General features: G+C 33.7%; 37 protein-coding genes (2 of these 37 only partly in view). 22 read left to right on the top strand and 15 right to left on the bottom strand.

Annotation, left to right across the window (positions count from 1 at the left end; genetic code table 11):
• The 22 genes from Q4Q40_RS10145 to Q4Q40_RS10040 form a co-directional block, all read left to right on the top strand.
• Positions 1-598: the final stretch of a glycoside hydrolase family 3 C-terminal domain-containing protein gene (locus tag Q4Q40_RS10145; RefSeq protein WP_303301686.1), read on the top strand. It extends 1,994 nt beyond the left edge of the window; the window shows 598 of its 2,592 coding nt (coding positions 1,995-2,592); its start codon lies off the left edge, out of view; its stop codon occupies positions 596-598.
• A gap of 18 nt (positions 599-616) precedes the next feature.
• The gene (locus Q4Q40_RS10140; protein WP_303301685.1) at positions 617-2,212 is read left to right on the top strand and encodes a sulfatase family protein; all 1,596 of its coding nucleotides are present in this window, start codon (positions 617-619) and stop codon (positions 2,210-2,212) included.
• Between the two features lie 304 nt (positions 2,213-2,516).
• Positions 2,517-4,880, top strand: coding sequence for a glycoside hydrolase family 95 protein (locus Q4Q40_RS10135; protein WP_303301684.1), 2,364 nt, complete (start codon positions 2,517-2,519; stop codon positions 4,878-4,880).
• Between the two features lie 6 nt (positions 4,881-4,886).
• Positions 4,887-6,257 (top strand): sulfatase family protein, encoded by a 1,371-nt coding sequence (locus tag Q4Q40_RS10130; protein ID WP_303301683.1) that lies wholly within the window; start codon positions 4,887-4,889, stop codon positions 6,255-6,257.
• 8 nt (positions 6,258-6,265) lie between these two features.
• Positions 6,266-8,947: a glycoside hydrolase family 3 protein gene (locus Q4Q40_RS10125; protein WP_303301682.1), complete on the top strand. Its 2,682-nt coding sequence runs from the start codon at positions 6,266-6,268 to the stop codon at positions 8,945-8,947.
• A gap of 6 nt (positions 8,948-8,953) precedes the next feature.
• The gene (locus Q4Q40_RS10120) at positions 8,954-10,384 is read left to right on the top strand and encodes a glycoside hydrolase family 30 protein (protein WP_303301681.1); all 1,431 of its coding nucleotides are present in this window, start codon (positions 8,954-8,956) and stop codon (positions 10,382-10,384) included.
• Between the two features lie 41 nt (positions 10,385-10,425).
• Complete coding sequence (locus tag Q4Q40_RS10115) at positions 10,426-12,297, top strand: beta-N-acetylhexosaminidase (protein ID WP_303301680.1); 1,872 nt, start codon at positions 10,426-10,428, stop codon at positions 12,295-12,297.
• 4 nt (positions 12,298-12,301) lie between these two features.
• Entirely contained in the window at positions 12,302-13,789 is a 1,488-nt protein-coding gene (locus Q4Q40_RS10110) for a sulfatase family protein (protein WP_303301679.1), read from the top strand.
• Positions 13,790-13,814: 25 nt separating this feature from the next.
• Positions 13,815-16,145 (top strand): GH92 family glycosyl hydrolase, encoded by a 2,331-nt coding sequence (locus Q4Q40_RS10105; RefSeq protein ID WP_303301678.1) that lies wholly within the window; start codon positions 13,815-13,817, stop codon positions 16,143-16,145.
• A gap of 36 nt (positions 16,146-16,181) precedes the next feature.
• Positions 16,182-17,495 (top strand): alpha-L-fucosidase, encoded by a 1,314-nt coding sequence (locus tag Q4Q40_RS10100; protein ID WP_303301677.1) that lies wholly within the window; start codon positions 16,182-16,184, stop codon positions 17,493-17,495.
• 21 nt (positions 17,496-17,516) lie between these two features.
• On the top strand, positions 17,517-19,988 hold the full coding sequence (locus tag Q4Q40_RS10095) for a prolyl oligopeptidase family serine peptidase (protein WP_303301676.1): 2,472 nt from the start codon (positions 17,517-17,519) through the stop codon (positions 19,986-19,988).
• A gap of 117 nt (positions 19,989-20,105) precedes the next feature.
• The gene (locus tag Q4Q40_RS10090) at positions 20,106-22,115 is read left to right on the top strand and encodes a right-handed parallel beta-helix repeat-containing protein (RefSeq protein WP_303301675.1); all 2,010 of its coding nucleotides are present in this window, start codon (positions 20,106-20,108) and stop codon (positions 22,113-22,115) included.
• A gap of 2 nt (positions 22,116-22,117) precedes the next feature.
• Entirely contained in the window at positions 22,118-24,418 is a 2,301-nt protein-coding gene (locus Q4Q40_RS10085; protein ID WP_303301674.1) for a family 20 glycosylhydrolase, read from the top strand.
• Between the two features lie 105 nt (positions 24,419-24,523).
• Positions 24,524-26,167, top strand: coding sequence for a hypothetical protein (locus Q4Q40_RS10080; RefSeq protein WP_303301673.1), 1,644 nt, complete (start codon positions 24,524-24,526; stop codon positions 26,165-26,167).
• Positions 26,168-26,228: 61 nt separating this feature from the next.
• A complete protein-coding gene (locus tag Q4Q40_RS10075) occupies positions 26,229-28,457 on the top strand; it encodes a GH92 family glycosyl hydrolase (protein ID WP_303301672.1) in 2,229 nt (742 codons plus the stop codon).
• Positions 28,454-30,778, top strand: a complete 2,325-nt coding sequence (locus Q4Q40_RS10070; protein WP_303301671.1) for a beta-N-acetylhexosaminidase — start codon at positions 28,454-28,456, stop codon at positions 30,776-30,778. The genes Q4Q40_RS10075 and Q4Q40_RS10070 overlap by 4 nt, the downstream gene beginning before the upstream one ends.
• Positions 30,779-30,799: 21 nt before the next feature.
• The gene (locus Q4Q40_RS10065; protein ID WP_303301670.1) at positions 30,800-32,425 is read left to right on the top strand and encodes a beta-N-acetylhexosaminidase; all 1,626 of its coding nucleotides are present in this window, start codon (positions 30,800-30,802) and stop codon (positions 32,423-32,425) included.
• A gap of 438 nt (positions 32,426-32,863) precedes the next feature.
• A complete protein-coding gene (locus tag Q4Q40_RS10060) occupies positions 32,864-34,021 on the top strand; it encodes a caspase family protein (protein ID WP_303301669.1) in 1,158 nt (385 codons plus the stop codon).
• Positions 34,018-35,478, top strand: a complete 1,461-nt coding sequence (locus tag Q4Q40_RS10055; protein ID WP_303301668.1) for a hypothetical protein — start codon at positions 34,018-34,020, stop codon at positions 35,476-35,478. The genes Q4Q40_RS10060 and Q4Q40_RS10055 overlap by 4 nt, the downstream gene beginning before the upstream one ends.
• Positions 35,478-36,557 carry a ComEC/Rec2 family competence protein gene (locus Q4Q40_RS10050; RefSeq protein WP_303301667.1) on the top strand — a complete coding sequence of 360 codons (1,080 nt, stop codon included), beginning with the start codon at positions 35,478-35,480 and terminating at the stop codon, positions 36,555-36,557. Before Q4Q40_RS10055 ends, Q4Q40_RS10050 begins: the two co-directional genes overlap by 1 nt.
• A gap of 39 nt (positions 36,558-36,596) precedes the next feature.
• Positions 36,597-38,348: an amidohydrolase family protein gene (locus Q4Q40_RS10045; RefSeq protein WP_303301666.1), complete on the top strand. Its 1,752-nt coding sequence runs from the start codon at positions 36,597-36,599 to the stop codon at positions 38,346-38,348.
• A gap of 31 nt (positions 38,349-38,379) precedes the next feature.
• Positions 38,380-38,874 carry a hypothetical protein gene (locus tag Q4Q40_RS10040; protein ID WP_303301665.1) on the top strand — a complete coding sequence of 165 codons (495 nt, stop codon included), beginning with the start codon at positions 38,380-38,382 and terminating at the stop codon, positions 38,872-38,874.
• A gap of 35 nt (positions 38,875-38,909) precedes the next feature.
• Here Q4Q40_RS10040 and Q4Q40_RS10035 read toward each other — a convergent pair whose 3' ends face one another.
• The 15 genes from Q4Q40_RS10035 to Q4Q40_RS09965 form a co-directional block, all read right to left on the bottom strand.
• Positions 38,910-40,046 carry a type II secretion system F family protein gene (locus Q4Q40_RS10035; protein ID WP_303301664.1) on the bottom strand — a complete coding sequence of 379 codons (1,137 nt, stop codon included), beginning with the start codon at positions 40,044-40,046 and terminating at the stop codon, positions 38,910-38,912.
• Entirely contained in the window at positions 40,046-40,510 is a 465-nt protein-coding gene (locus Q4Q40_RS10030; protein ID WP_303301663.1) for a PulJ/GspJ family protein, read from the bottom strand. Before Q4Q40_RS10030 ends, Q4Q40_RS10035 begins: the two co-directional genes overlap by 1 nt.
• Positions 40,511-40,564: 54 nt before the next feature.
• The gene (locus Q4Q40_RS10025) at positions 40,565-40,906 is read right to left on the bottom strand and encodes a hypothetical protein (protein WP_303301662.1); all 342 of its coding nucleotides are present in this window, start codon (positions 40,904-40,906) and stop codon (positions 40,565-40,567) included.
• A complete protein-coding gene (locus Q4Q40_RS10020; protein WP_303301661.1) occupies positions 40,894-42,177 on the bottom strand; it encodes a bactofilin family protein in 1,284 nt (427 codons plus the stop codon). Before Q4Q40_RS10020 ends, Q4Q40_RS10025 begins: the two co-directional genes overlap by 13 nt.
• Positions 42,177-42,641, bottom strand: a complete 465-nt coding sequence (locus Q4Q40_RS10015; RefSeq protein WP_303301660.1) for a hypothetical protein — start codon at positions 42,639-42,641, stop codon at positions 42,177-42,179. The genes Q4Q40_RS10020 and Q4Q40_RS10015 overlap by 1 nt, the downstream gene beginning before the upstream one ends.
• A 9-nt stretch (positions 42,642-42,650) precedes the next feature.
• Positions 42,651-43,412: a tail fiber protein gene (locus Q4Q40_RS10010; RefSeq protein ID WP_303301659.1), complete on the bottom strand. Its 762-nt coding sequence runs from the start codon at positions 43,410-43,412 to the stop codon at positions 42,651-42,653.
• Positions 43,413-43,429: 17 nt separating this feature from the next.
• A complete protein-coding gene (locus Q4Q40_RS10005; protein ID WP_303301658.1) occupies positions 43,430-44,089 on the bottom strand; it encodes a fibronectin type III domain-containing protein in 660 nt (219 codons plus the stop codon).
• Positions 44,090-44,094: 5 nt separating this feature from the next.
• The gene (locus Q4Q40_RS10000) at positions 44,095-44,826 is read right to left on the bottom strand and encodes a hypothetical protein (protein WP_303301657.1); all 732 of its coding nucleotides are present in this window, start codon (positions 44,824-44,826) and stop codon (positions 44,095-44,097) included.
• A gap of 503 nt (positions 44,827-45,329) precedes the next feature.
• Positions 45,330-45,605 carry a hypothetical protein gene (locus Q4Q40_RS09995; protein ID WP_303301656.1) on the bottom strand — a complete coding sequence of 92 codons (276 nt, stop codon included), beginning with the start codon at positions 45,603-45,605 and terminating at the stop codon, positions 45,330-45,332.
• Positions 45,606-45,609: 4 nt separating this feature from the next.
• Positions 45,610-49,956: an RHS repeat-associated core domain-containing protein gene (locus Q4Q40_RS09990; RefSeq protein ID WP_303301655.1), complete on the bottom strand. Its 4,347-nt coding sequence runs from the start codon at positions 49,954-49,956 to the stop codon at positions 45,610-45,612.
• A gap of 2 nt (positions 49,957-49,958) precedes the next feature.
• Positions 49,959-55,109 carry a hypothetical protein gene (locus Q4Q40_RS09985; protein WP_303301654.1) on the bottom strand — a complete coding sequence of 1,717 codons (5,151 nt, stop codon included), beginning with the start codon at positions 55,107-55,109 and terminating at the stop codon, positions 49,959-49,961.
• A gap of 279 nt (positions 55,110-55,388) precedes the next feature.
• Positions 55,389-56,015 (bottom strand): hypothetical protein, encoded by a 627-nt coding sequence (locus tag Q4Q40_RS09980; protein ID WP_303301653.1) that lies wholly within the window; start codon positions 56,013-56,015, stop codon positions 55,389-55,391.
• Between the two features lie 25 nt (positions 56,016-56,040).
• Complete coding sequence (locus tag Q4Q40_RS09975) at positions 56,041-56,682, bottom strand: DUF2059 domain-containing protein (protein WP_303301652.1); 642 nt, start codon at positions 56,680-56,682, stop codon at positions 56,041-56,043.
• A 7-nt stretch (positions 56,683-56,689) separates the two neighbouring features.
• Entirely contained in the window at positions 56,690-57,559 is an 870-nt protein-coding gene (locus Q4Q40_RS09970) for a hypothetical protein (protein WP_303301651.1), read from the bottom strand.
• Between the two features lie 42 nt (positions 57,560-57,601).
• A protein-coding gene (locus tag Q4Q40_RS09965) for an OmpH/Skp family outer membrane protein (RefSeq protein WP_303301650.1) crosses the window boundary here: on the bottom strand, positions 57,602-57,671 show its 3' portion. The gene runs 464 nt beyond the window's last position; only the last 70 of its 534 coding nucleotides appear in the window; the start codon falls outside the window, past its right edge; it ends in the stop codon at positions 57,602-57,604.

Genomic DNA, 57,671 nt, shown 5'->3' with positions numbered 1-57,671 from the left:
TAACTGGGAAAATGAAAACCTGGAAGCAATTCTAGAAGCATGGTATCCAGGAGAACTTGGAGGTAATGCCATTGCAAATGTTTTGTTTGGCGATTATAATCCTTCAGGAAGATTACCAGTAACGTTCTATAAATCTGTTAAGGAGTTATCACCTTTTGTAAATTATAGTATGAAAGGTAGAACGTATAGATACTATAAAGGAGATGCATTGTACCCTTTTGGATATGGATTAAGTTATACCAATTTTGAATACAAAAAATTAAAACTATCTAAGTCAAAAATGAGCACAACAGATTCTTGTAAAGCATCTGTTGTCGTTACTAATAATGGTAATTATACAGGCGACGAAGTGGTGCAACTGTATGTGAAAGATTTAGAAAGTTCAGAAATAAGACCTTTAAAAAGTTTAAGAGGAATAAAAAGAGTGTCTTTAAAACCTAAAGAGTCACGCACCATAAAATTTGATATAACTCCAGAAGATTTATCTTTTTTCGATACAGAAGAACATAAAAAAATAGTTGAACCTGGAGTTTTTGAGATTGGGATTGGTCCTGCATCAGATAATTATAAAACACTCAAGTTGCAAATAATAAAATAAACTTAAAAAATATTTAAAATGAAAAAAGTATTATGGCTATGCGGTTTAGTTATTTTTATTTCTTTTACTACAACGGGTTGCAAAAATAAAGTTGAAGAAAAAGTAGAAAAAAACACCCTGGAAAGACCTAATATTCTTTATATAATGTCAGATGACCATACCTCACAAGCATGGGGGATTTATGGAGGTATTTTAAAAGATTATGTACATACGCCAAACATACAACGGCTAGCAGAAGAAGGTATGGTATTAGACAATTGTTTGGTGTCTAATTCCATATGTACACCCAGTCGTGCAACTGTGCTTACAGGACAATATAGTCATGTTAATGGTGTAACGACTTTAGGAGCTGGCTTACCAACAAACCACCCAACTATAGCAGGTGTTATGCAAAGAGGCGGTTATCAAACATCTGTAATAGGAAAATGGCATATGAAGCAAGAACCTACTTCAGAATTCGATTATTACTGCGTATTGCCTGGTCAAGGACGCTATTGGGATCCTGTTTTAAAAACCAAAGAAAATTGGCAAGATTATGAAGATGGCGGTAAACCTTATAAAGGATTTAGTACAGATGTTATTGCAGATATGACGATTGATTGGATTGAAAACCGTGATAAATCTAAGCCGTTTATAACCATGTGTCATTTTAAAGCAACACACGAGCCGTTTGATTATCCAGAACGTTTTAGTCATTTATATAGAGATGAAGATATTCCAATTCCTGCTTCCTTTTATGATGATGGTGCAGAAACTACAGGACGTTCTTTTAAAGGGCAATCTGTAGATAATTTAAAGGAGCGTTATTTGTTAGCGTCTAAAGACCCTGATAATGTGCCAGGTTATATGAAGTATCCAGAATTACCACTTTCTGTTGATGGCTTAACGCATAAAGAAGCGCGTTATAAAACATATCAAAAATATGTGAAGGATTTTATGCGTTGTGGTGCAGCAATAGACGATAATATAGGTAAGCTTCTGGATTATCTTGAAAAATCTGGACTAGCAGAAAATACCATTGTAATCTACACGGCAGATCAAGGTTACTTTCTAGGAGAACATGGTTGGTTCGATAAGCGCTTAATTTATGAAGAATCTATACACATGCCTTTTGTAATTCGATATCCAAAAGAAATACCTGCTGGCAAGCGTAATTCCGATTTAATAGAGAATGTCGATTTCTCAGCACTTTTTGCAGACTATGCAGGTTTAGACTATCCCGAAACAATGCAAGGACGTAGTTTTCGCGAAAACTTAAAAGGCAATACACCTAGCGATTGGCGTAAACACGGGTATTATCGCTATTGGGATCATTCTATAGACCGCCCAGGACATTTTGGAATTAGAGGAGCACGTTACAAACTAGCATTTTATTATGGTAACGGACTTAAAGAAAATGGCTATACAAAAGCAAACGCACCAAAAAAATATTGGGATTTCTTCGATTTAGAAAAAGACCCTAATGAAATACACAATGCATATAATGATGCCGAATATCAAGAGATTATAAAGGAAATGAAAGCAGAAATTTTAAAGCAACGTGACTTGCTTGGTGATACAGATCAGGATAATGAAGAAGTGCTGCAAATTATTGCAGATTATTGGGAAAGTTAAAAAATTAAATGTTTTAAAAACATTTAACTATTAATCTGTTTTTAGTACCATTGGTTTGCGCTCCTACTAGGGCAGCCTTAAAGACAGTTCGTTACACTCTAAAGAGAACATTAATAATATAATAAAACTGGAATTGATTAATAGCTATCCAGAAGAACTTAAAATTATTCTTGAGCTAAATCTTATACTACTTTATTAACTAAGTGAAGTTGTATATAGGCTCAAGAAAATTTTAGGTCATCATTATTAATCAAATAAAAGATTATAAACTAAGGGAACTATTAAAATTAATTGATACCGATAAATGAACAAATTCATAAAATTAATACAGAATACGGGAATGATTAATGAGCGGAGAAGCTTAAAACTACTTTTGGGATATATGCTGCTTTTCCTTTCATTAAGTTGTACAGAAGCCCAAAAAGAAGCCCAAGATCATTTTAAGTTATTTTACAATCAACCAGCCGAAAAATGGACAGAAGCCTTACCTATTGGTAATGGCAACCTGGGAGCCATGATTTTTGGCGGTGTACAACAAGAGCACATTCAATTTAATGAAGAAACGCTTTGGAGAGGGCAACCACACGATTATTCAAATAAAGGTGCTGGCAAATATTTATCAGAAATAAGAACACTGCTCACAGCAGGAAAACAAAGAGAAGCTCAAAATTTGGCAACAAAAGAGTTTATGAGCAACCCTTTAAGACAAGTACACTATCAACCATTTGCAGATATCTATATTGATTTTCCTGGGCATGAAAACTTTACAGATTATTCTAGAAGCCTTAATTTAGATAGCGCTATTAGCGAAGTCTCATACAAAGTAGGAGATGTAACCTATAATCGTCAGGCATTTTCGAGCCATCCAGATAAGGTTATCGTTGTCAATCTATCAGCAAGCCAATCAAAAGCGTTGCATTTTAATTTATTTTTAGATGCCCTTCATGAAGATAAAACCCTTAAAACCGATAACGATTCGCAAACCATCGTAGTAAAAGTAAAAGACGGTGTGTTATGGGGAGTAGCCACCATAAAAATAGAAACAGATGGAAAAGTAGCCATTTTAAACGGTCAATTGCAAATAAATGAGGCTTCTAAAGCAACCCTTTATTTATCGGCAGCAACAAACTATAAAAATTTCAAAGACGTATCGGGAGAACCAAATGTAATAGTTGCTGAAACACTAAAAAACATAGAAAATAAAAGCTATGATAAAGTAAAAGAAACGCATATTAAAGATTATCAATCCTTATATAGTCGTTTCAGCATAGATTTTGGAGATAACGGAAAATCAGAATTAGTAACCAACCAAAGAGTTTATGATTTCTGGAAAAACCCAGACGACCCACAATTATTGGCGTTATACATACAATACGCGCGTTATTTAACAATAGCTTCAAGTCGTCCGGGAACCAAACCCGGAACTCTTCAAGGTATTTGGAACCATAAAATAAAACCACCATGGTTTAGTAGTTATACCACCAATATCAATTTAGAAATGAATTATTGGGCGGTTGAAATGACGAATTTAAGCGAATGTCATGAACCATTATTCGATTTTATTGAAGACGTTTCAAAAACAGGAAAAATAGTAGCAAAAGAGCATTACAATGCAGACGGATGGATTATGCATCATAACGTTGATATCTGGCGAGGCGCAGCCCCAGTAAATGCATCTAACCATGGTATTTGGCTAGGAGGTGGCGGATGGTTGTGTACGCATATTTGGGAACACTACCTCTTTACACAAGACAAAGCATTTTTAAAAGAAAAATACCCATTACTTAGAGATGCAGCATTGTTTTATTCTCAGTTTTTATACAAAGATCCCAATACAGGTTACTTGATAAGTACGCCATCAAATTCACCCGAAATAGGAGGTTTGGTTGCAGGACCAACGATGGATCACCAAATTATAAGAGCATTATTCAATATTACAATAGAAGCGTCTCAGGTTTTAGGCGAAGATGCGGAATTTGCAGAAAAGTTAAAAATCATGGTGCCACAAATAGCTCCAAACCAAATTGGGCAACATGGACAATTACAAGAATGGTTAGAAGATAAAGACAATCCAGAAGTTAAACATAGACATGTATCGCATTTGTGGGCTGTTCATCCCTGGAACGAAATTAATTATGAAGATACGCCAGACTTAATGAAAGCTGCTAAACAATCTTTAGAGTATAGAGGCGATAAAGGTACAGGTTGGAGCTTAGCCTGGAAAATAAACTTTTGGTCTCGATTTAGAGATGGAGATAGAGCTTATAAATTAGTCCATATGTTATTGAGTCCAGCAGAAATACCAGAACGTAAGATTAGAGGCGGTTCATACCCAAATTTATTTGATGCACACCCGCCGTTTCAAATAGATGGGAATTTTGGTGGCGCAGCAGGTATGGTAGAAATGCTCATTCAAAGTCATTTAGATAAAATAGAACTATTGCCAGCATTACCTGGTGCACTTCCAAAAGGAAGCATTTCAGGAGTATGTGCAAGAGGCGGTTTTGAACTTAGTTTCACTTGGGAAAACGCAGCGTTAACAAGTGTTGAAGTTTTATCAAAAAGTGGCGGTACATGTACATTAGTTTATAAAGATAAACGTGTTGAATTTGATACAGCAAAAGGGGAAACATATCAATTTGATAGTGAGTTAAAGGCAAAAGAATAAAGCAGTATGAATAAATTATTAGTAATAATAATATTTGTTTTTTTTAATTGGAATGTTTCAGTTAAAGCACAAAACAGGACTTCTAAACCTAACATCATTATTGTTTTTACAGACGATCAAGGGTATCAAGATGTAGGTGTATATGGTTCGCCATTAATAAGTACGCCTAATCTAGATACCATGGCAGCAAACGGAATACGCTTTACAGATTTCTATTCAGCATCATCTGTATGTTCACCATCAAGAGCAGCTTTATTAACAGGATCATATCCACCAAGAGTAGGTGTGCCTAAGGTATTATGGCCAAATTTAGACGGAGGTTTGTCAAATCAAGAATTGACAATTGCAGACATGTTAAAAACTAAAAACTATGCAACAGCTTGCGTCGGGAAATGGCATCTTGGAGATCAGCCTCAATATTTACCAACAACACAAGGGTTCGATTACTATTATGGCATCCCTTTTAGTAACGATATGTCGGTTAATCCAAAATCTAAAGTTTCAGAAAATATTATTTTTAGAGAAGGCATGACTATAGATAGTCTTCGTCAAGAAAAATGGCGAGGAAGAAGAGTCCCTTTAATGAAACAAGATGAAGTTATAGAATATCCTGTAGATCAAACAACATTAACACAGCGCTATACTTCAGAAGCCGTTAATTTTATTACAGAAAACAAAGACGCTCCCTTCTTTTTATACTTGGCACACAACATGCCTCACATTCCACTTTATGCTTCAGGAGATTTTAAAGGAAAAAGTAAACGTGGTTTATATGGTGATGTTATTGAAGAAATAGATTGGAGCGTTGGTAAAATTTTAAAGACTTTAGAAACCTTAGGTATTGATGATAATACGCTGGTTATTTATACGTCTGATAATGGTCCATGGAATTTAAAAGATGGAAATGGAGGCAGTGCTTTACCACTGCGAGGGTTCAAATTTCAAACTTACGAAGGAGGCATGCGTGTTCCTATGATAGCCCAATGGAAAGGAGAAATAGAAGCAGGTAGTGTTTGTAAAGAAGTGGCATCAACCATCGATTTTCTACCAACCATAGCACATGTAACAGATAGTGAAATGTCTGACAAACCTATAGACGGGAAAAATATCTGGAAGTTATTATTAGGTAAAAAATCTAAATCACCATATAAAAAAGAAGGGTTTTATTATTATAAAGAATCAACTTTAGAAGCAGTAAGATATGGCGATTGGAAGCTGCGCATAGTAGAAGATAAAGTAGAACTTTACAATCTTGTAAGCGATATTTCAGAAAAAAATAATGTTGCAGAAAACAATCCGAAAATAGTAAAAAAGTTACGAAAGAAAATAAATGCTTTCGATAAAGATTTAAAGCAAAATAAACATCAATTTAATTAATAAGACGGTTGAAGTACTCAAAAAAAATAATATTAATAGCAGTATTTGGAATATCAATATGGTCATGTTCCAAGAAATCAAATGATGAAAACCCAGCATACAAGAATCCAGAACTTTCTGTTGAAGAACGTGTCAATGATTTAATGAGCCGAATGACTTTAGAAGAAAAGTTCTGGCAAATGTTCATGATTCCTGGAGATTTAAGTATTGGAAAAGATAAGCTTACGCATGGTATTTTCGGATTTCAAATTTCTTCAAAAGGAAAGAATGATAATGCCGCAGAACAAATCATGGACTACGGGTCAACAGGCAGTGCCAAACAAATGGCAGAAGAGATAAACGATATTCAACGTTATTTTTTAGAAGAATCTCGTTTAGGGATTCCCATAATTCCATTTAATGAAGCCTTACACGGTTTAGCACGAGATGGTGCAACCGTATATCCACAAGCTATAGCATTAGCAGCAACTTGGGATACTACTTTAGTTGCTAATGTTGCAAAGGCAATTACTAAAGAAACAAAAACCAGGGGGATACGTCAAATTCTATCACCAGTATTAAACATTGCGCGCGATGTACGTTGGGGGCGTGTAGAAGAAACGTATGGAGAAGACCCGTATTTAACAACGCAAATGGCATCAGCATTTATTGGTGCTTTCGAAAGAGAAGGCGTAATAACCACACCCAAACACTTTGTAGCCAATGTAGGCGCAGGAGGGCGTGATAGTTACCCGATTAGTTTTAACGAACGATTGTTAGAAGAAATATATTTTCCAGCATTTAAAACGGTGTTTCAAAAAACAGGAGCAAGGTCTGTAATGACGTCGTATAACTCTGTTAATGGCACACCATGTACATCAAACGAATGGTTACTACGTAAAAAACTGAAAGAAGAATGGGGATTTGATGGTTTTGTTATTTCAGATGCAGGAGCTACAGGAGGCGCCAATGTGTTACATTTTACAGCTAAAGATTATGCCGAAGCCACCGAAGATGCTGTAGAAGCAGGATTAGATGTTATGTTTCAAACCAATTACAATCATAAACCATTGTTTTGGGAAGCTTACGAAAAAGGAATGGTTGATGAAAAAGCGATTGATGAAGCCGTTAGACGCATCTTAAAAGCAAAATTTGAATTAGGGCTATTCGAAAACCCTTATGTAGATGTTGAAGCAGCAGCCGTTTGGAATGGTCATAAAACACACCGCGAATTAGCTAGAAAAACAGCTTCTAAAGCGATGGTTTTGCTTAAAAACGAAAAAGAAGTTTTACCCATTAATAAGGCTGTTAAAAAAGTGGCACTTATTGGTCACGATGTTAAAACAGTTCGATTAGGTGGATATAGTGGTCCTGGAAACAATCTTATTTCTATGCATCAAGGCATATCAAATAAAATAGGAGAAGAACATATTTTATATGCTCCAGGTGTTGCTCTAGTTGAAGAACATTATAAACCAATAGGAGCATCTTATTTGTCGACTTCCGAAAACGGTAAAAAAGTGGCAGGTTTAAAAGGGAACTATTTTGATAATATAAAACTAAGCGGTCAACCAAAAGTAGAACGTATAGATAAGCAAATTAAGTTTGGCTGGACCCTTTTCTCTCCACATGAAGATTTACCATACGATTGGTTTTCTGTACGATGGACAGGAAAATTAAAAGCACCAAAAACGGGCGTTTTTAATGTTGGTATTGAAGGTAATGATGGTTACCGCATGTATTTAGATGGTAAGTTGATTATTGATAACTGGCAAAAACAATCCTATAAAACCATTTTAAAAGAATTTTCTTTTGAAGCAGGAAAAGAATACGATATCAAAATCGAATTTTTTGAAGCAGCAGGAAATGCAAAATTCAAATTAGTTTGGGATGCCACAATTCAAAATGAATGGGAACAACAAATAGCAGAAGCCGTTAAAGCTGCCAAAAAAAGTGATGTTGCGGTAGTATTCGCTGGGATTCATGAAGGCGAATTTAGAGATCGCGCATTATTAGCATTGCCAGGTCACCAAGAAGCATTAATTAAAGCGGTAGCTAAAACAGGCAAACCAACAGTGGTAGTATTGGTTGGAGGTAGCGCCATTACGATGTCAAATTGGATTAACGATGTTGATGGCGTTTTAATGGCATGGTATGCTGGTGAAAACGGAGGAAATGGTTTTGCCGATATTCTTTTTGGTGATGAAAATCCTGCAGGAAGATTACCAATAACATTTCCTGTAGATGAAGCACAATGTCCTTTGTATTATAACAACAAACCAACAGGTAGAGGCGATAATTATCATAATCTAACAGGGCAACCTTTATTCCCTTTTGGTTTCGGATTAAGCTATACTTCATTTGAATATTCTAATATAGAATTCAGTAAAAACAATATAGGAGCAGACGAAACGGTACAAATTACATGTACTATTAAAAATACTGGAACAGTTACAGGTGATGAGGTTGTTCAACTTTATATCCGTGATGAGTTGGCTTCTGTTTCTCGTCCAATAAAAGAATTAAAAGGCTTTAAACGGATCTCTTTAAAAGCTGGGGAGGCACAAAACGTATCATTTGAATTAGACCCTGAAGCATTATCAATGTTAGATAAAGACATGCATAGATTAGTTGAAGCAGGCGATTTTAGAATTATGATTGGAGCTTCATCAAAAGATATTCGTTTAAGAAAAATTTTAACAGTAAAATAATACATTATGAAAGTTTTTAAGTATTCAGTATTAATGTTTTTAGTTGCTTTTACAGCATGTAAAAAACAACCCCAAGTAGCTTGGGTAAGTAGTACTGATAATAATGTTTGGGTAGAAAAAACATATCACCCAGCACAAGGAGAATCAACTCCAGATCTATCAATTTTAATAGATACCAATAAACAGGAACAAGAAATTACTGGATTTGGAGGTTGTTTTAATGAATTAGGATGGGATGCTTTGGGAATGGTAACTCCAGAAGAAAAGCAGCAAATTTTAAACGATTTATTTAGCCAGGAAATGGGTTGTAAATTCAACATTTGCAGAATGCCTATTGGTGCGAATGATTATGCCGTAGATTGGTATAGCCATAATGAAACACCAGAGGATTTCGCAATGACTAATTTTTCTATCGATCGTGATAAAAAACGTTTAATTCCATACATAAAAGAAGCACAAAAAATCAACTCAGAAATCAAAGTTTGGGCATCACCTTGGTGTCCACCTTCATGGATGAAACACAGCAAACACTATGCTTGTAAAGCGAATCCAAAGTTTAACGATTTGCCTTTAGAACTTAGTTCTACAGAAGAGTTGGTGTCTCGTTTCATCATGGAACCAGAATATTTAGAATCTTACGCATTATACTTTTCAAAATTTGTGAAAGCCTACAAAAAAGAAGGCATTGAAATTAGCGCAGTTCACGTTCAAAACGAACCTAATTCAGCACAGAATTTTCCGTCTTGTGTATGGAAACCTCAAGATTTAGGGATTTTTATAGCAGATTATTTAGGACCTAAATTTAAAGCTGAAAATCTAAATACTGATATCTGGTTGGGTACTGTTGAGCGTCCGCAAATAGAACGTGTACAAGATGTGTTAGAATATAAAAACACAAAAGATTACGTAAAAGGTGTCGGTTTTCAATGGGCTGGTAAGGGTGTTATTAAAGATGTGCATGCTACATATCCTGAGATGCAATTAATGCAAACAGAAACAGAATGTGGTGATGGTTCTAACGACTGGAAGGCGGCAGAATACACATTCAACTTAATGAAACATTATTTTGAAAATGGTGCAAATGCTTACATGTATTGGAATATGGTGTTAGATGAAACAGGAAAAAGCCAATGGGGATGGAAACAGAATTCTATGATTTCTATTGATAGTAATACCAAAGCCATTAAATACAACCCTGAGTTTTATTTAATGAAACATTTAAGTGCTTTTGTAGCTCCAGGATCGGTGAAATTAACAACTTCGGGAGATACTAATAATGCTTTGGCGTTTTATAACAAAGTAAATAATGAAGTAACGGTTCTTGCATATAACAATACCGATAAAACACAAGAATTACAATTAAACATCAATAACGAGATTGTAAAAGCTCCCTTAGAAGGAAAGTCTTTTAACACCCTTGCTATACGTTTAAATTAGAAAAAGAATAATACATGAAATGCCTTCAGAAAATAAATCAAATGAATATTTATAGCAAAAAAACAACTTTATTGTTTTTGTTGCTTCTTATATTTTCGGGTGTTATTAATGCGCAAGAAATTCAAAATACATTTATTCCGCAACCAGAATCTGTAGTGTTAGTTTCAGGAGGGTTTAAATTAGATAAAGACACACAAATTTTTATTCCTAAAAAATATAACGCAGATTTAAAACCAATTGTAGCATCAAAAATCACAAATGACACAGGATTATCGCTTACTATTAAATCGGGTCGTGCCTCAGCTAGCTCTAATTATATTGTTTTTGAGAAAGTTAAAGATGCTTCCATAGATTCCGAAGGTTATATTTTAGAAATTAATACATCAAAAATTACCATAAAAGCAACCGATTACGCAGGTATGTTTAATGGTTTTCAAACCTTAAGACAAGCAATTCCTATAGGAACAAAGGGACCTACAGCAATACCAAACATGACTATTACTGATAACCCAAGGTTTCATTGGAGAGGCGTTTTGTTAGATGTATCACGTCATTTTCAAACCAAAGCATTTATTTTAAAGCAAATAGATGTGTTATCATCTTATAAAATAAACAAATTTCATTGGCATTTGGTGGATGATCAAGGTTGGAGAATTGAAATTAAAAAATATCCCAACCTAACAAAAAAAGGCGCTTGGAGAGCAGATAGAACAGGGATAGCATGGTGGTCTCGCGAGCCAGCTACAGCAGAAGAACCAAAAACAGTAGGTGGTTTTTATACACAAGAAGAGATAAAAGAAGTTATAGCTTATGCCAAAACTAGAAATGTTGAAATTATACCAGAAATTGATGTGCCTGGACACAGTAAAGCATTAGTAGCGTCGTATCCTGAGTTATTTTGTTTTGATGGTGAAACGGATGCTAATTTTGAAGTTGCCGTAGGTGGTAAAGCTCCAGATAATGCATTATGCGCTGGCAAAGAAACAACTTATGCGTTTTTAAAAAATGTTATTAAAGAAGTTGCCGATTTATTTCCTTCAAAATACATCCATATTGGTGGTGATGAATGCAATAAAGGCAATTGGAAAAAATGTCCACACTGTCAGAAAGTAAAGGCAGAAAATAACCTTAAAGATGAAGAAGAATTGCAAAGTCATTTTATTCAGAAAGTAAACAAAATAGTTACAGCTCAAAATAAATTAATGATAGGCTGGGATGAAATTTTGAGTGGCAAAGGCGCAAAAGGCGCAACGATTATGGCTTGGCGCAGAGGAAAACATACCCCAGAATTACAAGCACCAAGAGAAGGCTATCCAACAATTATGACGTCCTATTTGTATTCTTATATTAGTAGAGTTCAGGGACCAACATTTATGGAACCAGAAGGTCCAAATTCCGTATTGCCTTTATCTAAAGTCTATAATCATGAGCCTATTCCATCAGAATTAACAGCAGAGGAGGCTAGTAGAGTTTTAGGAAATCAAACCTGTTTATGGGGAGAGTTTACACCAACCGAAGAACACTTTGAGTATATGTTATATCCAAGAACATTGGCAAGTGCCGAAGTATCTTGGAGTACTCCAAAAGTTAAAAATTGGGAACGTTTTCAGAATGCCTTAGAAACGGATCATTTTAAACGCTTAGAAAGAGATGAGGTCAATTATGCAAAAAGTATGTTTACAGTGTATCCAGCGTTTGCAATCGATCAATTAAATACGGAAGCCATTGTGTTTTTAAAAACAGAAACAGTGGGCTATACTATTTATTATACGCTCGATGGTAGCGATCCAACAACAAATGCAATTAAATACGAGGGTGATTTTAAAACAACACCTAAAACGCTTTTAAAAGCAGGGTTGTTTAATGAAAATGGCGAATTGTTGAGTAACATAACAGAAATAAGATTAAAATAAGAAGATGAGAATTTCAAAATTGGTAACACTATTTATGTTAATTGCAGGCTTTGCTTCTGCCCAAGAGAAACCAAATATTGTATATATTATTTGTGATGATTTAGGCTATGGTGACGTACAGGTATTAAATCCTGAAAAGGGAAAAATCTTGACTCCAAAAATAGATGCTTTTGCCAAAGAATCTATGACGTTTACCGATGCGCACTCCGCATCTGCAGTGTGTACACCGTCTCGATATGCTATTTTAACAGGTCGTTATGCATGGCGTTCAAGATTGCAAAAAGGCGTTTTAAGTGGTGGTGGTGAATTAGAGCCTTTAATTGCGGAAAATCAAGAAACAGTTCCTGCAATGCTAAAAAAATCAGGTTACAATACAGCAGCCATTGGTAAATGGCATTTAGGATTTAGTTTTGTAAATGATCAAGGAGTGCCTTATGAAATATATGATGGTAAAAAAATATTAGGAGCTCCTATTGGAGCTACTGTACCGAATGGACCAATAACACGTGGTTTTGATTCCTATATTGGGTTTCACCATTCTAGAGTTATGCAAACCGTAATTAAAGATGATAAAGTGGTTGATAAAATGCCACCCATTAAAATGTTGCAATTTTTAGGAGACCATACTACAGATTACATTGCTAAGGCGTCTCAACAAAAAGAACCTTTCTTTTTATACTTAGCACTTAATTCTCCACATAGCCCTGTGGTTCCTTCAGAAGAATGGAAAGGTAAAAGTGGCATGGGCGATTATGCCGATTTTGTAATGGAAACCGATGGCGTTATTGGTCGTGTTCTCGATGCTTTAAAGAAAAACGGAATAGCAGATAATACGCTTGTATTTTTTACTAGTGATAACGGATGCTCTTACCCTGTAGCAAAAGGTAAAAAACTAGAAAAAGAGTTCGGGCATTACCCAAGCGCCAATTTTCGAGGTTCTAAATCTGATATTTGGGAAGGCGGCCATAGAATACCGTTTATGGTGAGGTGGCCAGAAAAAATAGAAGCAAATACAATAAACGATAAACTAATTTGTCAAACGAGTTTAATGGCTACTTGTGCAGAAATTATAGGTATGAATGTATCTGAAAATACAGGAGTTGACTCGTATAGCATTTTATCCATGTTAAAGAATAAAAAAGCAAAAACAGACTATAATCTTGTAATCCATCATTCAATAAACGGAAAGTTTTCTATTCGAAATAAAAAATGGAAACTAGAACTTACACCAGGTTCTGGTGGTTGGACAAATCCAAAGGATAATGCAGCGAGAAAAAAAAATCTTCCAGAAATTCAACTATATAATATGAATTGCGATGAAGAAGAGACAACCAATGTTTATAAAAAACACCCAAGAGTTGTAAAGAAACTAACAAAAGAATTAAAGCAGATTGTCGAAAACGGAAGAACAACATCTGGGAAATTACTCGAGAATGATGTGCCTGTAGATATCTATAAAACAAGAACGATCCAAAAAGAATCAGCACATTAATATCATAAAAGAATAAGATGCCTATATGAGAATTAAAAAAAGAGAAATATCATTTTATTTTTGTCTAGCACTAAGTGTCTTAGTTGTGGTTTCTTGTTCTTCAAAAACTAAAAAAGAATTAGCACAAGCTGAAAAGCAACCAGTAGATTATATAGATCCTATAATTGGAGCCATTACTTATGGTAAAAAGTCTAAAGATGCGCATGGTTTTGGTAAAACATTTCCAGGTGCTGCAACACCTTTTGGACTGGTACAATTAAGTCCTGATACCTTTTCTGGTGGCGATAATGGTTCTGGCTATTCATACGCGCACCCAACACTTGAAGGTTTTAGTTTTACACACATGAGTGGCGTGGGTTGGTTTGGCGATTTAGGGAATTTTTTAGTCACCCCAACAACTGGTAAGTTACAAACAAATCGTGGTATTCCTGATAATCCTGAAAGCGGTTATCGTTCCAGATTTTCACATGATACTGAAGTTACAAAAGCGGGGTATTACGCCGTAACTTTAGATGATTATAAGGTTAAAGCAGAACTTACTTCGGCACCAAGAGCAGGGATTATTCGGTTTACATACCCTGAAAATGACCGTTCAAGAATTCAAATCGATTTATCACGTAGAGTCGGTGGTACGTCAACAGAACAATATATAAAAGTAGTGAATGAAAACACGATTTCTGGGTGGATGAAATGCCCTCCAGAAGGTGGTGGTTGGGGTGCTGGTGCTGGTAAAGCCGATTATATTGTGTATTTCTACTGTGAATTTAGCAAGCCATTAAAAGACTATGGTATTTGGAGTGCCGATATTCCAGATGTTCCCAGGAAAATGCGTTTTATAAGACAAGATGATTATCAATTAGCCGTAAAAAATGCCGAAATATTTGAAGGCAAAAATGAAATGCAGGGTAAGCATTTAGGTTTTTATACCAATTTTAGTACGAATGCAGGGGAACAAGTTTTAGTGAAAAGCGGAATTTCATTTGTAAGTGTTGCAGGTGCAAAAGAAAACTTAGAACACGATATCAATCATTGGGACTTTGAGAAAACCCAACAAGAAGCTCGTAACCTTTGGAGTGAATCCTTAAAAGGCATAAAGGTTACAGGTGCTAGCGATACTGAGAAAACTATTTTTTATACGGCACTTTACCATACTATGATTGACCCGCGCACATTTTCCGATGTTAATGGGAATTATATAGGAGCCGATAAAAAAATACATCAAACAAAAGATTTTACCTATCGTACCATTTTTAGTGGTTGGGATGTGTTTCGTTCGCAGTTCCCTTTACAAACCATCATAAATCCCACGTTGGTGAATGATGAAATTAATTCGCTATTACAAATGGCAGAGCTAAGTGGTAATGGGTATTTACCACGTTGGGAAATGCTAAACTCTTACTCTGGTTGTATGTTAGGCAATCCAGCCGTTTCTGTAATTGTTGATGCTTACGAAAAAGGCATTCGTAATTATGATATCGAAAAGGCCTTCACCTATTCTAAAAATACCGTGGACAATACAGGTAATGGCACATTAGGTTATACACAAAAGCATATTTCAAAAACACTTGAATATGCGTATTCCGATTGGGCTTTAGCGACTATGGCAAAGTCTTTAGGTAAAAATGACATCGCAGAAGACTATTTAAAGAAAAGTGAAAACTATAAGAATATTTGGAACGATGAGGTGAATTGGTTTAGAGCCAAAGACAGCACAGGAACTTGGTTGGAATGGAAAGGAAAAACGGTTCACGGACAAGGTTGTATTGAAAGTAATCCTTACCAACAAGGCTGGTTTGTACCACATGATATTGAGGGGTTAAAAACGCTAATGGGAGGTGAAGAAGCTTTTAAAAACGAATTAATTTCTTTCTTTGAAAATACACCAGATGATTTTCTGTGGAATAATTATTATAACCACCCAAATGAGCCTGTACATCATGTTCCTTTTATGCTTAACGAAGCAGGTGTGCCACATTTAACTCAAAAAATAACACGACAAATTTGTAGTGACGCTTACGGAACTGATGCCTACGGATTATGTGGTAATGAAGATGTTGGACAAATGTCTGCTTGGTATGTATTGGCTTCAATAGGCATACACCCTATTGCTCCAGGTGATAATAAATACCAGATAACAAGCCCTGTTTTTAATGAAATCGAAATTAATTTAGATCGTAATTATTACACAGGAAAGACTTTTAAAATTATTGCCAATAATAATTCAAATACGAATATTTATATACAATCTATAAAATTGAATGGCAAAGCTTTAAACCGTTTTTGGATCTCACACCAAGAAATTACCAAAGGCGGAATTTTAGAAATGCAAATGGGTCCTGAACCTGTAATAAATTAAAAAAACAATTAATAAAAAATTTAAAATAAAAAGAAGATGAAGAAATTAGGACTACTATGCTTATTGAGTTTAATATTCTTTAGCGCTAATGCTCAAGATTATGCTTATCCCATGCCAGAGTATACACCAACTGCTGGTAACCTAGAAAGCCGTCAGGAATTTCAAGACATGAAATTTGGTATGTTTATTCACTGGGGAATCTATAGTGTTTTAGGTGATGGAGAATGGGTGATGTATCAGCAAAAAATTAAGAATGATACTTATAAAAAACTGACTAAGTTTTTTAATCCTCAAGATTTTAATGCCGAAGAATGGGTACAAATAGCAAAATCTGCGGGCATGAAATACATTACCATTACCTCGCGTCATCATGATAGTTTTAGCATGTTTGACTCTAAGGCTACAGATTATGATATTATAGATGCCACACGATTTGATAGAGACCCTTTAAAAGAATTAGCCGAAGCCTGTAAAAAAGAAGGCATCAAATTAAATTTTTATTACTCTTTGTTAGATTGGGCCAGAGAAGATTATGGTTTCGGACATAAAATAGTAGACGGGAAGCCTGTTGATGCAGATTGGGATAAATATATCGCGTTTATGAAAGCGCAATTAACAGAATTGCTTACTAATTATGGTGAAATTGGCTGTATTTGGTTTGATGGCCATTGGGAACGAAAAAAAGCAGATTGGCGCTATAATGAGATCTATTCATTAATTCACGAATTAAGCCCAAGTACTTTAATAGCAAACAACCACCATTTAACACCTATTCCTGGAGAAGATATTCAAACTTTTGAAAGAGATTTACCAGGTGAGAATAAAGGCGGATATAGCAAAGGCGTTAAAGTAAGTCAACTGCCATTAGAATCTTGTGCGACCATGGCTAAATCGTGGGGTTTTAATTTGAATGATAAAAAATACAAATCCACAAAACAGCTTATTCATTTTTTAGTGAATGCTGCAGGGAAAAATGGCAATTTACTATTAAATGTTGGCCCGATGCCTAATGGCGAAATTCAACCTGAATTTGTGCAAACATTAAAAGAAGTTGGAGCATGGACAACTAAATATGGGGAAAGCGTATACGGAACAAGAGGAAATGTTATTAAAACTCAAAAATGGGGCACCATAACAAAAAAAGATAAGGTATTGTATGTACATATATTAAACCCTACCAAAGAACCTTACATTTTTATACCAGAGCTAAAAGAAAAAATTACTTCTGCAACATCTTTTGATGGTAAAACAAAAATTAAGTTTAAACAGTTAAAAGAAGGCACTTTTCTTTACACAAAAATGGATTCAAACGATACAATAGACACCGTTTTGAAGCTTAAAATCAAATAAATAATTAGAATAGAATGTCTTATGGTAAAGTACCGTTTTTTAGTTTTTATAGCCATTACGTTTTTTGGAATCGAACTTAACGCGCAGGATACTATTGTTTTAAAAGAAGGTTTAGTGGTTGGTTCTACAGAAAAAGGTAGGCGTTCTATTATTTTCACAAACCCTGTGTTTCATAAGTTCATTACAAACAGTTTTTCAAAACCCATTGAAAATGATTCTGTTGGCGTTAACAGACAAGGAGATGTACAACGGTGGGAAAAGATAAAAGCTGATGAAAAGGACGTTTTTAGAAGTAGAAAATTGCGCGGCGGCTATTTATATGTTACTTATAATGCACCAAAAGCAGGGATTAAAATCCTTGAAGTCTCTGGTCATTCAGAACTATTTGTAAATGGTATTCCTCGTGGTGGAGATGTATATAACAAACATTTGGTTTTTCATCCTATAGAATTAATACAAGGAGAAAACACCTTTTTAGTAAAAGGAGGCAGAGGGCAAGTTAACATGACATTATTGCCTGTTAAAAAACCGATTTCTTTATTAAAAAGAGATATGACAAAAGCCGATTTTATCACTACTGAAAGTGATGTTAAAATGGGGTCTATTCGAATATTAAATGCGACAGGAAAAGCGCAAAAAAACCTGAGGATAGTATCAGAATCTAATGGAACTGTACTAGAAACAAAGGTACCAACTATCATTCCGTTAGCCATGCGAAAAGTGCCTTATAAAGTACAAGATAATTACACAGAAAAAGACACCGTAAGAGTTTCTGTTAAACTATATGAAGGTTCAAAGTTATTAGATGAAAGCGCTATTTTATATCATGTAAGAACACCTCAAGAGCGTTATTCAAGGACATTTATATCAAAAATAGATGGAAGTTTACAATATTTTTCGGTTAGAGAAGGCGTTATAGCGTCTGATAAAAAACCAGCCATGTTCCTTTCATTGCATGGTGCTAATGTAGAAGCAAGAAATCAGGCTGTTCAATATAAAGCAAAAGACTGGGGACATGTTATTGCACCCACCAACAGAAGAGACTACGGTTTTAACTGGGAAGATTGGGGCCGATGGGATGCTATGGAAGTACAAGAAATAGCAGAAAAAATGTATGGAACAGATCCAAGTCGTACGTATTTAACAGGACATTCTATGGGAGGTCATGGGACCTGGCAAATAGGCGCTACATTCCCAAACAAATGGGCCGCCATTTCTCCAATAGCAGGGTGGTATTCTTTGTTTTCTTATGCTAATAAAGAAAAAGAAGAAAATCCATCGCCAATGGAAAATATGTTAGCTAGTGCGAGTCATGCAAGCTATACTTTAGAATTATCAAAAAATTATTTACATCATGGTGTTTATATTCAGCATGGCGATGCAGATGATGTCGTATCTGTAGAACAAGCAAGATTTATGCGAAAGCATTTAAGCGAATTTCATCCCGATTTTGCATACTATGAATATGAAGATAAAAAGCATTGGTTTGGAATAGATTTTAGCAACATATTCGATTATTTTAAATGGCATACTATTCCAGATAATGGTGATGTTAAAAATTTTGAGTTTCGTACAGCACGTCCGGGAGTTTCTTCAGAAAGTCGCTATGTGACAGTGTATCAACAAGAAAAGCAATTTGAGTTTTGTGGAGTAAAAGTGAGCCAAAATGTTAGAACTGATAAGCAAAAGAAAAAAAATGACGTTCTAAAAAAGAGATCAATTACTATTGAAACAGAAAATTTAAAGAAGTTTAAAGTCGATTTAAAACATTGTATAAGTTCAGATACTGTTCAAATTAAAGTTGATGAGAACGTTTTTGCTAATTTAGCATCTTATAAAGGAAAAGATGTTTGGTTCGAAAAAGAAAACGGCGTGTGGGCACTTACTGAAAAACCAGAAAATACTTTTGAAAAAAATCCATTGAGATATGGCCATTTCAAGGAAGCCTTTAAAAACAATATGCTTTTTGTGTATGCTACCAAAGGGACAAAAGAAGAAAACCAGTGGGCTTTTAATAAAGCACGGTTTGATGCCGAAACCTTTTATTATAGAGGCAATGGTTCTATAGATATTATTTCAGATAAAGAATTTTCACTTTCTAAATTTAAAGATAGGTCGGTTATTCTTTATGGTAATGCCACAACGAATGCTGCTTGGAAATCACTTCTATCAAAAGCTCCCATTCAGGTTAAACGCAATGAGGTTAAAATTGGACAGAAAAAGTTAAAAGGAACGGAATTTGGAGTCTATTTTACTTATCCAAGAAAAGATAGCAAAACAGCATTAGTAGGAGTTGTTTCTGGTTCTGGAATGTTGGGCTTTAAAGCAGTAACACCTAACAAATATTTTGGATCTGGAGCTGATATTCCAGATATGATGATTTTTACACCATCATTATACCAAAACGGAATTGAGCATGTAGAAGTAGCTGGTTATTTTGGTCATGATTGGAGTCTTGAAAACGGCGATATTGAGTGGCGCCTAAATCATTAAATGTTGTAAAGCATAAAAGTGTTGATAAAAAATATTTATATACTAAGTCTGTTATTTTGTTGTAGCTTATCTTTAAAAGCTCAACAGAGATTTTATGTTTCACCAACAGGAAGTGATATGAATTCTGGTACTAAAGAAGCACCTTTAGCAAGTTTGAATGGTGCACGTAATACCATACGAGCGCATAAAATAACTTCAAGCAAACGGCAATCCTATACGGTAATTGTCGAAAATGGTAATTATACCATGAAAGAACCTTTTGAATTAGCTCCCGAAGATAGTGGTACCGAAAAATTCCCGATTACCTATAAAGCTGCAAAAAACGCAGCACCTGTTTTTAGCGGAGGAAAAACAATCACTGGATTTTCTGTAAATGAAAAAGGTATTTGGGAAGTTAAAATTACAGAAAGTGTTTATTACAAATGGCAATTTGATCAATTATATGTGAATGGAAAAAGAGCTGTTTTAGCTCGAACCCCTAATGAGGGGTTTTTAGAAATTGATTCCGTACAGCAAAATATATGGGAGAAAGGTAATAGTAGAGTAGCGAAAAAGGCTCAGCAAAAATTGTTTTTTGAAAAAGACATGTTTGAATCTTTATCACCAATTACCGAAGACGAAGTGCGTGAGGTCAGGTTTAAAGCATATCACAAATGGGATTATACGTTACGACACATTGATGCCCTAGATAAAGACAGCTTGTTAATAACGACTTCGGGTAAAGGCATGAAGCCATGGAACCAAATAAAGAAAGGTGGTCGCATTGTTTTTGAAAACTATAAGGCTGCTTTAGATACACCTGGTGAGTGGTTTTTAAGTAAAAAAGGAATCTTATATTATGTGCCAAGACCTAACGAAACTTTAGAGAACACCACGGTAGTTGCTCCAGTATTGGAACAACTGGTACTAATAAAAGGAAACGCATTACAGGATAATTATGTAAAGAATATTCATTTTGAAGGTTTAAACTTTGAGTATTGTCATTACGAAATACCAAAAACAGGTTCAGAACCCAACCAAGCAGCTGCCATACTAAATGCGGCTATTTATGCAGAAGGTGTGAAAAATATAACATTTTCTAATTGTGAAATTTCTAAAACGGGGCAGCATGCCTTGTGGTTTGGTAAAGGATGTAGTAACTCCCTAGTAGAGAATACTTATATGCACGATCTTGGTGGTGGGGGTGTTTATCTGGGAGATTTTAAGCCTTTAAAAGGAAAAGAGCACACACATCACATCAATATCAATAATAATATCATACAGTCTGGAGGTCTGGAGTTTCCACCTGCTGTAGGTGTTTGGGTAGGGCATAGTTCAGATAATAAGGTAACGCATAACGATATTGGTAACTTCTATTATACGGGAGTCTCAGTAGGCTGGGTTTGGGGTTATAAACCTAGTCTTGCAAAACGAAATACCATAGCTTACAATCATATCCATCATATTGGATGGGATTTGTTAAGCGACATGGCAGGTATTTATACCCTTGGAGAATCTGAAGGAACGCGTATCGAAAACAATGTAATTCACGATATCCACGCTTATTCCTATGGAGGTTGGGGCATGTATGCCGATGAAGGTTCAACAGGAATTGTTTTTAAAAATAATTTAGTGTACCATACCAAAACGGGTGGGTTTCAACAAAATTATGGTAAAGAAAATATCGTAAAAAACAACATATTGGCATATGCAAAAAGATACCAACTACAATGCAATATTCCAGAGAAACACGAGTCTTTTGCTTTTACTAATAACATCGTAATATTTAATGAAGGTATGGTTTTAAAAGGGGGTTGGAATGATGTTATAGCGAGAATAGATCAAAATATTTATTGGAATTCCAATGGAAAGAAATACGATTTTAATGGGCATACTTTCAAAAATTGGCAAAAAAAAGAGTTTGATTTACACAGTTTATTAGTCAACCCAAACTTCAAAGATCCTTTGAATGCTGATTTTAGATTCATAAATAAAAAAAATTATACTAAAATAAATTTCATTCCATTTGACTATTCAAAATCTGGCGTTTATGGTGATAACGAATGGGTTGAAAAAGCCAAATTACCAATTTCGGTGACTCAGAATTTTGATAATACTGTACAGGAAAACATGAAATTAAAAAAATAATAATGAAAAAATATACTGTTTTATTACTAATTACATTCATGTTAGGGGCATGCTCTAACACCAAACCTACTTTTAAACAAGAACACATTTCATTGCTTCCTAAGCCCGTGAGTTTTCAATTAAAAGAAAGCTCATTTCAGTTTGAGTCTGATACAAAAATGGTACTTCAAGATGAAAGCCAACAAAAAGCGGCTAATTATTTAATCGGATTATTTAAAAAAGCGGCAGGGTATGATTTACAGGTTTTAAATACTAAAACAGATGATGCTGTAGTTTTTGAAACCGTAGAAGGTTTAAAAGAAGGCGCTTATAAATTAGAAGTAACTCCGAATTCAATACATATAAAAGCTTCAGAAGAACATGGTTTTTTTAATGCCGTTCAAACCATCCGTCAGTTATTACCAACAGCGATAGAAAGTAAAGAAAAAACAGCTTCAGAATGGTTTGTACCTTGCGCCGTTGTTGAAGATGAACCTCGTTTTGAGTGGCGTGGGATGCATATGGATTTTAGTCGTCATTTTTTCAATATAGATGAAGTCAAAGATTTTTTAGATTACATGGCATTGTATAAGTTAAATACCTATCACATGCACTTGACAGATGATCAAGGATGGCGTATTGAAATAAAAAAATATCCTTTATTAACAGAAAAAGGGGCTTGGAGAATTCCAAACAATCAAGATACTATTTGTATGGATAGAGCAAAAGAAAATAAGCTTTATACCATAGACGAATCAAACTTTAAAGAGATTGATGGCGAACGTAAGTATGGCGGTTTTTTTACTCAAGACCAGATTAAAGAAATTATTGCTTATGCAGATGATAGATGTATCACGGTTATTCCCGAAATTGATATGCCTGGTCATTTTAAATCGGCAATAGATAATTATCCGTTTTTATCTTGTAATGAAGAATCGGGTTGGGATACTGTTTTTACTTATCCAACCTGTTTAGGAAAAGATACGACGTATGAGTTTATGAAAAATGTACTGAGTGAAGTGGTAGAATTATTTCCTGCAGAATATATTCACATTGGAGGCGACGAAGTCAATATTAAATCTTGGGAAAAATGCCCACATTGCCAAAAAGCTATTAAAGATAATGGTTTAAAAGACGAACACGAACTGCAGTCATTTTTCAATAGAGATATAGAACAGTTTTTACAATCCAAAGGAAAGCAATTTATGGGATGGGATGAAATTGTAAGAGGCGGATTAACCAAAGATGCCAATGTAATGTGGTGGAGAAATTGGGCTCCAGATGCTCCTAAAATAGCTGCAGCAAACGGGAATAATGTTGTGGTAACGACTACAGCAGCTTATTATTTTGATTATTTAAATGAAGGAACCACGCTAGAAAGGGTGTACAACTATGAACCCATTCCTGAAGATTTTACAGAAGCAGAATCTGAGCATGTTTTAGGAATTCAAGCAAACTTATGGTCAGAACGAATCCCAAGTTTTAAACGTTTACAGTATCAAGCGTTTCCTAGAATGTTAGCAGTAGCAGAAAATGCTTGGACTTCAAAGGGGAATAAAGATTTTGAACTGTTTAACAATAGCGTTGAAAAGCAGTACGATAGATTGGATGTTTTAGGGGTGTACTATTACATTCCTGCCGTTGAAGGTTTAGAAAAAGATATTGCTTTTGTAGACAATACATCCGTGAATTTAAACTTAGCATATTTGTTAGATGGCGTAGAAATATATTATACACTAGATGGAAGTATACCAACGAAGACCTCTTTAAAATACGAAGCGCCATTTACTGTAAAAGATACTGTTGAAATCAAAGCTCGTGCATACCGTGGTGACAAGTTTAACGACTTAAAAACGACTAAAGTGATTCGCAAAGACTATAAGGAAGCTGTAAATGTTAACCCTAAAGAAACGGGGTTAAAAAGATGGATAACCAAAGGGCAGTTCAAAAAGGTTGAAGCTATTAAAACGCCTACCACTAATAATTTTACTAAAGTAGATCGTGTTGCATTGGGAGATTTAAAAAATGAAAAAAACTTTTCAATGATCTACCAAGGTTATTTTAAAGCGGAAAAAGATGCTATTTACGAATTTGAAACACGTTCGGATGGAGGAAATTTATTATTTATTGGTGATGAGATCATTGTAGACAATGGCGGGTATCATGGTCCACGTAAAAAGTATGGAAAAGTAGCCTTAAAAAAAGGATTACACCCCATAACCATACATTACAAACCTAGTACAAAACCTAAAATGATTGATGTTAGCTATGCCATACAGGGCACCCCATTAACACCAATTAGTAATGCCGTAACAAATTATTAAGCAGACATATATAATATAACTTTTAAACTAAACTTCAAACAATAAAAAAAACAAGTATTTTTTACATAGAAACAAGTAAAAATATACAATTGATAAAAATTAGGTATGAATAAATTAAATGTAATTTTAGTATTTTTTTGTGTTTTAGGAATAAAAGCGATTGGTCAGAATCAGACTAATGCCGCTCCTTTAATTTTAGATATGGTACATCATAACCCTGGTGAAGCGCCATATGAATCTAAGTATAATAATCCAGCTATTATAAAAGAAATGGGATATAATGGTAAGGTTTATTTTCTTTTTGAATCTCCAGCATTAGCTATTAATTGGGAATCTGTAGATGCAGATATTTTACCTAAAGGATCTGATGATCGTAAATGGGTAGATGAAAAAGCCAAACAAATAAAACAAATGCATGCAGCATGTAAAGAGCAAAATACGGCTATTTATGCTATGTCTGATCTTGTTTTGTTTCCTAAAAGGTTGATTGAAAAGTATGGTATTCAAGAAAGTTTTGGGAATCCTAATGATACATTAACCGAAAAACTGGTCAGAGCTCAAATTAATGAAATGTTCGATCAGTTCCCAGACCTTGATGGTTTGGTGGTTCGTATTGGAGAAACCTACTTGCACGATGCACCATATCATCTTGGAGCAATTGATGAGAAAATGAATCCAGAAAAAACCATTATTCCTTTAATTAAGATCTTAAAAGAAGAGATTTGTGAGAAAAGGGATAAACAACTTATTTTCCGTACATGGGGAGCATTTGATAGGAATCTAAAAGCTTACATGAAAGTAAGTAATGCTATAGAACCACATGAAAATTTAATTATTAGTATCAAACATTGCGAAGGGGATTTCCATAGATCAAACGAATTTAGTAAAGTTATTGGCCAAGGGCGTCATCGTCAAATCATTGAGGTTCAATCTGCACGCGAATACGAAGGAAAAGGTGCTTATCCTAATTATATTGCGAATGGTGTTATTGAAGGTTTTGAGGAACATGCCAGAATGCCAGAAGAGCGTATTAATAGTATTAAAGAATTTGTTGAAACAACACCCGAATTATATGCAGGCGTTTGGACATGGTCTCGTGGCGGTGGCTGGGATGGACCTTATGTAAAAGACGAATTGTGGTGCGATTTAAATTCTTGGGTTATGGCACAATGGGGGCAAAACACCGATAAAAGTGAAGCATTTATTTTTAACAGATATGCAACAGAGCGCTTAAATTTAAAAGGAGATGATATTGCTAAGTTTAGAAAGCTATGCTTACTTTCTGCAGAAGCAGTAGTTAGAGGTAGAAATAGTACTTATAGAGATATGAACCCTTGGTGGACTAGAGACCAGGGGATTGCATGGCCAATGGTAGTAAAAGGTGACTTGGAACAAGATAGAAATTTGGTTCAAAAAGATGAATCGATAGCAAAATGGAAAGAAATAGTTAAGTTGGCTAAATCAATTGATTGGCAAAATGATGACACTAAAAATCATGCCATAGGATCTGCAGACTATGGATTAAGATTGTATAAAATATATAGAACGCTTGTCTATATGAAACATGCTGAAGGTAAAGGAGACACTAAAAAAGTTAAAAAGTGGATTAAAGCGTATGATAAGGCATGGAAAGATTACAACAAACTTGCAAAAAAATATAGTTCAATAGCAACACTTTATACACAAGAATACAAGAGGCATATTGCAAATAACGCCCACCTTAAAGTGAATAAATTAAGAAGTAATTAAAGGATAGATAGAATTTTCATACTGTAAATACTAGTATGTTAAATCTGAAAATAAAATAAAAATGAAGGGGTACAATTATCTATTATTACTAACATTATGTTTAGGTTTTTTTTCATGCAAAACAGAAAAGAAACCCGAAACTAAAAAAATAAAGGGATTAACTAGTTATGTAAATACCTTTACAGGAACAGATGGTCCAGGTAATACATACCCAGGCGCTGTTTTACCCTTTGGAATGGTACAATTAAGTCCAGATAACGGACTCCCAGGATGGGATAGAATAGCTGGCTATTTTTGGCCAGATTCTACCATAGCAGGTTTTAGCCATACGCACCTTTCGGGTACTGGTGCGGGTGATATGTACGACTTGTTGGTGATGCCTTTAAACAGCAAATTTACGGAGAGTTTAACTCCAGAGGGATCATACAGGCCTTACTCAAAATTTTCACACGATAAAGAAAAAGCAAGTCCTGGGTATTATTCGGTTGATTTATTAAGTTCAGGAATTAAAGCAGAATTAACAACAACAGCACGCGTAGGCTTTCATCAATATACGTTTCCAGAAGATAAAAAAAGTCAAATAATTCTTGATTTAGGGTATAGCTTGAATTGGGATGCACCAGTAGCAACACAAATAACGATTGAAGATAACCAAACCATTTCGGGGTATAGAAAATCGAAAGGTTGGGCAAGAGATCAACGTATTTATTTTGTGATGAAATTCTCAAAACCTTTTGATAAAGCAGAACTATTTGAAAATTCAGAAGAAAAAGATGCTAAGACAGTAAACGGAAAGTTTACTCGTATTGTTGCGAATTATAAAACACAAGAACAAGAGAAAATACAAGTAAAAGTAGCTTTATCATCAGTAAGTATCGCTGGAGCTCGTAAAAATTTAGAGAGAGAGTTACCACATTGGAATTTTGAACAAACGATTCAAGAAGCAGAAAATGTTTGGGAAACCTATCTTTCTAAAATAAAGATTGAAGGAACAAAATCACAAAAAGAATTGTTTTACACCAATTTGTACCATGTTTTTTTAACACCGTCATTACATAGTGATGTAGATGGACTTTACAAGGGAGCAGATGGCGAAGTACATAAAGCAGAAGGCTATAATAAATACGATACTTTTTCACTTTGGGATACGTTTAGGGCTGCACATCCCCTGTATACCATTTTAGCACCTAAGGAAACCGAGGATATGGTCAAGTCTTTTTTATCGCATTACGATGAAACAGGCTTACTGCCCGTTTGGTCTTTAGCAGGTAACGAAACCAATATGATGATTGGTTACCATGCTGTTCCTGTAATTGTAGATGCTTATTTTAAAGGGATTCCTTTAGATGCTAAAAAAGCATTGGAAGCTTGTGTTGCATCTGCAACAGAAAAAGGGAGGCAAATAGATCTGTATATGGAATTAGGATACGTGCCAACGTCTGAAGAAGGAGAAAGTTGGTCGGTTTCAAAAACATTGGAATATGCTTATAACGATTGGTGTATTGCACAATTAGCGGAGGCTTTAGGTGAAGATGATATCAAGCAAACTTTTTCAAAAAGAGCTAATAATTGGAAGAATTTGTATGATTCTAAATCTACATTTTTTCGACCAAAAAGTAAAGAAGGCAAGTTTAGTGATCCTTTTTCAGCGAAAGCGTATACCAGAGAATTTTGTGAAAGTAATGCCTGGCAATATTTCTGGTTTGTACCGCAAGATATTGATGGTTTGATAGATACATTGGGTGAAGAGCAATTTACAGTAAAGTTAGACTCTATGTTTACTTATTATCCAACAGCAGAAGATAAATTACCAATATTCAGCACGGGAATGATTGGACAATACGCTCATGGTAATGAACCAAGTCATCATGTGTCTTATTTATACAATAATATAGGGCAACCATGGAAAACCCAAGAAATGGTTCGTAGAATTATAAACACACAATATAGTACTAAGCCTGATGGGTATTGTGGTAATGAAGATTGCGGACAAATGTCTGCATGGTTAGTATTTTCATCCATAGGAATGTATCCTATAAATCCAGCCAATGGTATTTACAGTTTAACATCTCCTTTTGTAAAAGAAGCTACTATTCAATTAGAAAACGGAAAACAGTTTGTAATAACTACAGAAAACCAATCAAAAGAGAACTGTTATATACAAGCAATACTATTAAATGGAACACCTTATAATCAATCCACTATAAGCCACAAACAAATTTTGGATGGTGGTGAAATTCATTTCATATTGGACAATAAACCGAACAAAAATTTATTTCAAAAAAGATGAAAATACATAAATTCCTAATATTAGTATGTCTATTAATATTTGTTTCATGCGCTAAAAAAAATCTACAATTAGGTGATGTTTCTTTAATTCCAATGCCTGTTGAGGTCGCGCCTAGCGAAGGCTATTTTGAAATCAATAAAAACACGATAGTATCTGTAGAAAATGAAACACAAGCAATGATTGCTAATCGGTTTTTTAAACAATTTGAAGTCGTATCTGGTTGGATACCTTCAGTGAAAACAGGAACAGAAAAAGGTGATATCATATTAATTAACGATAGTTCGTTTCATGAGGAAGCTTATGAGCTAAACGTTACAAAATCAACAATAGAAATTAAAGCAGCCACAGGAGCTGGTTTCTTTTACGCGTTGCAATCACTTAAACAATTGTTGCCCACTTCGTTTTATGCAAAAAAACAATTGGTTAACGTTTCTTGGGGTGTACCCGTTGTTCGTATTAAAGATGCACCAAATTTTAAGTGGCGTGGTTATATGTTAGATGTGTCTCGTCATTTTTTTGATAAAGAGCAGGTTAAAGATGCCCTTGATTTTATGGCAGAAATTAAATTAAATCGATTTCACTGGCATTTATCAGACGACCAGGGTTGGCGGATTGAAATAAAAAAGTATCCTAAGTTAACAGAAGTTGGTGCATGGCGCGTTGATTATAATATTACAGATGAAAGCTTATCTAATTGGTGGGGAAGACCCATTCAAAAAGAAGGAGAAAAAGCCACTTATGGCGGATTTTATACTCAAGATGATATTAAAGAAATTGTCGCTTATGCCAAAGAGCGTTTTATAGAAATAATTCCAGAAATTGATATGCCAGGGCATTCATTAGCGGCGATTGCTTCCTATCCCGAAATAGCATGTGCAGATGGTCCTTTTTATGTAGGTACAGGAGGCGTTATTAAAAATAATACTTACTGTCCTGGGAAAGAAGTCACTTTTGAGTTTGTTGAAGATGTGCTTGAAGAGATCATAGATTTATTTCCCTTTGAATATATTCATATTGGAGGGGACGAATGTAATAAAGAAGCTTGGAAAATAGATCCCGATTGTCAACAAAGAATAAAAGAAGAAAACTTAGCCAATGAGCATGAATTGCAGAGTTATTTTATCAAGCGTGTAGAAAAAATGGTTAATTCTCGAGGTAAAAATATGATTGGTTGGGATGAAATTATAGAAGGAGGTTTAGCACCTAATGCAACAGTTATGTCATGGCGTGGTGAAAAAGGTGGTATAACTGCAGCCAGAGCAGGACATGATGTGATTATGACGCCTTTTAAATATTGTTATTTAGATTTGAAACAAGGGGATGATGATTTGGAGCCAAATTTAGGGTACGGCTATAGTTTTCTTAAAGATTCATATCATTATAAAATTATTTCAGACAGTTTAACAGAAGAACAAGGTAAACATGTTATGGGCATACAGGGTAATTTATGGACAGAGTCTATTAGCGATTTTGGAAAGTTAACCTACATGACTTTTCCAAGGCTTTATGCCATTGCTGAGAATGGTTGGATCACTGAAAAATCAAAAGATTGGGAAGGTTTTACAAAACGATTACTAACTCAATTTGAACGTTTGGATGCAAGAGGCACCAGATATGCTACAAGTGCTTTTAATGCTAGGATAGACCATAAAGGGAATAAAAATGGCGGTATCGATATTACGCTTAAATCGGAAGTTGGGAACCTAGATATTTATTATACGTTAGATGGTAGCACACCTTCATTAAGCTCTAATAAATATGAGAATGAATTTTCAATTGATAAAACGGCGACACTAAAAGCATCAACATTTTTAAATGAAAAACAAATTGGTAATATCTCTCAAAAGTTTTTTCCTGTACATAAAGGGTTTGGAGCTTCTCTGGTTTTCAATTCACCAAAAATCAGTGACACCACAAACGCTTTAATAGATTTGAATTATGGAAAACTTAATAGATGGGATGCTCCCTGGAAAACTTTTAATGATAATTTAGATGTAGAATTAAATTTCCCAGAAATAACAGAAATAAACAAAGTAGAATTAGATTTTTTACGTTTTACCATTGCAGGTATTTATGTTCCCGAATATGTTGAGATTTCTGCTTCAGAAGATGGCAAGTCATTTAAAAAAATAGCAGAAATAAATCAGATGGAAGCCAGCCATACACAAGGGCGCAATAAAGTTAAAACAACTTTTGATTTCCCTAAAACAAAGGTAAAAGCTCTAAAAATAAAAGCGAGAAGAGTCAATCCAATACCCGAAGGACACCATAAGGTTGGAACTGCATCAAAAATTTTATTAGATGAATTGGTGATTTTTTAATTTAAAATAAATATATAACAGATGAAAACCCTATTTTTCTTAGTAACTCTTGTAATTGTTTCTTGTTCTAACAAGTACGAAAACACCGTAAATTCAGAAGAAGATTATCAAATAATTCCAAAACCAACGGCACTAGAAATGTCTAACGGACGGTTTTTAATAGATGAAAGCACTAAAATAAGTGGGGATTCTAAGTTAGAGAATGAGGGGCATTACCTCTCAGATTTATTGAGCAAAGCGACAGGAGTTTCGGTTCCTTTTGGAAAAGGAGAAAGTACAGAGGGTACTATTATCTTAAAGTTAGATGCTGCTATAGAAAATAATGAAGGTTATACATTATCGGTTTCATATAATCAGATTATAATTTCAGGAAAAACAACCCAAGGGGTCTTTTATGGCATACAGACCTTGCAGCAATTAATGTCGTCTTCTACCAATAAGACAGATGAATTAACCATTCCTGCTGTTACAATAAATGATAGTCCCAGATATGTTTATCGTGGGATGCATTTAGATGTGGCGCGTCATTTTTTTCCTGTTGAATTTGTAAAAAAGTATATCGATTTAATTGCCATGCATAAAATGAATACATTTCATTGGCACTTAACAGAAGATCAAGGTTGGAGAATTGAAATAAAGAAATACCCAAAGTTAACCAGTGTGGGGAGTATTAGAAAAGAAACCATTGTTGGTCATGGTAATACATGGAAATCAAAAGATGTTAAATATGATGGTACCCCCTATGGAGGTTATTATACGCAAGAAGATATAAAAGATATTGTAGCGTATGCTGCAAAAAGACACGTAACTGTTATACCCGAAATTGAATTGCCAGGACATTCATTGGCAGCGATTGCTGCTTATCCAGAATTAGGAAATACTGGAGAGCAATATGAAGTTGGTACAAGGTGGGGGGTATTTCCCGAAATTTATGCACCTAGTGAGGAAACATTTCAATTTTTAGAAAATGTACTGCAAGAAGTTATAGATTTATTTCCAAGTAAATTGATTCATATAGGAGGTGATGAAGCACCAAAAACACAATGGGAAGAAAGTACATTAGCACAAGAAGTTATTAAGCGCGAAGGTCTAAAAGATGAGCATGAGTTACAAAGTTATTTTATTAGAAGAATTGAAAAATTCTTAAACTCAAAAGGAAGAAATATAATTGGTTGGGACGAAATTTTAGAAGGTGGTTTAGCACCAAATGCTACAGTGATGTCGTGGCGAGGAACAAAAGGAGGTATTGAAGCTGCAAAACAGAAACACAATGTTGTCATGACACCGCATCATTCTTGCTATTTTGATCATTATCAAACTGAGGATAAAGAAAATGAACCACTTGCTATAGGCGGAAAAACAACCGTTAAAGATGTGTATAACTACGAACCAACACCAGAAGAATTAACAGATGCTGACAAAAAGTATATTTTAGGAGCTCAAGGCAATGTTTGGACAGAATATATGACTACACCTGAATATGTTGAATATATGGTTCTGCCTAGGTTAACCGCTTTATCTGAAGTGGTTTGGTCTTCTAAAGCGTCCAGAAACTGGAACGATTTTCAAAAACGTTTACACCATTTGGTGAAAATGTATGATGCCATGAATCTTAACTATGCCAAACACAGTTTAGAAGTTGACTAACGTTATTATTAATTTCACAGAGCTATGGTTGACTGACAATGTACCTGTAAACTTAAAAGATAGTCAAACCTTGAAACAATTTCAATATATGGTTTGAGAATAAGTCAATCTTCAGTAAAAAAGCCTCCACAAGTTTTCTTGTAGAGGCTTTTTTGTTTTTCATATAATTTCAAAACAATAAAGTAAAGCAAAGCCTTTAATGGTATATTCTTGCTTATAGTTTAGGGTTAAATGACTTCTATATTTTGTACCTTATTATTTTTACAGTTAAATTATTTTTGTAACTTTATAACTTGCAGGTGTGAATCTGTATAGTCTCTCACTTAGAATTATTATAGCAACTACATTTCGAATAAGAATACCTAAAGAACTTTAAGGCTTAAAGAAGCTTGCTTTTAGGTGTTTTTTAACTTTTAGTATAACTATTTGACTATAGATATGGCATTAATATTTTCTAAAAATAATGATGGAGCCCCCCAAACACATGCATTTATAATTGGAGTAGGAGGTTACCCATTTTTATTAGGAGGGATACATGAGCAGCAACAAGTTATTGAACATATTGGGCTTCTCAAACAACTAACATCGCCCCCTAAATCTGCATTAGCTTTTAGAGATGGACTTCTAGCCATTGAAAGTGATCCAAACATACACCATAATAAGCCTTTAGGGAGTATAGAATTATTACTGTCGCCATCACCAGACGATCCAGAACCAGGGATTCCAGGCGAAGTATTCGAGGCTGCTACTTTTAATAATATTTCTGCTGCTTATAATGATTGGAAAAAGCGTTGTGACTCTCACGAAGATAATGTCGCTATTTTCTTTTTTTGCGGACACGGGGTCGAAAAAATGGACCACTTTCTTCTTGCAGAAGATTTTGGAGATAATCCAAATAACCCCTGGCAGAAAAGTATTAATTTTAATATGACCCGAAGTGGTTTTCATAGCTGTAAAGCAAATACACAATGTTTTTTCGTTGATGCCTGTCGACAGATTACAGGAGAAATGCTTTCTAGTGTTGTATTAGGAAATGCTTTAGATACACCTAATTTGCTTACAACGCCTTGTTTAAATGACCTTACTACCGAGGCTGCTGCAAAAACTAAAGCAGCTCACGGTCCTAAACGGAAACCATCCTATTTTACACAAGCACTTCTAAAAGCACTGAATGGTGTTGTTGCAGATAATAAAGGAAGACATGGCTGGTCTGTAACTACTGGAGACCTTGCTGTTCATATTCAAACTGTTATGGGAATTGTAAAACCAGGACAAGACCATGTAGGTCGTTGCCCTAGTTTCCTTAAAACACCTGTAGATTTAATTCGTTTTGATAATCCGCCTTTAGTCGCATTGTCGATAGCTTGTAACCCTGAAAATGCAACACCTTTAGCGAATTTAAGCTGTAAAGATCTTAATACATTTAACACGCAAACCAGAAATCCAAATGGAATGGCGTCTTGGGAAATAGACGTTATATCTGGGATACATGAATTAACAGCAGAATTTCAAAACTCAGAATTTCAACCCTGTAGGAGACATGAAAATATTACACCATTAGATAACTTTAAAGAATTAAAATGTCTTCCGTTATGAGTCTTCTAGATATACATACTATTGTTAATAGTTTTGATGCAAAGCAAATTCCTAAAAAGGTTAAAATATTTGATGCAGCTTTTAAAGAAGTTAAATCCTTTTGGCTTACAGGTAAAGATTCCCAATCTATAGAATTGGAATCTGGCATGTATGTGATCTCCCTTGTTCTTCCCTCTGGAAAAGAAATGGAGCAAGTCGTTAAAGTTGACTCGCAATCGGAGTATAAAATAGAATTTGATCTTTCTACATTAAGTCCTCACGAAACTCATGAATGGGCACACATGTCAAAACAAGTTGCTGCGACATCCAAAGTTAATTTGAATGATACAAAATATTTAGGCTCTTGGATTCGTCTTTGGCATTTAAGTAATGAACAATGGACAACAAAAAAACTTAATATTACAGACTCAAGTTCGTGGGATCAAGATGGCGTAAGTTATACTTTTCATATAAATGAAGAGTTACAATTTTTACAAGTCGGAGGTCCTAATATTCCTTGGCGTTTTATTGCTTTACCCCCAGCTAGAGAGCTAAAATGTTTAATAAAACCTAATGACGGTCCTACAAAATTTGTACACCCACTCGAAATTACTATCACTACAGAAAATTGGGAAGCCGAAACCATCCTCACATTGCTTGGTACTAATGCTAATGAAAAAGCAGAAGAACTTTATGAGCACTCATACTTAAAAGAAGTTTCTGCAGAAGATTTATTATATGGAAAAATGACAAACCCTAGTGCTGCAGCTATAGGGGCGTATTATTTATTAAGGTTGGAAAAATTTGATAGGCTTCACAATTGGGCAAAAAATCTTGCCAATTGGAAAGAATGGATGCCAGATGGATCTGTTATTTGGGCGTGGCAATTAATAAAAAAAGGTAGGAAGACTGGAAATATAGATTTGGAAGAAATTCGATCTAGACTTTTACAAGCAGTGGAGCGAGGCATTCCTATTTATACAGAAGGTTTAAAATTACTTTTAGAAGGTCTTAAATTATTAAACTATACAAACAGAGAAGATGAAGCCATTAAAAAGGCACTACTAAAAGTAAGCGCATATACAGAATCTGCAAATTGGAATTCTACAGTAACTATGTTTAATGGAGAACATCCTGAAAAGCCAAATAAAAAATCACGAAAAGGGGCACCGCGGCACACAGATAATCTGGCTTTTATTTATGATGTTCCAGCTAAGGCTATTATAGATATGACAGACTTAACTCAAAATGATATGATCGAAGTTATTACAGACGCCAATGAATCAGTAACATTCAAAGCTGCTAAAGAAGGGGGATTTGTATCTGAAAAAGGAGGGAAATATAAGTCTATTTATAAAGCGGCAAATCAGTTAAAACGCTCTAAAAAGAATTTAAAAAAATTTAATATTAAATCCTCTAATATAGATTTGGAAAGCGAAATAAGAAAATTCAGGAAGGGAGATAAATATTTAGGATAATGATAAAACTAAAATTTTTACCCGCAAGGTTTGGAGACTGTATTTGGATAGAGTACGGTGATGGGGAAGATCGTAATCGTATCCTAATTGATGGCGGAACTGCTGGAACCAGACACGACATTAAAGAGATGATAGAAAGTCTTCCCGAAGAGGATAGGTATTTTGAGCTTATGGTAGTAACACATATTGATAAAGATCATATAGCAGGTATTCTTGGGCTTCTTGAAGAAAATGACCTCGGGTTTAAAGTACGTGATTTTTGGTATAACGGGTTTAAGCATTTAACGGAAGTAGAAGAAGTTGTCGACGAAAATGATGAGGATTTTGGTGCTAAACAAGGCGAACACCTAACACAAGCTATTTTAAAACACGAGATTTCGTGGAATGGTGATTTTAATAATAAAGCAGTCGTTGTAGACTCCGATATACTTCCAAAAATAACTTTACCAGGAGGCATGCAATTAACATTGTTGTCTCCAACACCAGTGCTTTTAAAAGATTTAAAGCCTAAATGGGTAAAAGAGGTCACTAAAGCTAATATGGTTCCTGGAGGACCTCCAATTGTAGAAGAAGAGGAAGAGGAAGATGAAACTTTTGGTGAAGCTATCCCAGATATAAATGCCTTAGCGCAAACAAGCTTCCATGAAGATCATTCCGAAGCCAATGGGAGTAGCATTGCTTTTTTAGCAACTTTTAACGCTAAGTCCATTCTTTTTTGTGGTGATGCGTTTCCTTCTCAATTAGTTAAGACACTTAATATTATAGAACCAGACCGCAAAATAGACATTGATCTTATGAAAGTTTCTCATCATGCAAGTTCTCATAATACAAGCCCTGAGCTTTTAGAAAAAATAAAGTGTAGTAACTACATCATTTCTACTAATGGGTCAACTTTTAAGCACCCTAAAGCCGATACTATTTCACGAATTATAAAAACCTCTGGAGCAGGTACCCAATTACTATTTAATTATAAGTCATCTACCAACGAAATATGGGGTTTGAATTCTCTTAAAAATGCTCATAATTATGATGCTATATACCCAGAAACGGGTATAGACGGCATAGAAATAGTATTGTAATTTACAAACTGAAAGTAGAAGTAAAACTCATGTTGTATTATGAATGATAAACCTATAATTAATTGTCATACTCATATTTTTAAAGGAGAGCACGTACCTCCTTATTTAGCAAAGACTTTTGTTCCTAGATGGTTGAGTTTTGTTTTGTATACACCACTTATTCTTAAGTTGTATAAAATAAGTGTTAGAAATAAAAGTGAAAAATATACAGGAGAAGCGCGTCAAAAAAAACGAAATCTTACATTATTCTATATCTGGCTACAACATAGAAAAGTATTATCGGGATTCTTTAAGCTTATTAAAATTATACTTACTATACATGTTTTATTCATTGTGTTTAATTGGTTAGCATCTTTTACGGCAACCCCATCACAAAATATAATTTTAAAGTATATATTGAAGTTAGAAAGTTGGATGAAAGAATGGTATTTATTACTAACTATAACAAATCTGTATGTTAAAATTCTACTGGTAGTAATTGTCGGATTATTTATAAAAAATGGACGTAATTTTATAATTTTTGTTATAACAAAAGCTTTTAAACTAGCGGGAGTTTTACCAGGGAAGATGACCAAGGATCTTATTAGTCGTTACCTGTTATTAGGACGATTTGCGCTATACAAAGATCAAGATAGAATATTTGGAGCTTTGAAAGAACAGTATGCACCTAAAACAAAATTTATTGTGTTACCAATGGATATGGAGTATATGGATGCTGGAGATTTAAAACCTGAAAACACATACAGGCACCAGATGCAAGAGCTTGCAGATATGAAAGCAAATGGTGTAAATAAAGATCTTATTTTACCTTTTGTATTTGTAGAACCAAGAAGAATTCCTGATGAAGATGATTATTTAGTTTATGATAAAACCGAATTTCATAAAGGAAAAGTTATGCTTAAGGATTGTTTTATAAAGACTTACATTGAGGTTAATAAATTTAATGGATTTAAAATTTATCCAGCATTGGGATATTATCCATTTGATGAAGCCATATTACCTCTTTGGAAATATGCAGCAGATAAAAAAATCCCCATCATGACGCATTGTATTAAAGGGACTATCTTTTATCGAGGGAACAAAAAAACAGATTGGGACAAGCATCCTATTTTTAAAGAATATGCTAGAACAACAGATCCCAAGTATGATGAATTACTGTTGCCAGAATCTAAAAATAAAGATTTCTCACTTAATTTCACCCATCCGTTAAATTATCTTGTACTGTTAAAAGAAGAGCTGCTAAGGATTAAAGTTAGTACATCTAGTAAGGATGTACAGACTTTATTTGGGTACAATGGGCCAGATAAACCAATGGATCGCAACTTGTCTCATCTTAAGATTTGTTTAGCTCATTTTGGAGGGGAAGACCAATGGGAAAAATATCTGGAAAAAGATCGCTTTCATTATAGTAATGCACTAATTAAAAAAACGGATCATGGCATTGAGTTTTTGTATACGGATGATAATAAAAAAGACATAAGTTGGACAAAACTTGAAAATTGCTGGAAAAAAGTAGACTGGTATTCCATTATATGTAGTATGATGCTTCAACATAAAAATGTATACGCAGATATTAGTTATATTTTACATGATAAAGACATCTTCGATTTACTTAAACAAACAATTAACCACCCTGTTTTAGGACAAAAAGTATTGTTCGGAACAGATTTTTACGTGGTGAGAAATCATAAGGCCGAAAAAAATCTTGTTGTACAAACTCAAGGTAATCTAACCCCTGATGAGTTTGCTCAAATAGCTCAATTAAATCCTAACAATTATTTATATAATTAATATATATACTCACTTTTAAAACGAAACAATAATGAGCAGATTATTTTATGAAAAAACAAAAACAACTATTCAATATGGTAATAGCAGTCTTGATGAAATAGAGGAGGAGACGTTTGGAGAAGTTAAGACAGTTTCAAATAAGAAAGATACAGAAGGTTCGGAAAATGAAAATAGAGTGAATGGTTATCTTGAAAAAATCTCTCGATTAATTCCTAGTGAAATTATTGCAGGTTATTTAGCGATGTTTGGGTTTGTACCATTAATTGAAAAAGAAGATGTTCGTGGTTATGTAATTTGGATTATATTTATAATGTGTCTGATTTTAACGCCTATATATTTAAACAAACAAGCAGAAAAAGGTAAACCTAAAATAAACCATCTTTTGGTTTCTAGTCTAGCTTTTATTATTTGGGCTTATGTTACTACAGGAATGAAATTAGTTCCAGAGTTATACGATGCCGCAGCAGCTTCTATTGTATTAGTCGCATTTAGTCTAATAAGTGCGGTAGTACCTTTAAATAAATAGCATCGTCTTACTTAAATAATTAGTTTTTTTAATAATCACCCCATCACACTACTCAACTTAAACATAGGTAAATACATCGCTATCAAAATAACGCCCACTAAAATACCTACAATTAATATTATAATAGGTTCCATAATGGTAGACAGCATTTTAGATTGCTGCTGTACTTGAGTATTATATTGCATATTAAGTCTATCAAAAATAAACTCGGTTTGATTGGTTTCTTCTGCAACTCTAACAAGTGCGATCATTTTAGCATCAAATAGTTTATGTTCACTTAAACTGTTACTTAACGATTGTCCTTTTAGTATGTGCTCTTCTACCGTTTCTAAGGCATGTTGTAAGGGATAGAAATCTATCATTTGTTTTACCAACTGAATGCTATTAACCACTGGGACTTTAGAAGCCGTTAATAAAGAAATTGCTTGTGTAAATTGAGATAAATAGATTGATTTTACAAAGTTGCCAATAAAAGGCAATTTTAAAATAAGACGATCTTTAATATTCTTAAATTTTTTCTTTTTATTCAAGAAAGATTTTGAAGCTATAAGAACTATAACTATTAGAAGCATCAACCAGCCATAAGTGCCTGCAAATTCAGACATACTAATAATAAACTTTGTAATAGCTGGTAATTCGACACCTTGTTGTTTAAAAATGTCTTGAAACATAGGTACTACAAACCGTAACATAAATGCAACAACCAAAACGGCGGTACTTAAAATAATAATAGGGTAGGTTAGTGCACTTATAAGGTTTCTGTGTTGCTCGTTTTTTCTAGCAAAAAAACTTCCCAATTGCTCCATAACCTGATATAAGGAGCCTGTTTCTTCACCAATTTTCACCGAATAATACTCGTAATCTGTAAACTGTTTTTGAACTTTTAATGCTTCAGAAAGACTTTGCCCAGAAACGATATTATTAGAAATAATATTTAAAACATCTTTGTTTTGTTTCTTTTTTTGTGAATTTTGAAGTAATTCTAACCCGTCTTTCAAAGTAATACCAGCTTTTAACAATACACTCAACTCCGTATAAAAATCTTCTTTAATTTTATTGCCAAAAGGGGTGTTAAATAATGAAATCTCCTTTTTAAGAAAAGATGTTTCTTTTAAATTTTCCTTTAAAATAGAAGGTTTCTTTTTCTGTATGTTATCTAATTGAAATGCCATTAATTTAAGTAGTGAGTTGCATCATTATCTTTAAATATAAAAAGTTGCTGACTTTGTAATGTCTTGGATGTTTCTAATTTTAAAGCATCAACAAAACCTTGGTTTATTTCATTGCCATCAAAAAAAAGCATTTTACTTTGTGTTTCAATATTAAAAGTGTCTAGATTCTTAATTATAAAGGTTTTGTGAAATTGATAACTTATTGAATCTATTGCCGTAGCAAATGTTAATTTATCTTCTAATTCATTATATTTTATATCCGAATATCTGTTAAAATCTAACCAAAATGACTGTTCTAATTTGTTTAGTTCTGTATTCTTAGCGAAATTATTTTGAATGCCATACATATGCTTTTGTACCAATGATAGTACAGAGAAAGCTAGCCCTACAACAATACTGGAAAGTATTAAAACTACAACCATTTCATTTATGGTAAAAGCCTGTATTTTTTTATTATTTTTCATTTGCTATAATTAATGTAATTCACTTATTAAGTGTTTTGGGGTATATTAAAGTTATTAATTAGTACTCATTTCAACACTTTGTTTTGAATAACTCTGATTAGTTTCTGTATTTATAGCCTCAAATAAAATAATGGTTTTATTACCATCTTTTTGAGTCGTAATAGCTATATCCCAAGAATTAAAATCATCATAGTAAGGAATTATTAATTTCTCATTTTTGCACAAATATTGTAATTCGTTTATATGTGCTTCTATGGCTCGGGTATTTTTTTTAATAGTATTGGAAAATAGATTATTAAGAATCATGCTGGAAATCATAAATATCACTACAATTAAAACTGTGGCGACCAAAGTTTCCATAAGAGTTGATCCTTTTATTTTTTTTAGTACAACCATTTTATAACATCTTTTTTAGAATTTTTAAATGGTAATCCTACATATTCTTCAGGCAATTCGTTTATTAAAATACGACCATTATAAATATGATTTTGATAGATAGATCCAGATTGGTTAGCAACAAAATTAGATGTAAATACACTGCCATATACACGTCCTTTGAGTTCTAAATTTCGATTGCAATAGACTTCGCCTGTAATAGTTGCGCCTTCCTCAATAATAACTTGTGCTTTGAAATTTTTCTGTTTTTCTGTTTCAGAATATACAACAGTGCCTCTTATTTCAGTTCCTTTATCTATCATGATACCCTGAAATTCATTTTTCTGGTTGCTAATAACATTTGAACTTATAGAGACCGTTGTTTGATTTAAAATAAGAGCGGAAGGGTAATTGAGCTTACAGTTTTTGCCCACGTTAATTTTTTTTGAAGCTATGGTTTGAAATGTCCCCATAACATGATTCTTTATATCAATTACTGGAGCTATTAAAATGACGTCTTTTAAATTAGAACTGGCATCAACCGTGATCTTTGTTTTTGATTGTACTATAATGTGCCCCATTAGGGTAATTCCAGAAAGGTTAATGTCTGTATTGCTATAAACTATTTGTATCGGATTGTAAAAGGAGTTTTTGTGTGTTCTATTAGAAGTTACATCTAAAAAATGATCGCCTGAGATGTCTTTAATGGTATTGTTAACATCCTTTAATTGTTTATATGTTTTACTTAAAAGTTCTGGAAGACTGTGGCTTGTTTTTGTTTTGCCATAAATAAGTTGATCGCCATAGTAAGCGTGCCCAGCTATATTCCCTGTACGGACACCTTGTTTTGGGAGATATGCAACTCCTTGTATTTTAGTATTTCCAACCACAACCAGTGGTTTGTTTTGCTCTTCAACATAAAGTGCTACTCTATCCGTTTTAGGTTGAGAAGCACCAACCAAAGCGATTCTTTTAAAAGTATTGGTTTTTATTTTTGATATAGAAACCATCTTTTCATACAAACCCCAATAATCTCGATGTACTAAAAGTGTTTTATAATCTTGATCTTGTAGCCTAATAGAAATGGTATCATTGGTTCTTATAGTATTCTCAAGAGCATAAGCAATGCCCTTTTTTGAGTTATTAATGGTTTCTAATACAAAATCGTTTTGAATACTAAATTGTTTATGAGTATGTATTAAAATAATAAAAGCAGCTAATAATAATGCAATAACAACAACTATAAACATAGTGAATTGTAACGCACCCGCTTTTAATTTATAAAACATCATTAAGCTTTGTTAATTGTTTTTCTATGACCTTTAGAAGTAATAGTAATAACTTTTGCATTAGCGAATCTTAATTTTATACCACCAATATCTTGTCCAACTTTCATAAGATACTGTTGCCCGTTAATCGAAATCACGAAAATTTGTGATTTGCTTTGTTGTTTAGCAACAGTACCATGATATATTACTGAAGGCCAAACAAACTCTTCTTTTGGTTGAGCCGATTTTCGTTTTACAATGGTTTTCTTTTTTTTATATAAAGTTCCTAAAAAGGGATCACGATCAACGGCTCTAATTGAAAAGGTATCAACTGCGGTATTAATCTGAGGGTTAAATGAAACAGCCAGATCTTGTTGTAAAGTTTTCGGTGGTTTTGGATTCAATGCACCTAACATTTTAAATCCAATAATCCCCCAAATAGCCAAAACACCTACTAAAAGCATATATGTTTTTGTTTTACCTTTCATCCTCTTATTTTAATCCTTTTTATTAATTAGTTTTTCAACTAAAGCTATTAATTTTTCGTTTTTAGACTCTAAGCTTTCTATTCTCTTTTCTTGATCAATAGTATAAAGTGTTAACTCTTCTATTTTTTGAAGGAGTTTAATATTCATTTCTGCTATAAGAAGCCCATTTTCTTGCATGTCTTTTTCTGAGGCTATTTCTGGCAAGTGTTTATTTTTCTTAATGAATGCTTCTGTGTCTTTTAAATTGGGCAGTTTGTAATTGTCTTCAAAAACAAAGTCAGCTCCAGCATTTACAGCTACTTTTATTTCTTGTGCATGTATTTTTCCCGCTACTGTAAGTTTTGAGTCTGGAGTTGTTGTGCCTATGCCAACATTACCACTTTTAGAAAAAAGAGACAAATCGCCAGTAGAAGAAATTTTAATCTGTCCATAATTAATAGTCCCTCCATCATAAATTTTGACACCACTATTCCCGCTTCCATATGCATAGTTTAAAAAGATTGAGCTATTTCCTCCACCTGAACATACCATTAAATTCCCAGGAGTTCCTCTTTTAATAATAGCATCATTAGCATTTGGGCTTATTGTTAATCCATAATTTGATTCACTAACAATTCCTCCATTAGCATTTATGTCTCCAATTACATCTAATTTAGAAGTAGGATTCGTTGTCCCTATCCCCACATTTCCAGAAGCAGGAAATGTGTTTTGTGCATTTAGGTAGTATGTTATTGATAAGCAAAAGCAGGTAATAAAAAATTGTTTTTTCATGATCATTATATTAAAAATTATTCATTCACCGTAAACCCAATTTCCGTATAAACTGTTTCGAAAGCTATATTTTTAGCTTTAACTCTACATTCATATGAGTTTTCGGCCAGATTAGAAACAGAAAAGCTTGTACTTGTTCTGGTTTCATCTTTTACAGTTTCGGTGGGGTTTTCAAAATCTGGAGTTGCTATTTGTATAATATATTGATTGGCTCCTTGAATAGCTTCCCAAGAAAACTCTATAGTGTCTGTAGTTAAAAAAGTGGCATCGTTTGTTGGGGTTAAAATGTTGACGATTTCATTAGAAATATCAACAACATCGGAATCTATAATAAATTGGTGTGATACATAATTAGTTGTATATGCAGAGTTTTCTGCACGCACACGCCACTCATAATTGCCAGAATTAAGTGTCTTGCTAAATAACGTTTTTGTTAAAGTAGAATCGGTTACTATTTGTGCAGCATTGGCAAAATTTGGAGTGGCTATTTGTATTTTGTAGTTTTCAGCACCTTCTATAGCTTCCCATATAAATATAACATCATTGTCTGTTAAGACAGCATCGGTAGCAGGTGCTATAGCTGTTACTGTTTCATTAGAAATATTAACAACTCCAATAATATCATCACAAGCTAAAACAGTTAGGAGCAAGCAACATAGGTATATTAACTTTTTCATATATTTTAAAGTTTATAATAATTAATCTTTTTTCTGGCTCGCTTTGCAGAACGGTATGTTTTATTTGGGCAGCTATTAAACTCACTAACTAAGTCAACAATATTTAGTCTGTATTTCTTGTTTTCTTGCCAGCAGCAGTTAGAACTCTTATATGCAAATACAACCCCTTGATTTAATGAGATTTCTGTTTTGGTAGCGTTTTTATAAAGCTGTAATGTGTATGTTTTTGGTCTTTTTTCAATTAAAAAAGCGGCATCTGCTTTTGTAACGTCCTTTAATTTATCTTTGTTTAAAGCTAGCGATATGCTTGTTAAAACATTAGCATATGTATTATGACTTAAATAGTCTTTTACTCCATTATTCTCCTCACTGTTTAAAGCCTTGATAATAGCAACTTTGTCTGCTATTTGTAGTTTTACATATTTTGGTTTGTTAGGAATAGTATCTATATAATTAATAGTAACATTTGCAGCCTGTAAGGCTTTAGCTTTTATAAATGCTTTATGGGTTTGTTTATTAAAAGAGACGATGTTTATAGAGAGCTTTATAGGGGCTTTATAAGTTGGGATAGCAGCACTATTAAACTTATTTTGCAACAAAAAATCTTTATTTGAACCTATGGTGCCTAAAGACACTTGCTGGCTTGTGTTAGTTTGAGATTCTTGTGAAATGTTTATTGTTTTACAACTTGTAATAAAGCAAATAACACAAAAAATAATAATAAAATTCTTTAGCATGTTTTTATCTAATTTGGATAGATAAAAGTATCGTTTTTTTTAATAAAAAAACTAAGGATTTCCCTTAGCATTACTAAGGTTTTTGCTTAGAAATTGGTAAGGTTTTAGAAATGAATGTGGTTTTTAATGAATGGAAGCGTCATCAGATTGTTCAAATTATGGAATTAGTAACAAATTATGTGAAGTTTATAATTTTGGTTTCTAACTTTGAAGAGCAGGTCAAAAAAGCCTTTACAACTTAATGTAAAGGCTTTTTTGTTATTTGTGTAATCTTTTCTTACTCGATACGGCACTCGTCAAAGACGAAGCGCTAGCGCATACGAGGACTAGCAGGGCTATGATTCGTGATGCTAAAGCTAGATTAGCCTACTCTTAAATTTTTACACATAAAAAAACTACTCTATTTCTAAAGTAGCTTTTTAACTTTTTTTCTTACTCTTAACGCCATCATGCCATAGCGTGACGGTAGCCGTTACTTTGATAAACTAGCGCCATCAGGGGAATTAATAATCTGCTTTGCGGATTTCAACATCAATCAATTTTCCTTTTAAGAATTTCTCTATTTCATCTATAGATAGCTGAAACCAATATTCTTCACCATCATCTTCATATAAACTAAAACAAAATTCTTTCTCAATAGCCTCAAAACCGCCAACATATTTACCCTCTTGAAACATATCATCAGATTCTATTTCACTCCATTCATCCAATGATTTATTTTCATTTAGAATACTCTCAGCAATTAATTTAAATTCTTTTTCTAGTTTGTGATTCCTCATTTAATCAATATTTAATTATTGGTACATGATTAACTCCATATTCATCTAGCATCTTGCCTCCCTGTTGATAAACGTCTTTAGTTGATGCGTTTGGGTTTTTATCTATCCATTTTTTCCATTTTGTTGTCCAATTGTTGCCCGCAGCATGTATTTTTTTATGAGTCTCTGCTGAGATTTTTATAGTGTGGTCATCAACTTTTATTTTATGTTTTTTAAAAAAATCTCTATACTTTTGAGTAGCGGGGTTATTACCTCTAAACTTGTTAAAGATATGGTGTTTGTGTGTTTTCACTGGAGCTAGCAACAATTGTTTTCCAAAGGAAACAGAAGTTGTAGGTTTAACTTTGCCTTTTGATGCTATTGTAACCGCTAATATTGCTAATTGATTATTACTATCAGGCTCAATAAGATTGGGCAAAGTAGCTTGGGCAAACATGTCGATTGGAGATATTGGAAACATTGGAATAGCTGCTCCCGTTTGAGTAGGTTCATGCTTATAGTCTGTCCTAAAAATCCAAGCACCATAATCTTTAAAAGCAGAATCACTCCACGAAACACCATTGCTAAAATCCTTTGTCCATTCATGTCCACCTGCGCCCGTAGCTTTTCCCGTTAAAACAGAATACTCACATTCTCTACCGCTTTTATTAATGCATCCGCCACTAGGGTCAATATTAGAAGCTGGATTGTTGCCCATTGCAAGATATGGACTATGGAACTCTCCATAAGGATCTGGGCTTATCCATCTACCAATTCTTGAATCATACAACCTTAACTGGAAAGAATTTATACCACTTCCAATTTCAGGCTCCTTTTCTGCAAACTCACCTTGATAACCATACCTGTAATTACCTTCTACATTCCTATTAGGCATTGGCATCCCAAAGGGATAATAATCGGTGTTTACCACAGCTACAGCTGTACTCCCTGCACGTTCTACAACCGCTCTTACATTACCTAAGTGGTCGGTAATTTGGTAAACACTATGGCTTCCTGCACGGTAATACACGCCTAAACGATTTGCGCCGTAAATATTATGTTCCGTAACTTGACCATCTCTATAAATAGCTAAAGCTGTACCTGCGGCATCTCTAATATAATGCTCGGTATAATTTATATTTCCTGAGATATAAGACTCCTTTTTTACACGGTGCCCTTTATCATTGTAAAAGAACTTAACCAAAGTTACATCATTTTTTTTAATTTCTGTAACCAAGCCGCTAGCATTATATACATATTCTATACCTTCTTCATTATTTTTTACCAGTTGTCCTATCTCGTTATACTCGTAATTTTCACCATCTTGATCGCCTATATCTTTTCCAGCAAGAACTTCACCTGCAGCATCATCTACACGTAATAACTGGTTAGGTTTATCGGTTTTATAAGTATAGGTTAAATTGTCCATGGCATTGTTTCCAATACCTCCATTTTTATTTCGTTTTAGTGTTTGTATGTTTCCGTTAGCATCATAAGTAATGCTTGTAACATCGTAATCGTTATTATTAGATTGAAAATCAACCTCACCAGTTACAATTTTTGCAGAAAAATTACTACCAGCCTGTGCATGAAAATTTGGTTGTAATGTAATGCTTGATTTAGCAATTATATTCAGTGTATCTCCATTAGTAATAACAGCTGTAGAAATTTTATCTGTATTTCCAGAAGCAGACACTAGGGGGGGGCTATAGCTACCAAAATTAGCATCGGTTAACCAATTATTTTTATTGTAACGGTATTCGTAAACAGCTTCTTTATCTGTCCCTGCATGATAAGCATCATTATTCCAACGTACGCCTTTAATATTACCATTGTATTGATCTTCTCCATAAGTGGTGGTTTCTATATTTGATGTTGGACGTGTATAATCGTTTTTATGATAGTCTATCTGCATACCAAAAAGGTCGTTACTATCTTTTCCAGGATCGTCGGTTGCTGCTAAACTTGGATGGTTTATACTTTTTAATTGCCCGTTTAAGTTATATACATAATCGATGCCTTGTAAAGGGGTTCCGTTTAATGTGGCAATCTCGATACGTTTTAATAGCCCTGTTTCGTAATACTCATAATCAGCATGGGTTGTATAGGCGGTGCCATTGGTGGATGTTTCTACTTTTACTAAACTGTTATCTACAGTATCATAGGTGTAACGGTGTATAAAACGCTCGGCAGATACATTTTTTTGATAATCTACTTGGGTTACTACTCCAGTTATGGGGTCGTATGTATAGTCTATCGTTTTTATACCTAAACCTGTTATATCTTGTACAATCCACTCTACACGACCGTAAACATCATAGCTGTACCATGTAGTTGTATTATTGTTTTTTGTTTTGGCTACATTACCTGCCAAAAACTTTGGATTACTATAATTTCCTGTTACTCCTGAAAGCACAGATAAATCACTGCTTTCTAAATCATCGTAATCGGTATATTGTTGTTCTTTTTTACTGCTTGCTGTAAATGTTGCTGCATCAGGATCTAAATTGTTAAAATCTCCAACGGCTACACCACTTTCTATGGGTCTGCCTAAATCATCATAATCGGTATATGAAAACTCTCCTGCCAGAGCTTGTTTGCTATTTTGAGAAAACCGAATTTGCCCATCTTTACGATATTTAAATGTAGCAGTGCCTCCGTCTGGGCTTGTTGTATTTGTAAGTTGCCCTAAAACATTATAGTTATAAGTAGTTACTGGCTTTTCTGCTTTGGTGTTCCCAACTGGTTGATACGAAGCTGTTAACCGGCCTGCATCATCGTATTCGTTTAAACTGTAATCATAATAGTTATTATTACAATCTATAGTTACAGGATTTGTTGTTGGATCATAATTATCTAAATTAGTAACGGACACTCTATAAAATCCAGATGACAAACTATTTGTTGTCTTAGTAGTAATTTGTTCTGTGATTAAATCATAAACTTCTGTAGTAATTCCCGAAACAGGGTTGATATTAAAACCTATAGTGCCTTTTGGTATATGCACATCCACAAAACCTTGTTCTCTTATGGTTATTGTTGTTTTGTTTGGGTTTAATGTTCCACCTACCCGAGCAGCTGCCAAGGTTTTACCATCACTGTCTGTAAAAACTACGACTTCGGTATCATGAACATCTCTACTAATGGTTTTGACAATTTTTCTGGTATCACTTACTGTATAGCTGGGGTCGTTAAAGGCAGCTGATTGAGATAACTCATTACCAGCTGGCATAGAAAAAGTGTAGCCGTGTTTCCATTCTCCATTTATTTTATTACCTCCTAAGACTTTAAGCGCTGTTCCTGAATTAAGTTCGCTATAAATGGTACGGTAGAATGGGTAGTCTGTAATGTCTTGGTAGTCGTTTCCTTCTTCATAATCATCATCATTAAGTTCACTATAATACCTTCCTAAGGTATTGGTCGCTGTACCTACAGAGCTAGGGTTTTCTGGATCGGTCTCGAAATCTGCATTATTATAGTTGAAGCCAATATTGTTTTTCATAAACCCAGATTTGTGCAGAAAAACCCCTGATTCATTTACGGGTGCACTTAGAGTGCTTAAAGCAGGCCTGCCTTGAGTATCATATAAGGTTTGATTAGCCCATATTCTACCTGTTTTAGCGTCTAATGTTTGGTTTTGGGTACCTTTACCAAATTCATTAAAATAGGCTTTAGAATATGTTTTTAATGTGCCATTAATATTGTATGTTTTAGCAATTATCCAGTTATTGTTTTCATACACATAACCTGTTTCGCAACCATTATTGGTTGTATGATAGTCATCTGGACAACGATCATCGTTATTATTTACATAGCTTGTATATTCTGATGGAGGAGAGCTATTAGATGTATGGATTATACCGTCTTTATTATAATCTCCAAAACTATCCCCATCGCTATCCGGATACCAAGTGTAACCATTTGATTCGGGATCTTGCACTATAGTAATGTATAGTGGACCATAATCTGTGACTGAGTAATTACCTTCTTCATAAACCTCAAATAGTACGTTAACAAAATAATATCTTAATTGTCCTGTTGTATTTTGGTTGCATGTAATAGTGATTTTTTCATAATAGTCATCAACATTTATAGTAAACCAATCTGGAAAAGTTAAAGTCGAAATCTGTTCATTATTTTCATCTACAAACCAATACCAACCGCTATAAGTAATTGTACTATTACACCATGGTGGTTGTAAATTATAATCTAATGTTTTGGTTTCAGATTGTAAATAGCTGTTTTCAAATATAGCTTCAATAGATCCTTCGTTTGTACTTTCAATTATGGGGTAACATTGAGAGAAGCCTATAGTGACATTTATTAGTAAAAAGAACAAAACAGTAGCTATTTTTTTTGATTTCCTTTTCATTATTATTGATTTTTATAATTATACCTATTTTCAGCAATTTTTTTGAATCCCCCAGATCCAGAGTTATTAAAATCCTCTACTTCTGTATAAGTGTTTAACAATCGTCCTACAGCATCGTATTCAAACTTACTGGCTAATCCGTTATTACCAATAATGTACCAGAGTTCATCCCATTGGTTATAGACATAGCTAGTCATAGAAGAGGCTATAGGGTATAAGCGGAAATCATCATAACGTATTTTCCCTTCTGTTGAGGCAACATATACAGTTTCCTGCCCAGTACTAAGCTCTTCATAATGATTAAGCTGAACCCAATCACCTGCAAATATTTGTTCTCCATTAAATGGTCTTAAAACACCATTTATATTAATCCTGGCATTAGCAAAGTTGCTTATTGTAGCCCATACAGATACCTTAAATTTGGATTTTAATCCAGTACGCTCTGGGTTATCTGGCAGATTTACCTCAAACCCTTTTTGATTTGGACCAATAATGATTGAGTAAAACCCTGTATGTGGATATGTTGAATCCTGCTGAACTGAGGCTTTTACCTGACCATCAAAATAAGTTTCATTTTCGTCTGCGTAGTATTCTGCACCACTGTAATACATCTCGGTATATGGGGCATTCGATACTGCTAAAACCTTACTGTTATCATCACACATTTTAGTAGCTGCATAATTATCATTAATATCTCTAACTTCTAATGGTGCCGAAAAATGATCGTATTGGGTTGTGGTTGAGATATTTTTCCATTTAGAGTTGGATTGGGTAATTTCTGTAGCATTGGTTTGTAGTGTCCAATTAAAATTATCATCATCTCCAGAAAACCCTAAATAAGTACCATCAGTATCTAAATCGCCATCCCAAATAAAACTTTTGTGTTTACGCCAGATTTTTTCCGTATTTGAGGTAGGAGTATTTGTGTCACCTTTATAATCAGTATACGTCCATTGGTTATTCCATGTGGTAATGCCTACGCCTGTTTCTTTCCATTCTGTACCTGCCTTTAAATAGGTTTTGGTCATGGCTTCTTGAGTCAGCATATTTTTGTTGGTTGGATTATCTACTTTAGAACCCATGCCGTAGCCATCAGGGTTTTGGTCACTATTTAAATCTTCTTCCCCTGAATATTCGAAGATAGTATATGCTGGAATTAATTCTGTTTTGAACTCGTTGTCTTTACTATCTACAGTAGTAGTTTCTAGAACTTGACCAGTTAAGAAATCATATTTATTAAACGTGGTTATACTTGTAAAACCCGCTTGAGTAGTAGTGGTGCTTTCTAAAACTGTTGGGAGATTTACTTTACTTGTTGTGTTAATAATATAATTTTTTAAATTTAAATTTTCATAATTTTTTTTATACATAGATATTGACTCTTCATCTGAGCCTTGAGATTCTATCATATTGGTTCTATAAGTATTCTTTAAATGATATAATTTCTGATTTAAACTATTATAAGTTGTTTTTTCGATAAGAGTACCTATACTTGATAAGTTATTTATAGCTGAATATTTTGCCATAGAAACTTCCACATCAGCTCCATCAACATTTAATGTTAAATCTGAATTTTGATCTTTTGATATTTTTAAGGCTTCTCCAAAAGAATAGGTCTCAACACCTAAATAGCTCGTTATAGTATAAGGCTTTAGAACATTAAACTTATAAACCTCTTTTTCTTTTTCACTACCTAAACTATTAATAGATTTAACTGTTACGTATTCATAAGTGACTTTCGGCGTAGGCAATTCTGTCATAAAATCAACTTGTCCTGAATAAAAAGAAGGAGTAAAAGATGTCACACCTGATGATTGATAATCATCATCATTTGGGTTTTCAGGAGATGATATTTTATTATAATAATATTCTGTCGAATAGTTGTTATAATGATTATCCAATGTTAATTTGTTTACTCTCAGTCCTCCACCGTCTCTATTAGTATTATTTAAACTTGAATTTGAAATTAATTTATATTCAAAGGCTAATCTATCGGTAACATTAATACACCCATCTTTTTTTTCAGGACACTCACCTCTTGGTTTTTCATCAACTATAACCGAATCTCCTCCATATTGAGCATCTAAAGTATATGAACTTTGTAAGAGAGTTGAATCACCACCATTTGAATACTGTAAATAACTAATGTTAGTTTCTAATATTAATGTATTGCTCGATACAGATACAACATTGATATTTTCATTAACATCAATGCTTCCAATTCTTGCTTCACAACTCAGCGCTTTATAATATTCATGCCTTCTACAAATCCATAGATCTAATGGTACATTACTATTAGTATCAAAATGTTTTGTAAAATCTATAATTTCCTCATTATCTGGGTCATTTTCAACTGTAATTTGTAAATTATTTCCAGAAGAAGAAAAAGAGTATTTTAAGCCAGAATAAAAAACCCTTTTATTAATAGAGGCTTCTGTAAAATAATCATCTGATTCATAGTTTATTATGATTTTAGCTCCTAAAGGAGTTTCAATATCTTTTAAACTCCAGATTTTTGGATTTAAATCATGATAACCCCATGCATTAAAATCACTTTTATCATAATAAACATCAGAATCATAATAGTTAAATTTATAACTAGGTATTAATTGAACACCTCCTTTATTTAAAAAATTAACTGATTTCAGAGTTAACATACCCTTATCTGGAGCAATAGAATTTGAAGACCCTTTACCTAAATCATAATCATAATTGAATTGAATTGTTTTTTTAGCATCCTTCCTTATATCCGCTTGATCAATATCTCCTATATCAAGAACTTTATTAAACTTTTTCGTGTTATAGAATATTCTCCTTTCCCAATCTACTAATCCTGATGAATAATTACCTACACCAACTTCATATTTAAAATTAAGTTCTGATTCTAACGTCGAAGCAATTTCTCCAGAAGAATCTTTCGCTAAATCATTTTCTGGATCATTAGCAAACAACAATATTTCTTTTAGTCTTAAAGTAGAATTGTTACCTTTTATTTTTATATAATCTTTATAAAAATTATACCATGTATAAACTCCTGTTCCAGCAGAAATATTATTATCTCTCAAAATAGCTGTCAATTCAGGCCTACCTATCACTTCAGGCCCTTCAGACGTATTTACTAGTATTACTTTAGGTATATTATTTGTAAAAACTTTATACTTATTTTCATCTTCATAAAAAGTTATCTGTGCAGATAAATTATCTAATCTTTCTTCTTTAATAAATAATGCTATATGATCTCTTGTTCTAATTTTATCTAAATAATAAACTTCTTTAATTCCAAAACTATGAGACTTTGAGTCTTCATAATAATTAAATTGACTTGGACTTTTTGTTGAACTCCAAGTGTAATTATCAAGCCATTTACCATATTCGAATTCTACCCAATAACCATAATCATCCTTATCTAATCGACCATTATCATTTGAATCAAAATAATCAGGTCCAGTTATAGCTGTTAATAACCAATGTGTAGCATAAGGTTTGTAATTTTCTGTCCTATAAAATTTTTCATTAACATCATCATCTTTTTTTGAAACAGTTTTAAAAAATTCTTTATGATAAACTGGAAGTGAATAATGATATGTTTTACCGTCTGAAGATGTTATACTAAAGGCTCCAATCCCATCTAACGGAATTGATGGGCTAATTGTGTTGATATTGTCATCTATAGCAAATCTATCAAATTCTTTTGCTTCAATAAAACCTCTTGAAACAACATTTTCGTAGGAGTTAGCAATTTCGCTATTAATAAAATATTCAACAAATGGTCCCTTAATAATTCGCTTATTAATAGCGTTATAATTACTGTTTTCTGTGTCAGATATATTCAATATAGTTGTTAAATCATAACTATTCTCAATATCTAAAATAGAATTATAAGATGTGCTATTAGCATTCCATTTTGAAATTTCAGATTTTATATATGATGCATTTATATTATCAAAATAAAACTCTGGTCTGTTATTAGGGCTAAGTGGATGTTTTGTAAAAGGAACTCCATACATATAATCGATTTTGTCTTCAAAAAAGCCATTATTATCAACATTTAAACCTACCAAAGAATTACGAAGTGTTCCTTTTTCATAAAATTTAGGAGTTATATTACCAAGTAAACCTTGTGAAGAGACAGAAAAATTATCTAAATTAAACGAGCTTAAATTATTATTCTTTATTTTTTTTTCTCCAACTCCAACATTCATCATTTCATATGAATCAGAATAAGTTAAATTTTCATTAATACCCGAACTATATAGAACTCCAGAAACACTAACTTTTTCTGAATCATAGGCCCAATAAAAATCTTTACTATAACCAAAACTAAAATTTATCATCTTGAATTGACCTGATATTTGAAAAGATATTTTATCTACATTTGTTACTGCTCCCAGTGTATTACCTCCATTATTACCTCCAATATTTTTTCCTAGAATTGATACACTATAACCTGTAGAGTTGAAGTTAATTCCTATGGAGCTTTTATTTCCTTTAAATGAACCCGAAATTGCTCCATTGTTCCAATTATAATTAGCCCCAATTGAGGCCTTAGATAACACCCCTCCTTTACCTGCTGCCTCAAATACGTCATGCGAATACCCCACTCCATTTGTCCCAAGACTATAAGTGTTTTTTAAACTACTGAAATATCCACCAATATCAAAAGAGTATTGATTTGTTCCTCCAAAACCTTTAGCCTCTGTATATGATCCATAGAGACCTACATTATTGTTATTATTTATTCCTACCCCAATACTTCCGTAATAACTAGTAGCAGTACCAATATTATTATAAACGAGGTTTCTAACTTTTCCTACTTCCCAATCATCTGGGTATCCATTAACACTTCTATTTATGGCTCCTGGATTAATAGACCACCCTAATCCAACCCAGGATGCTTCCTGACCCATAGCAATACCAGCATGATATGATAAAGTAATAGGGTACCCCCCTTCTGGAGAAGGCACATTTAATAGGGGTAACACATAACTTAAATCGCCTGTTACTAAATTCACCATATCAGTAGCATCCACAGGCTCAAAACTGGCAGCTTCCGGGGCATTAGGTCCCTGGGCATTCGTTTTGTTAATAAATACAATAAACATGAGCATTGTAAAAGCTATGCTTACTAGTTTTGGGCGTTTTTTGTTTCTCATAATTTTTATTTTGATATAAGTTTTCAATTAACAGATTGTTACGTCATCCCAAAAAAATATTGAGATTCATCACAATGACCTTATAATTTTAATTGTGGTTCGTTTTTAAGTTTTCTACGGTTATTTTCATTTCGACTACGCTCACAGACTGTCTTTTAATCAGTGTTTTCGCGTTTTTTGGCAAAGAAAACTCGGAGGGTGTCTGAGAAGAAACTCAAATAAAGAAATCTCAAACATGTGTTTTGAATTGCGACACAGTCTGTCAATGATCAAATTCATTTATAGCTTTAACTTGGGTTCGTCTTTTATTTTTTTAATTGGTATTTTAAATTTCACTTCACCAGTATACAAGCCTAAATCTTCAATAGTAAAATTTATATACTTGTTATTTAATGCTTTTACGTCTCTGGGGTACACAAACATGATGGTAGTTGCTCTGCTTATACCGTACATGCGTGGGTAAATAAAGTCTGCCATTTCTAACGTGTCTTTACTTGGAGTGTATACATGTACTTTTTCGTTCATACCAAATGCTAGTTGATTTACCATAGCTCCAAACTCGTTTCTGTTCTTTGGAGTAACACTTAATAGCTCTTGGTTATTTTTACTCATGCTTAAATTGAAATACATGTACTTGTTGTATTTGTTTCTCACTTCGGCCACGTCCAGTGAACTATGTTTAGCATCCGCAATACTATTACCCAACTCTTGTACTACTAACATATCTGTGGGGCGATAGGTTAAAGTATAATCTACTCCGTTTATGGTTTTACTTTGTGTATAGCCGTTTTTGGGAGCTTTGATATACTCTAGCAATGCGGTTTCGTTATTGAATGTCTTATTATTTACGCACGACGAAAGTATGAGTAAGCTAAAAACGAATTTTATATAATTGTAATTTTTCAAATTTTATGTTTTATACTCAAAAAAGTTATTTTTGATTTTCTTTCAAGACTCTTGATTCTGGATTACGTAATTTTTCTAATCCTTTTTTACCAAATAATTCTAATAATAACCTGCGATCTGAAATGATATAAGGCTGTTTTTCTATTAGTTTTTTTAAATCGTCAAGGTTATTTATTTTAGGAAGCGGTGTCTCTCTTTCTGCTTTTCTTTTCGCAATCAATTCTTTTCTTTTAAGAGCGCGTAACGAATCTGTTTCTATACGTCTTCTCTCGTCTACAATTTTTGAGGTTTGCCTTTGTTCTATACTTAGTTGATCCGTTTCCCATTGCCTTATAATAGTAGACACTTCTCTATTAACTTTTCTTTCATTTTCTGCAATTTTTTTACCTAATGCAGAATTATAAAAGGCAAACATATTTGTTATTTCTTCTGGAGTAAATACGGTAGTATAAATTTGTGATATTTTTTTATATAAATGATCTGCAATAGTTTTTTTATCCTTAGTTTCATTTGTTTTTTTTATTTCCTTAATAAAACGCACTTTGGGTTCTATCTTTTTTGAATGAAGTGTCTTTGTTAATTTTAAAGCTGTTGATACTTCCACTTCCTGAGCTATTGTAGTATTTACTACAAGCATTATAAATATTAAAACAAGTGTATATTTCATCTTTTAATTATTTATTTGATACCAATTCCTCTAACTTTTTTAATCTATCTTCTAAACTTGAATTTTTTTCTTTCTGTTCTTCTAATTCTTTTTGTTGCTGAATGGTATATAAGGTAAGTTCTTCAATTTTTTGAAGGAGTTTCGCATTCATATCACCTAGTAGAATACCATTTTCGGCAACTTCTTTGGCAGATGGGATATTCTGTAAATGACCATTTTCTTTAATGTGGTTTTCTACTTCTTTTAAGGATGGTAAGTTGTAATCTTTATTAAATATATAATCTGGCCAACTTGCATAAAGCTTCACTTTTACTTCTTCTGTAATTATTTTACCCAATACAGCAAAAGTATACCCAACAGGAATATTTGTTGTATTTATACCTACTTGATCGGTATCAAATTTACCGTATATTAAAGGTGTGGTTGTGCCACTGTTATCTATATATAACCTATTGCTCTCGGTTGAAGTAGATCCTGCTTGGTTTCCTAAAAACACATTATAACTTCCAGAAGAACCAACTCCTGACCTAGAACCTAAATACGTATTGTTACTTCCATCTGCACCATATCCTGAATCTGATCCTGAATAAACATTATAACTTCCATAACCATGAAACCCTGCTTCTGATCCCGAATAAACATTATTAGTTCCAGAAACATAATATCCCGCAGATGACCCTAAAAAAACATTAAACTCACCATTTGAATACTGCCCTGAATCACTACCGAAATGAGTTGAATAAGAGTCCGTGGTATCTGAATTTAATCCATAATACGTAGTTCCATTTGTTGGGTAACTCGTCCCAGTTATTCCTTGTGCAAAAGAAACAAAAGGTAATACTATTGCTGTTATCAATATTAAAATTACGTTTTTCATGAAGGTCTTGTTTTTAGTTTAATTCTTTGTTTTCTAAGTTGCTTATTTTCCACCAAATTCTGCATTAAGCCCATTCAATACATCTTGGGTTAAATCTGTTCCCTCATCTGCA

The organism is Flavivirga jejuensis (genome assembly GCF_030540765.1).
GTDB lineage: Bacteria > Bacteroidota > Bacteroidia > Flavobacteriales > Flavobacteriaceae > Flavivirga > Flavivirga jejuensis.
This window is presented reverse-complemented; position numbering and strand designations above follow the sequence as displayed.

Bases quoted from the DNA above. Each gene is read 5' to 3' on its own strand.
- Q4Q40_RS10140 (WP_303301685.1), top strand. From the start codon at position 617: ATGAAAAAAGTATTATGGCTATGCGGTTTAGTTATTTTTATTTCTTTT.
- Q4Q40_RS10135 (WP_303301684.1), top strand. From the start codon at position 2,517: ATGAACAAATTCATAAAATTAATACAGAATACGGGAATGATTAATGAG.
- Q4Q40_RS10130 (WP_303301683.1), top strand. From the start codon at position 4,887: ATGAATAAATTATTAGTAATAATAATATTTGTTTTTTTTAATTGGAAT.
- Q4Q40_RS10120 (WP_303301681.1), top strand. From the start codon at position 8,954: ATGAAAGTTTTTAAGTATTCAGTATTAATGTTTTTAGTTGCTTTTACA.
- Q4Q40_RS10115 (WP_303301680.1), top strand. From the start codon at position 10,426: ATGAATATTTATAGCAAAAAAACAACTTTATTGTTTTTGTTGCTTCTT.
- Q4Q40_RS10110 (WP_303301679.1), top strand. From the start codon at position 12,302: ATGAGAATTTCAAAATTGGTAACACTATTTATGTTAATTGCAGGCTTT.
- Q4Q40_RS10105 (WP_303301678.1), top strand. From the start codon at position 13,815: ATGAGAATTAAAAAAAGAGAAATATCATTTTATTTTTGTCTAGCACTA.
- Q4Q40_RS10100 (WP_303301677.1), top strand. From the start codon at position 16,182: ATGAAGAAATTAGGACTACTATGCTTATTGAGTTTAATATTCTTTAGC.
- Q4Q40_RS10095 (WP_303301676.1), top strand. From the start codon at position 17,517: ATGGTAAAGTACCGTTTTTTAGTTTTTATAGCCATTACGTTTTTTGGA.
- Q4Q40_RS10090 (WP_303301675.1), top strand. From the start codon at position 20,106: ATGAATTCTGGTACTAAAGAAGCACCTTTAGCAAGTTTGAATGGTGCA.
- Q4Q40_RS10085 (WP_303301674.1), top strand. From the start codon at position 22,118: ATGAAAAAATATACTGTTTTATTACTAATTACATTCATGTTAGGGGCA.
- Q4Q40_RS10080 (WP_303301673.1), top strand. From the start codon at position 24,524: ATGAATAAATTAAATGTAATTTTAGTATTTTTTTGTGTTTTAGGAATA.
- Q4Q40_RS10075 (WP_303301672.1), top strand. From the start codon at position 26,229: ATGAAGGGGTACAATTATCTATTATTACTAACATTATGTTTAGGTTTT.
- Q4Q40_RS10070 (WP_303301671.1), top strand. From the start codon at position 28,454: ATGAAAATACATAAATTCCTAATATTAGTATGTCTATTAATATTTGTT.
- Q4Q40_RS10065 (WP_303301670.1), top strand. From the start codon at position 30,800: ATGAAAACCCTATTTTTCTTAGTAACTCTTGTAATTGTTTCTTGTTCT.
- Q4Q40_RS10060 (WP_303301669.1), top strand. From the start codon at position 32,864: ATGGCATTAATATTTTCTAAAAATAATGATGGAGCCCCCCAAACACAT.
- Q4Q40_RS10055 (WP_303301668.1), top strand. From the start codon at position 34,018: ATGAGTCTTCTAGATATACATACTATTGTTAATAGTTTTGATGCAAAG.
- Q4Q40_RS10050 (WP_303301667.1), top strand. From the start codon at position 35,478: ATGATAAAACTAAAATTTTTACCCGCAAGGTTTGGAGACTGTATTTGG.
- Q4Q40_RS10045 (WP_303301666.1), top strand. From the start codon at position 36,597: ATGAATGATAAACCTATAATTAATTGTCATACTCATATTTTTAAAGGA.
- Q4Q40_RS10040 (WP_303301665.1), top strand. From the start codon at position 38,380: ATGAGCAGATTATTTTATGAAAAAACAAAAACAACTATTCAATATGGT.
- Q4Q40_RS10035 (WP_303301664.1), bottom strand. From the start codon at position 40,046: ATGGCATTTCAATTAGATAACATACAGAAAAAGAAACCTTCTATTTTA.
- Q4Q40_RS10030 (WP_303301663.1), bottom strand. From the start codon at position 40,510: ATGAAAAATAATAAAAAAATACAGGCTTTTACCATAAATGAAATGGTT.
- Q4Q40_RS10025 (WP_303301662.1), bottom strand. From the start codon at position 40,906: ATGGTTGTACTAAAAAAAATAAAAGGATCAACTCTTATGGAAACTTTG.
- Q4Q40_RS10020 (WP_303301661.1), bottom strand. From the start codon at position 42,177: ATGATGTTTTATAAATTAAAAGCGGGTGCGTTACAATTCACTATGTTT.
- Q4Q40_RS10015 (WP_303301660.1), bottom strand. From the start codon at position 42,641: ATGAAAGGTAAAACAAAAACATATATGCTTTTAGTAGGTGTTTTGGCT.
- Q4Q40_RS10010 (WP_303301659.1), bottom strand. From the start codon at position 43,412: ATGAAAAAACAATTTTTTATTACCTGCTTTTGCTTATCAATAACATAC.
- Q4Q40_RS10005 (WP_303301658.1), bottom strand. From the start codon at position 44,089: ATGAAAAAGTTAATATACCTATGTTGCTTGCTCCTAACTGTTTTAGCT.
- Q4Q40_RS10000 (WP_303301657.1), bottom strand. From the start codon at position 44,826: ATGCTAAAGAATTTTATTATTATTTTTTGTGTTATTTGCTTTATTACA.
- Q4Q40_RS09995 (WP_303301656.1), bottom strand. From the start codon at position 45,605: ATGAGGAATCACAAACTAGAAAAAGAATTTAAATTAATTGCTGAGAGT.
- Q4Q40_RS09990 (WP_303301655.1), bottom strand. From the start codon at position 49,956: ATGAAAAGGAAATCAAAAAAAATAGCTACTGTTTTGTTCTTTTTACTA.
- Q4Q40_RS09985 (WP_303301654.1), bottom strand. From the start codon at position 55,109: ATGAGAAACAAAAAACGCCCAAAACTAGTAAGCATAGCTTTTACAATG.
- Q4Q40_RS09975 (WP_303301652.1), bottom strand. From the start codon at position 56,682: ATGAAATATACACTTGTTTTAATATTTATAATGCTTGTAGTAAATACT.
- Q4Q40_RS09970 (WP_303301651.1), bottom strand. From the start codon at position 57,559: ATGAAAAACGTAATTTTAATATTGATAACAGCAATAGTATTACCTTTT.